Here is a 54385-nt window from a genome sequence, read left to right on the forward strand (position 1 = left end):
TGCGCACCGGCTGCTGTTGCTGGCGTTTCTGCACGGTCGCTTGTGCACGCTGGCGGGCCTGACCGTCATTCTTCAGTTGGCGGTCGGCAACCTGGGCGCGCTCGCGTGCGCTGCCGGACTGGTTGATGCCACGTTGTTCCAGGCTTTGTTGGGCGCGCTCGCGGTCGGCACTCTGCACACGTTGGCGGGCTTCAAGGTTACTGGTTGCCGGTGCTTCGATGCCACGCTGTGCGAGGCTTTCACGGGCTCGCGCGCGGTCTTCGATACGGGCCGGAGTGTCACCGCGGTAGGCTGTGCGCTGTGCACTGCCGGGTAGGCGCCGGTCGAACTGGGCTCGGCTGGCTTGGTCGCGGTACGGAACGCCGTCGCGATACACAGGGTTATGGCGCCAGTTGTTCTGGTTGGCATCGAGTCTGCGGTTGACGTTGTTGATGTTGTTGTAGCGATTGACGTTGATATCGACGTCATGATCATCCCAGTCGCAATCCCCCCACAGCGAATTGACGATCGCTACGCCAGCACCGAAAGCCAGGCCGGTGGCCAATGCCGTTCCGATGGCATACCCCGGTGATGGCGGGTAATACGCCGGTGGGGAGGATGGATAGGGCCAACTGCCGTACACCACTGAGGGGTTGTAGCTTGGGACGTATACAACCTGCGGGTTGGTCGGCTGGATAACGATGGTTTGTGCCGGCGCGGCACCTTGTACCACCGTGGTCGTGCCGCTTGCGGGAGTGCTTGACGGTTGCACGATAACCGTCTGTTGCTCGTTGGACTCCAGGTGCCCAGTGGCCTTGGCCTTGGCGCGCAGACGCTGCACCGAGTTCATGACCGCGTCGGGCTGGGCGAGGAAGGCATCACCGACTCGCTGTACCCAGACCGGGTCCTGGCCAAGGGTGGCCAGCACCTGTGGAAAAGCCACCAACGATTGCACGCTCGGGTCCCAGGGTTGGTCGGCGACCTGTTTGACGGCGGCATCACCGCTGACGTTCGGATGCGCCTTGGACCAGGCAACCGCGTCGGCGACATTGCCTGGATAGGTGGTGGCCATCAGCACCTGAGCCAGCAAAGCGTCCGGATACAGCGCCAACGGCGCCAGCATTTGATCAAGCTGTTCGGTGCTGAACACCGCCTCGCTTGGCGTCGTCGGAGCGGCTGGTGCGGCTGGTGCGGCTGGTGCGGCTGGTGCAGCCGGTGCGGTCGTTGCGGGCGCGGTGGCCGTTGCCTTGGGTTGCGCATCCTCATCGGAACAACCTGAGAGCGCGAGCATGGCGATGGTGAGCAGGATCGCCCGGTGAAGGCAGGCAGACATGACGATGCTCCTGTGGGAGAAAAGACAGAGCGGAACGTCAGGCGCCCTGACACCCAACGGTTTACCGACTCGACGATCGACGTACGCAAAGCCCTCCGCTGCGGCCGAGCAGTATCAGCGTAGAAGAAAAAATGCCCTGCCGGATGACCACGATCAAATGAAACCGTGTGTTCATCTTCGGTTCATGTCCTGCGGGATCAAAGCCCAAGTTCACGTAAGCGGCGGTAGAGGGTCCGCTCACTCAAGCCCAGATGCCGGGCCAACTCGCTGCGCGAGCCGTCAAAGCTCTCCAGGGCCTGGGCCAGTTGCCCAAGGTTTTCTTTGCTGCGCCGCCGCACTGACGCTTGCGGATTGTCCATCCCGCTGCGCAGATCTGCCGGCAAGTGCTCGGCACGGATTACGCCGTCATCAGCAAACAGTCGTGCCCGCTCGAGGATGTTACGCAGCTCGCGGATGTTTCCGGGAAAACTGTGCAGGCCCAACAGCTTGAATACTTCGCCATCGACCTGAGGTGCCGTCTTGCCAGCCATTCGTTGCAGCAGGCTGTCGATCAGCAATGGCAGATCATCAACCCGCTCACGTAGCGCGGGTAAGCGAATGGGGAAGCCGCTGATGCGGTAATAGAGGTCTTCACGAAAGCTGCCGGCCGCCACCATTTCCTTGAGCGGCTTGTGGGTGGCCGAGACCAGCCGGAAGTCGGAGTGGACGGTGCGCAGGCTACCGACCGGACGAAAGCTGCCGGACTCGATCAGGCGCAACAGTTTCACCTGCATGGCCAGCGGTACTTCGCCGATCTCATCAAGAAACAAGGTGCCGCCATGGGCCGCTTCGGCAAGGCCGATCTTGCGTTGCAGTGCACCGGTGAAAGCGCCCTTCTCGTAACCGAACAGCTCGCTTTCGAACAACGACTCAGTGAGGCCGGTGCAATCGACCACGACTAGCGGGCCGTTGGCGCGCGGGCTGCCAAGGTGTAGCGCGCGGGCGAAGAGTTCTTTGCCGGTACCTGACTCACCCTGCAGCAACACCGGAATCTGAGCAGGCGCTGCTCGCTGCAAACTGGACAACGAGTCTGTGAACGCTACTGAGCGTCCTACCAGGCCTTGTTGCTGTGGCTGGGCTGACGCCACGGCGATGCTGGTCAGGCGCTCGACAAAGGCCACCACTTCACCCTGCTGATCCAGGATCGGGCGCAACTCAACGTCAACGTGTTCAGGCCCGCGTGGCGTGTGATGAACATGCAATACTCGTTCAGGCGCACGGCTGTCCCAGGCTTTGCGCATCGGGCACAGCTCTCCGGCCTGATCGCATGGCACCGCGTAGTGATGGGAAACCCGATGACATTTACCGCCGATCGGCGGCTGGCCTTCCACGCCGAACTGGCGCCGATAGGCAGCGTTGGCGGCGAGGATGTTGTAGTCGGTATCCAGCACGATGGCCGGTTGAGCATCGTGTTCGAGATACGACACCAGCGCCTGCACGGCAGGATCGGGAATAATTGGCGAAGAATAAGACATAAGGCACCAGGAGAAGCAGGCGAGCAGCTTAACTGAAGGCGAGAGGCACTGCCAAAAACTGCCAGAGACTGCCAATGCCTGACAGCCAAAACGGCAGTCCGCGTCAGGGCGAATCCCTGACAGCCAATGAAATCGGTGCTTGAGCGCAGAAAACGGCCAGTGCAACGATGGCACGCATCTTGATGACAGCCTGACCCATGCGCGCAAGGCTCAATGCCCTGGCACACGGAATTATCTGGAGAGCGGTAATGATCATCGGCGGCAACTTGTATGTGGAAGCGTTGTTCGACAGCGTAACTTCGACCATCAGCTATCTACTGATGGATCGTGGCAGCGGTGATTGCGCGTTGATCGACAGCGTACTGGACTACGACCCCAAGTCCGGTCGAACCGATAGCGCCTCGGCAGACAAGCTGATTGCCCGGGTCAATGAACTGGGCGGTAAGGTTCAATGGATTCTGGAAACCCATGTGCACGCCGACCACCTGTCTGCCGCGGCGTATCTCAAGCAGGCCCTGGGTGGCCAGATTGCCATCGGTAGCCAGATCACCCAGGTGCAGAAAGTTTTCGGCACGCTGTTCAATGCCGACAGTGGCTTCGCCCGTGACGGCAGCCAGTTCGATGTGCTGTTCGATGATGAGCAGCCGTTTACCATTGGCAACCTGCAGGCGCGTGCCCTGCACACCCCAGGGCATACGCCGGCGTGCATGACCTATGTGGTGGAAGTCGATGGCCAGAGCATCGCCTTTGTCGGCGACACCCTGTTCATGCCTGACTACGGCACGGCCCGTTGTGATTTTCCCGGTGCCAGCGCCCGCACCTTGTACCGTTCGATCCAGCGCATTCTCGCCCTCCCCGCCGATACCCGATTGTTCATGTGCCATGACTACCTGCCGGGTGGCCGCGAGCTGCGCTACATGACCACGGTGGCCGAACAGCGCGCCAGCAATATCCATGTCCGCGAAGGCATCAGCGAAGACAGTTTTGTTGCCATGCGCGAAGCCCGCGACGCCACCCTCGACATGCCGGTGCTGATTCTGCCTTCGGTGCAGATCAACATGCGCAGCGGCCAGCTCCCCGAACCTGAAGACAACGGTGTGCGCTATCTGAAGATCCCGCTCAACGTGCTCTGAGCTGTACCTAGAATTATTATTAAAGGAACACCTTGCCATGCCTGCTCACACCACATCGTCGAAAGGCGATCATCACAAGGTCCTGATTGTCGGCGCGGGGGCTGCCGGTATCGCCGTGGCTTCAAGCTTGATGTGCCGCGATCCGTCGCTGGATATCGCCCTCATCGACCCGGCCGACACCCACTACTATCAGCCCGGCTGGACGATGGTCGGTGCCGGAATCTTCAATGCCCCCAGTACCGCGCGAAGCATGGCGTCGACCATCCCTTCCGGGGTTCGCTGGATCAAGGCCAGCGTCGAAAGCTTCGACCCTCAGGCGCAAGCGCTGACCCTGGATGATGGACGCTTGCTGAGCTACGAACAGTTGGTGGTGTGCCCGGGTCTGAAGCTTGACTGGGAGGCCATCGATGGCCTGAGCGAAACCCTTGGCCGTAATGGTGTGACTTCCAACTATCGCTATGACCTGGCGCCCTACACCTGGCAGCTGGTGCAGAACCTGCGCGAAGGCCGTGCGCTGTTCAGCCAGCCGCCAATGCCGATCAAATGCGCAGGCGCACCACAGAAAGCCTTGTACCTGTCGTGCGATCACTGGTTGCGTGCGGGGCGTCTGGGTAACATCCAGGCGCAGTTCTTCAATGCTGGCGCGGTGCTGTTCGGGGTGGCGGATTATGTTCCTGCGCTGATGGAGTACATCGACAAGTACGCGGTGGATCTGCAGTACTCCCATCGTCTGGTCGCAGTCGATGGCCCGGCCAGGCAGGCCACTTTTGTTCGAACCTTGCCCGATGGCAGTAGCGAAACCCGGGTTCAGCCGTTCGACATGCTGCATGTGGTGCCGCCACAAGTGCCTGCCGATTTCATCCGCAATAGTCCCTTGGCCGATGCTGCTGGCTGGATTGATGTCGATCCGGCGACCTTGCGTCATCGTCACTTCGCCAACATCCACGCCCTGGGTGACGGGATCAACACGACCAATGCCAAGACCGCTGCAGCCGCGCGCAAGCAAGCGCCGGTGGTGGCCAATAACGTGCTGGTCGCCTTGGGGCGTCTGCCGAAGTTGGCGCACTACGATGGTTACGGCTCCTGCCCGCTGACCGTCGAGCGCGGCAAGATCGTACTGGCCGAGTTCACCTATGGCGGCAAGCTGGCGCCGAGCTTCCCGCGCTGGCTGCTCGATGGTCGCCGCCCTACCCGGCTGGCCTGGCTGCTCAAGGCGCAGATCCTGCCGCCGCTGTACTGGCGTTGCATGCTCAAGGGCCGCGAGTGGCTGGCCAAACCGCAGACAGTTGTTGCTGAGGTTCAGCAGTGATCGAACAGCCATTTCTCGCTGCAGGACTGGGAGCGATCATTGGTGCGGTGCTGGCGCTGACCGGGGCTGGCGGCGGCATTCTGGCCGTGCCCTTGCTGGTCTTCGGCCTTGGCCTGTCGATGGTCGAGGCGGCGCCGGTCGGACTGCTGGCTGTCGGCATGGCCGCGGCGGTCGGTGCCGTCCTGGGGTTGCGCCAAGGGGTGGTGCGCTACCGGGCTGCGGCTTTTGTAGCGCTGATCGGTATCGTTGCTGCCCCGTTCGGACTGATGCTGGCGCATCAACTGCCCAACGCACCGCTGGCCCTGGCCTTCGCGGTAGTGCTGGTGTATGCCTGTGTGCGCATGCTGCTCAAGGCGCGCCGCGAGCTGCGCGGTGAGCCGCCACTGGGCAAGCGTATGGTCATGCCGTGTGTGCTCAACCCGCTGCAGGGACGCCTGCGCTGGACCCTGCCCTGTGCCCGTGCGTTGGCGTTTACCGGTACGTTGTCCGGGCTACTCTCGGGATTGCTTGGTGTCGGCGGCGGCTTTGTGATCATCCCGGCACTGAGTCGTTACACCAATCTGGACATGAAAAGCATCGTCGCCACCTCGCTGGCAGTGATTGCCCTGGTGTCCACCGGGAGCGTGATCAGCGCCAGCGTCGGTGGGGTGATGCACTGGAGCGTGGGTGCGCCGTTTGCCGGCGGTGCCGTGTTGGGGCTGCTGGTGGCCCGGCAGTTTGCCGGTCGCCTGGCTGGTCCGCGCCTGCAGCAACTGTTCGCCACTGTCGGGATCTGTGCGGCAGTACTGTTGGCGGTGAAAACCCTGGGCGCTTGAGCCCTACTCTGCCAGCAAGGCGTCCTGCTCTTGCGCGCACAGCGCCAGGAGAAAATCCCAGACCACCCGCAAGCGTACGGACTTGTGCAGTTCGCGGCGGGTGCAGATCCAGTAGCTGCGCTGGATGGTTTCGCCGGGCAGTACCCGGACCAGCGCCGGGTCATGTCGGGCCATGTAGTTGGGCAGCACGGCAATCCCCAAGCCGGCACGCGCAGCCTGCTGCTGGGCGATCACGCTGGTGCTGCGAAACACTACATTCGGGGCGCGGCAGAAGCTGTTGAGGAATAGCAGTTCCTGGCTGAACAACAGGTCGTCGACATAGCCGATCCAGCTGTGCCTGGCCAGGTCTTCGCGGTGATGCAGCGCTGGCGCCTGGGCCAGGTACTCGGGGCTGGCATACAACGCCAGGCGGTAATCGGTGAGTTTGCGGGTGATCAACAGGTCGGCATTCGGTCGTTCCAGGTGGATGCTGATTTCCGCCTCGCGGTTGAGGATGCTGACGAAGCGCGGCACTGCAACCAGTTCCACCTCCAGCCCCGGATAGCGTTCGAACAGGCTGCCCATGCGCGGGGTGAAGAACATGATGCCGATGCCTTCGGTGACACCCAGACGAATCTTGCCTAGCGGGGTGATGGCCTGAGTGATTTCTTCCTGGGCCAGCAGGGCGACGTTTTCCATGGCTTCGGCGTGCTTGAGCAGGGCCTGGCCGGAAGGTGTCAGTTCGTAGCCTTGAGCGTGCTGGACGAACAAAGCGGTGCCCAGACTCTGCTCGATATTATCGATATGCCGGGCCACGGTGCTGTGGGTGGTATTGAGGCGCTTGGCGGCTGTCAGCAGGCGGCCGCTACGCTGCAACTCGAGAAAAAATCGCAGATCATTCCAGTCGAACATGCTTTTCCTTGTGAATCAGGTGTTCACGGACGTTGTGTTAAAACGCACAGCACTTGAGTGAAATCTAACGTTTTCATCTCGAAATTAATCAATAACATGGACCAGGACAAGAATAATAATCAGGCGCGAGGTTGCCCATGCCATCAGCCGATCCTGTCTACGATTACGTGGTCGTCGGTGCCGGTCCTGCCGGATGCCTGCTGGCCAATCGTTTGTCTGCCGACCCAAGCTGTCGGGTATTGCTGCTCGAAGCGGGCGGTAAAGACAACTATCCGTGGATTCATATTCCGGTGGGTTACCTTTATTGCATCGGTAATCCGCGTACCGACTGGTGTTTCAAGACCGAAGCCCAGCCTGGCCTTAACGGGCGTGCCCTGGGTTATCCACGGGGCAAGGTGCTCGGTGGCTGTTCCTCGATCAACGGCATGATCTATATGCGTGGCCAGGCCGGTGACTACGACCGCTGGGCCGAGCAAGGCAACGCCGGCTGGGCCTGGAAAGACGTGTTGCCGCTGTTCAAGGCCAGCGAAAACCATTTCGGCGGTGCCAGTGATACACACGGCGATGAAGGCGAGTGGCGGGTCGAACAGCAACGTTACTCTTGGCCGATCCTCGATGCGTTCCGCGCAGCGGCGGCCCAGAGCGGAATTGAAAGCGTCGCCGATTTCAACGGTGGTGATAACCAGGGCTGTGGATACTTTCAGGTCAACCAGCGTTCCGGGATTCGCTGGAACTCGGCCAAGGCCTTTCTTCGCCCGGTTCGCAACCGCCCCAACCTGACCGTACTGACCGATGTGCTGGTCGATCAGGTGATCCTCGACGCCGGTCGTGCCTCGGCGGTAAGAGCGCGCTGGCAAGGGGAATGGCAAAACTTCAGCGCCCGCCGCGAGATCATCCTCTGTGCAGGTTCGGTGGGCTCTCCCGGTATTCTGCAACGCTCCGGCATCGGCCCGCGTGGACTGCTGGAAAGCCTGGGGATAACTGTCCGGCACGAATTGCCGGGAGTTGGCGGCAACCTGCAGGACCACCTGCAACTGCGGCTGATCTATCAGGTCAGCGGTGCACGTACCCTCAATCAGGTCGCCAACAGTGCCTTGGGCAAGCTGGGCATGGGCCTGCGCTATCTGTATGACCGCAGTGGTCCGCTGGCCATGGCGCCGAGCCAGCTGGGGGCGTTTGTCCGCTCCGGGCCGGAACAGGCCACGGCCAACCTGCAATACCATGTGCAGCCGCTATCGCTGGAGCGCTTCGGCGAGCCGCTGCACCGCTTTCCGGCGTTTACCGCATCGGTGTGCAATTTGCGCCCGGCGAGCCGTGGGCGCATCGATATCCGCTCGGCCAACCCGGACGATTCACCGCTGATCGATCCCAACTACCTGAGCGACCCGGAAGACTTGCGCGTTGCCGCCCAGGCCATTCGCATCACCCGCAAGATCGTCCAGGCCCCTGCCCTGGCGGCGTTCAGCCCACGCGAATACCTGCCCGGGCCGGATCTGCAAAGTGAAGAACAGCTGCACGAAGCGGCCGGCCAGATCGGTACCACCATTTTCCATCCGGTCGGTACCTGCCGGATGGGCAACGGCCCGCTGGACGTGGTCGATGATCAATTGCGCGTGCACGGCGTGCCGGGGCTGCGTATCGCCGATGCCTCGATCATGCCGCAGATTGTCTCCGGCAATACCTGCTCACCCACCTTGATGATTGCCGAAAAGGCGGCGCAACTGATTACCCGGGGAATGTTATCCACAGCTCGGATCGATGAAGAAAACGCAATACCGACGCCCTGACCTGGGTGCGTAGCAACAACGACACCGGACGCGGTCTGCCGGCGTCGACAGTGGAACAACAAGAATAATCACTGGGGCCTTGAGGCCGAGGACAGCAACGATGTCGGATTACATTCAGGAGCAGGGTGCGGCGACGGTCAGCAACAGTCGCCGTGAAGAGCGCAAGATCATTTTCGCGTCATCCCTCGGGACAGTGTTCGAGTGGTATGACTTTTTTCTCTATGGGGCACTGGCCGCCGTCATCAGCAAGCAGTTCTTTGCCGGGGTGAACGACACCACTGCCTTTATCTTCGCCTTGATGGCGTTTGCCGCGGGCTTCCTGGTAAGGCCGTTTGGGGCACTGGTGTTCGGTCGCCTGGGGGACATGATCGGCCGCAAGTACACCTTCTTGGTGACCATCGTGCTGATGGGCCTGTCGACCTTTGCGGTCGGCCTGCTACCGACCTACGCCAGTATTGGCATCGCCGCACCGATCATTCTGGTGATCCTGCGCATGCTTCAGGGCCTGGCGCTGGGGGGTGAGTATGGCGGCGCTGCAACCTATGTGGCTGAGCATGCGCCACCGGGCAAGCGTGGCTTCCACACCGGCTTTATCCAGTCCACAGCGACCCTCGGTTTGCTGCTGTCGCTGCTGGTGGTACTGGGCAGCCGCTACATCAGTGGTGACCAGTTCGAAGTCTGGGGCTGGCGCTTGCCGTTCCTGCTGTCGATCGTACTGCTGGCGATTTCCACCTGGATTCGTATGAGCATGCACGAATCGCCAGCCTTCGTGAAAATGAAGGCTCAGGGCAAAACCAGTAAAGCGCCGATTCGTGAGTCGTTCGGTTCCTGGGCCAACCTCAAGATTGTGCTCACTGCCCTGTTCAGCATCAACGCAGGGCAGGCGGTGACTTTCTACACCGCGCAGTTCTATGTGCTGTTCTTCCTCACCCAGATGCTCAAGATGGACCCGGCCCAGGCCAATACCCTGCTGATTATCAGTGTGGTGATCGGCGCGCCGTTCTTCGTGTTCTTTGGCTGGCTGTCGGACCGCATCGGACGCAAGCCGATCCTGATGCTCGGCCTGTTGCTGGCTACCCTGCTCTACTTCCCGCTGTTCAAAGCCCTGAGCCATTACGCCAACCCGCAGATTGATGCTGCCAGCCGTCAATCGCCGATTGTGGTCATGGCCGATCCACAAAGCTGCACCTTCCAGTTCGACCCGGTCGGCAAGGCGCGTTTTGACAGTCCATGCGACAAGGCCAAGACCTTCCTGGTCAAGCAGGGCCTGCCCTACAGCTCTGAATCCGCCGCTGCCGGTAGCGAAGTGGTGGTGACCGTCGGTGACCAGCGCATCAACGGCTTCGATGAAGTGGCGCTGCGGGCTGCGATCGAAAAAGCCGGTTACCCGGCCAAGGCTGATCCTGCCAGTGTCAACGAAACCATGGTGGTGGTGCTGATCGTCGCCATGATCCTGATTGCGACCATGACCTATGGCCCGCTGGCGGCGGTGATGGTCGAGCTGTTCCCGACCCGGATCCGCTACACCTCGATGTCGCTGCCGTATCACATTGGTAACGGCTGGTTTGGTGGCTTCCTGCCGACGGTGTCGTTCGCCCTGGTGGTGTACACCGGCGACATCTTCTATGGGCTGTGGTACCCGGTGTTGATCACTGGGGTCAGCCTGGTGGTCGGGCTGTTCTGCCTGAAAGAAACCCGCGATGTGGATATCGACAAGGTCTGATTTTCACGGGTACAAAAAAACCGGCGTAAGCGCCGGTTTTTTTATGCCGCTGAAAAACTTATGCACGATTTCAGGAAAACAGTCATACAGAGAAATAAGTAAGTAAATTAATCACTTAGCGAATTTTTAAATGAAAGATCCAAATACTGTACACAAGTTATCCACAGATCGTCAGGCAACGCCTTGCGCGGCGTTCGGGGCTTGTGCCGGCAACGAACCCAGGTCGCGTTGAGTCTGTTCGTTCCAGGCCGCTGCCCGGTCGTTGAGCTCGGCAATCGCGCGTGGGCCAGTGCCTTCAGCGTACATCGGTGCACCGATCACCACTTCAATGGTGCCAGCCCGCTTGTTCCAACCCTGCTTGGGCCAGAACTTGCCAGCGTTGTGGGCGATTGGCAGGACCGGCAGGCCGGCATTCACGGCCAGGGCGGTACCACCGCGGGAAAACTTGCCGATCTGGCCGAACGGCACACGGGTGCCTTCCGGGAAGATCAGCACCCAGACGCCGTCCTTGAGCAGCTTGTCGCCTTCGCTGGCAACTTGCTTGAGCGCAGCTTTCGGGTTGTCGCGGTCAATCGCGATCGGCCGCAGCATGGCCATGGCCCAGCCGAAGAACGGCACGTACAGCAGTTCACGTTTGAGTACCTGGCTCAACGGCGAAAAATACGCCGAGAGGAAGAACGTCTCCCAGGTGCTCTGGTGATTGGAGAGGATCACACAGGGCTGCTTGGGGATGTTTTCAGCCCCGCTGACCTTGACCTTGATGTTCAGGAACACCCGCACCAGCACCAGCGCGAAACGGCACCAGTAGACATTGATGAAGCGATAACGGGCGCTGAATGGCAGAAACGGCGCAATAAAAAAGCTCAGGGTGCACCACAGCAAAGAGCTGGTACCCAGCAGCAGGTAAAAAAGAAAAATTCTGATCGCCTGCAGGATCGACATAGCGGCATGTACCGTTGCGGGCTTGCCCGCCTAGTAAAAGTGCGCCTGGTTCGCAGACGCCCTATTTGTGGATAAGTTCTCTGGCGATGGCTGCCAGATCATCGAAAATCAACGTGCCTTCGGGAATTCCCTTGCTCAGGGTTTTCTCGCCTTTTCCGGTTTTTACCAGAATCGGTTGAGCATCGACGGTCAATGCGGCTTCCAGGTCACCCTTACTATCACCGACAAACCACAACCCGGCCAGATCTGCCTGGTAATGCGCGGCAATGGTTCGCAGCATGCCCGGCTTGGGCTTGCGGCAGTCGCAGCCTTCATCCGGGCCGTGAGGGCAATAGACGATCAGGCCAACCTCGCCACCCTGCTCGGCCACCAGCATGCGCAGGCGCTCATGCATGGCCTCGAGGGTTGCCAGGTCGAAGTAGCCGCGAGCAATACCGGACTGGTTGGTGGCGACCGCCACCGTCCAGCCGGCCTTGCTCAATTGCGCGATCGCTTCGATCGAACCGGGGATGGGTATCCACTCGTCCAGCGACTTGATATAGGCGTCGGAGTCCTGGTTGATCACTCCGTCCCGATCGAGAATCAGCAGCTTCAAGACTTACCCCAGCAGCGAAATGTCGGCCACGCCCAGGAACAGACCGCGCAGGCGGCTGAGCAAGGCATAGCGGTTGGCCCGCACATTGGCGTCGTCGGCGTTGACCATCACCGCCTCGAAGAAGGCGTCGACCGGTTCACGCAGGGCAGCCAGACGTGCCAGCGACTCGCTGTACTGACGTGCAGCGGCCATCGGTTGCACAGCCTGGTCGGCTTGCTGGATCGCCGAGTACAGGGAGAACTCGTTGGCATTGTCGAAGTACTTCGGCTCGACCGTGGTCGCAACCGCGCCTTCGGCCTTGCTCAGCAGGTTCGACACACGCTTGTTCACCGCGGCCAGGGCAGCGGCTTCAGGCAGCTGACGGAAGGCCTGTACGGCCTGTACGCGCTGGTCGAAGTCCAGGGCCGAACCAGGCTTGAGGGCACGTACCGACAGGTAAGTGGCAACGTCGATGCCTTCGTCTTCGTAACGGGCACGCAGACGGTCGAAGACGAACTCCAGCACCTGCTCAGCCAGGCCGGCGGCTTTGACCTTGCTGCCGAACTGGCTGACAGCGAAGTTCACCGCTTCGTTCAGGTCCAGGTCCAGCTGTTTCTCGATCAGGATCCGCAGCACGCCCAGCGCTGCACGACGCAGGGCATAGGGATCTTTGCTGCCGGTTGGCAGCATGCCGATACCGAAGATACCGACCAGGGTGTCGAGCTTGTCGGCGATGGCCACGGCCGCACCGGTCAGGGTCGACGGCAGTTCGGCACCGGCACCGCGCGGCATGTACTGCTCGTTCAGGGCCAGGGCGACGTCTTCGGGTTCGCCATCGTTGAGGGCGTAGTAGTAGCCGGCAACACCCTGCATCTCAGGGAATTCACCGACCATCTCGGTAGCCAGGTCGCACTTGGACAGCAGGCCGGCACGGGCTGCGCGCTGGGCGTCGCCGCCAATGCGCTGGGCAATGAATGCGGCCAGCTTGGCAACGCGCTCGGCCTTGTCGAAGACGCTGCCCAGTTGTGCCTGGAACACCACGTTCTTGAGGCGCTCGTTGAAGCTTTCCAGCGGCTGTTTCTTGTCTTGCTTGAAGAAGAACTCGGCGTCGGTCAGGCGTGGACGCACGACCTTCTCGTTACCTTCGATGATCTGCTTCGGATCGCGGCTTTCAACGTTGGCGACGGTGATGAAGCGCGGCAGCAGCTTGCCGTCGACGTCCAGCAGGCAGAAGTATTTCTGGTTGTCCTGCATGGTGGTGATCAGGGCTTCTTGCGGCACTTCGAGGAAACGCTCCTCGAACGAGCAGACCAGCGGCACTGGCCACTCGACCAGCGCGGTCACTTCATCGAGCAGCGCCGGCGGCACGATGGCGGTGCCTTCCTGCTGCATGGCGAGTTCGGCGGTACGCTTGCTGATCAGCTCGCGACGCTCGGCGAAATCGGCCAGCACGTAGGCTTTGCGCAGATCTTCCAGGTAGTTCGCCGGGGCGCTGATGCGCACGTCTTCCGGGTGGTGGAAGCGGTGACCACGGGAATCACGACCGGCCTTCTGGGCGAGGATGGTGCAGTCGACGACGTCGTCGCCCAGCAGCATCACCAGCCATTGGGTCGGACGCACGAACTCTTCTTTGCGCGCACCCCAACGCATGCGTTTCGGGATCGGCAGGTCGTTCAGCGAGTCTTCGACGATGGTTGGCAGCAGGCTGGCGGTGGCCTTGCCCGGGATGTGCTGGGAGAAGCGCAGCTTGGCGCCGCTCTGATCGATTTCCGCCAGCTCTACACCGCACTTCTTGGCAAAGCCGAGGGCAGCCTGGGTCGGGTTGCCTTCAGCGTCGAAGGCGGCCTGACGGGGCGGGCCGTCGACGTTGATGCTGCGGTCCGGCTGCTGGGTGTCCAGTTGACGGATCAGCACGGCCAGACGGCGTGGCGCAGCGTAGACCTGCTTGCCGGTGTAGTTCAGGCCAGCGGCCTGCAGGCCTTTCTCGATACCGGCGAGAAAGGCGTCAGCCAGGGCGCTCAGGGCCTTTGGCGGCAGTTCTTCGGTGCCCAGTTCAACCAGGAAATCTTGAGCACTCATTGTGCAGCCTCCAGCTTGGCCAATGCTTCATCACGCAATTCAGGGGACGCCATCGGGAAGCCCAGCTTGGCGCGGGCTTGCAGATAGCTTTGCGCCACGGCCCGGGCCAGGGTGCGTACGCGCAGGATGTACTGCTGACGTGCGGTCACCGAGATGGCGCGGCGGGCGTCGAGCAGGTTGAAGGTGTGGGATGCCTTGAGGACCATTTCATAGGTCGGCAGCGGCAGCTCCAGCTCGATCAGGCGATTGGCTTCGCTTTCGTAGAAGTCGAACAGTTCGAACAGCTTCTCGACGTTGGCGTGTTCGAAGTTGTAGGTCGACTGTTCCACTTCGTTCTGGTGGAACACGTCGCCGTAGGTCACCTTGCCGAACGGACCGTCGGTCCAGACCAGGTCGTAGACCGAGTCGACGCCCTGCAGGTACATGGCCAGACGCTCCAGGCCATAGGTGATTTCACCGGTGACCGGCATGCACTCGATACCGCCCACTTGCTGGAAGTAGGTGAACTGGGTGACTTCCATGCCGTTGAGCCAGATTTCCCAACCCAGACCCCAGGCACCGAGGGTCGGCGACTCCCAGTTGTCTTCGACGAAACGGATGTCGTGCACCAGCGGGTCAAGGCCGATGGCCTTCAGCGAGCCCAGGTACAGTTCCTGGAAGTTCGCCGGGTTTGGCTTGAGCACCACCTGGAACTGGTAGTAGTGCTGCAGGCGGTTGGGGTTTTCGCCATAGCGACCGTCAGCCGGGCGACGGCTCGGCTGTACGTAGGCGGCGTTCCAGATTTCCGGGCCGACGGCGCGCAGGAACGTCGCGGTATGGAAAGTGCCGGCGCCTACTTCCATATCGTAGGGCTGAAGCACCACACAACCTTGCTCGGCCCAGTAGTTCTGCAGGGCGAGGATCAAGTCTTGGAAGGTACGCACGGCTGGCGTAGGCTGGCTCACGAAATTCACCTGTTTCTAGGGCTGCGAATATAAAGAGCGGGAGTATAACCCGATTCGCCCACGCCTCTACCCTTGGAGCCTTATGCCACGTTGCTTTTGGTGTACCGACGATCCGCTTTACCAGGCGTACCACGATCAGGAATGGGGCACGCCGCAGCGTGAGCCGGGGCAATTGTTCGAAATGTTGTTGCTCGAAGGCTTCCAGGCGGGGCTGTCGTGGATCACTGTGCTGAAAAAGCGCGAACGTTATCGTGAGGTGTTGTTCGGCTTCGATCCGCAGCGCCTGGCGCAGATGAGCGATGAAGAAATCGAGGAACGCATGCTCGATCCCGGGATCATCCGCAACCGCCTCAAGCTCAATGCCGCGCGGCGCAACGCCAAGGCCTGGCTGGCTTTGGAGAACCCTGCGGAGTGGCTGTGGTCGTTTGTCGGCGGTGCGCCGAAGATCAATCATTTCAGCCAGCGCAGTGACGTTCCGGCCGTGACCGATGAAGCCAAGGCGATGAGCAAAGCTCTGCAGAAAGCCGGCTTCACTTTTGTCGGCCCGACCATCTGCTATGCCTTCATGCAGGCCACCGGCATGGTCATGGACCACACCACCGATTGTGATCGCTACGCCGCTCTGCTGCGCTGAGGGGTACAATGGCCGGCTTGCAGAAAGAGGAACCAGCCTGTGGATAAATTCAAGGGCGCCTTGATGGTCGGGGCGTTGCGATTGTTTGCCAAGCTCCCTTGGGGCGCGGTACAGCGGGTCGGCGCGGCCATCGGCTGGCTCATGTGGAAGGTGCCGAACAGCTCGCGCGAAGTGGTGCGCATCAACCTGGCCAAGTGTTTTCCGGAGATGGACCCGGTTGCCCGTGAGCAACTGGTCGGCCAGACCCTGATGGACATCGGCAAGTCCTTCACCGAAAGCGCCTGTGCCTGGATCTGGCCGGCCCAGCGTTCACTGGACCTGGTGCGTGAAGTCGAAGGCCTGGAAGTGTTGCAGGCCGCTCTGGCCTCGGGCAAGGGCGTGGTCGGCATCACCAGCCACCTGGGCAACTGGGAAGTGCTCAACCACTTCTATTGCAACCAGTGCAAACCGATCATTTTCTACCGCCCGCCCAAGCTCAAGGCGGTCGACGACCTGTTGCGCGAACAGCGTGTGCAGTTGGGTAACCGCGTGGCGGCTTCCACCAAGGAAGGCATCCTGAGCATCATCAAGGAAGTGCGTAGAGGCGGTCAGGTCGGTATTCCGGCAGACCCGGAGCCGGCCGAATCGGCGGGAATCTTCGTGCCGTTCTTCGCCACCAAGGCGCTGACCAGCAAATTCGTGCCGAACATGCTCGCTGGCGGCAAGGCAGTCGGGGTGTTCCTGCATGCCTTGCGCCTGCCCGACGGTTCCGGCTTCAAGGTGATTCTGGAAGCGGCGCCCGAGGCGATGTACAGCGAAGACACCGAAACCTCGGCGGCGGCCATGAGCCAGGTGGTCGAGCGCTATGTGCGGGCGTATCCGAGTCAGTACATGTGGAGCATGAAGCGCTTCAAGAAGCGTCCGCCGGGTGAGGCGCGCTGGTATTGATGGCTCTTGTAGGAGCTGGCTTGCCTGCGATCGGGCGCGTAGCGGCCGCAAAACCTGAGTCCTCGGTTTGTCAGGTGCAACCGGGACTCAGGATTTACGACGGCTTCGCCGCCGATCGCAGGTAAACCAGCTCCTACAGGGCTTTATCCAGTTTCTTGAGAAACACCGTCATCTCTTTCTCGGCCTGCTTGTCACCGTGGGCCTTGGCCGCTTCCAGCCCTTGTTCCCAGGCCAGGCGTGCCGCGGCTTTGTCACCCTGCAGCTGATGGGCCTTGCCCAACAGCTTCCACGCCGCCGAATACTTCGGATCGAACTCGACGCAGCGTTGCAGATGAACAGCCGCTTCGGCGCCGTTGCCTTCATCCAGCCAGGCCTTGCCCAGGCCGAAGCGCAGCAGGGCGTTATCCACACCCTTGGCCAGCATCTTTTCCAGTGACTCGCGCATCCCGGCTCTCCCTTTAGAAGAAGCTCAATCCGACATGGAACAGCTTCTCGACGTCACGGATGTACTTTTTATCCACAACGAAGAGGATCACGTGGTCGCCGGCCTCGATCACCGTGTCGTCGTGGGCGATCAGCACTTCTTCATCGCGAATGATCGCGCCGATGGTGGTCCCCGGCGGCAGGGCGATGTCTTCGATGGCTTTGCCGATCACCTTGCTGGATTTCGAGTCGCCATGGGCGATGGCTTCGATCGCCTCTGCCGCACCACGGCGCAGTGAGTGCACGCTGACGATGTCGCCGCGGCGCACGTGGGCGAGCAAGGTACCGATGGTGGCCAGCTGCGGGCTGATGGCGATGTCGATATCGCCGCCCTGGACCAGGTCGACGTAGGCCGGGTTGTTGATGATGGTCATCACCTTGCGCGCGCCCAGGCGCTTGGCCAGCAGCGAGGACATGATGTTGGCCTCGTCATCGTTGGTCAGGGCCAGGAAGATGTCGGCTTCGGCGATGTTCTCTTCGAGCATCAGGTCGCGGTCCGAGGCGCTGCCTTGCAACACCACGGTGCTGTCCAGGGTATCGGAGAGGTAGCGGCAGCGCGCCGGGTTCATCTCGATGATCTTCACCTGGTAGCGGCTTTCGATCGCCTCGGCCAGGCGCTCGCCAATCTGCCCGCCACCGGCGATGACTACACGCTTGTTGGTCTCATCGATACGCCGCAGTTCCCCCATCACCGCACGGATGTGGGCTTTGGCAGCGATGAAGAACACCTCGTCGTCGGCCTCGATCACCGTATCGCCCTGGGGCAGGATCGGCCGGTCACGGCGGAAGATCGCCGCCACGCGGGTGTCGACGTTGGGCATGTGCTCACGGATCTGGCGCAGTTGCTGGCCGACCAGCGGACCGCCGTAGTAGGCTTTGACCGCCACCAGCTGGGCCTTGCCTTCGGCGAAGTCGATGACCTGCAGGGCACCGGGATGCTCGATCAGGCGCTTGATGTAGTGGGTTACCACCTGCTCGGGGCTGATCAGCACGTCGACGGGGATGGCGTCGTTGTCGAACAGGCCGGCGCGGGTCAGGTAGGCCGATTCACGCACCCGGGCGATTTTCGTCGGGGTGTGGAACAGGGTGTAGGCGACCTGGCAGGCGACCATGTTGGTTTCGTCGCTGTTGGTCACCGCCACCAGCATGTCGGCGTCGTCGGCACCGGCCTGGCGCAGAACGGTCGGGAACGAGGCGCGGCCCTGGACGGTACGGATGTCCAGGCGGTCGCCGAGGTCGCGCAGGCGCTCGCCATCGGTATCGACCACGGTAATGTCGTTGGCTTCGCTGGCCAGGTGCTCGGCCAGCGTACCGCCGACCTGCCCTGCGCCCAGGATGATGATCTTCATCCGCTCTTCCCTTCTCTTGTTATCCGCGCGCGGCGGCGATTTTGATCAGCTTGGCATAGTAGAAGCCGTCGTGTCCGCCTTCCTGGGCCAGCAACTGGCGGCCATGCGGCTGGCGCAGGCCGGCCTGGGTCGCCAGGTCCAGCTCGCGGGCACCCGGCGTGCGGGCGAGGAAGGCCTCGATCACTTCGGTGTTTTCCGTCGGCAGGGTCGAACAGGTGGCATACAGCAGGATGCCGCCGACTTCCAGGGTTGGCCACAGGGCATCGAGCAGTTCACCCTGCAGAGCGGCGAGGGCCGGGATATCGTCGGCCTGACGGGTCATCTTGATATCGGGATGACGGCGAATCACACCGGTGGCCGAGCAAGGTGCATCGAGCAGGATGCGCTGGAAACCCTTACCGTCCCACCAACTGGCTGTGTCGCGGGCATCACAGGCAATCAACTGGGCATCCAGACCCAGACGGTCGAGGTTTTCCCGGACCCGGGTCAGGCGCTTGGCTTCGAGGTCGATCGCGACCACGGACTCCAGTTTCGCTTCGGCTTCGAGCAGGTGGCAGGTCTTGCCGCCGGGCGCGCAGCAGGCGTCGAGGACACGCTGGCCGGGCGCCAGATCAAGCAGGTCGGCAGCCAGCTGCGCGGCTTCGTCCTGAACGCTGATCCAGCCCTGATCGAACCCCGGCAGACCGCGCACATCGCAGGCTTGGGCGAGGAGGATGCCATCGACGCTGTACTGGCAGGCAGTGGCTTCCAGTCCCGCTTCGCGCAACAGCTCCAGATAGGCTTCGCGGCTGTGATGACGGCGGTTGACCCGCAGGATCATCGGCGGATGGGCATTGTTGGCGGCGCAGATGGCGTCCCACTGCTCCGGCCAGAACGCTTTGAGCGATTTCTGCAACCAGCGCGGGTGGGCAGTGCGTACCACCGGATCACGTTCCAGCTCGGCGAAGATCTCACTGCTCTCGCGTTGCGCGCGGCGCAGCACGGCATTGAGCAGGGCCTTGGCCCAGGGCTTTTTCAGCTTGTCGGCACAGCCTACGGTTTCACCGATCGCAGCGTGAGCCGGGACACGGGTGTAAAGCAGTTGATACAGGCCGACCAGCAGCAAGGCTTCGACATCGGCGTCGGCCTTCTTGAACGGCTTTTGCAGCAGACGCTCGGCTAGCGCCGAGAGCCGTGGCTGCCAGCGTGCGGTGCCAAAGGCCAGGTCCTGGGTCAGGCCACGGTCACGTACTTCGACCTTGTCCAGTTGCGCGGGCAGCGAACTGTTCAGTGAGGCCTTGCCGCTGAGTACTGCCGCCAGGGCGCGGGCGGCTGCCAGACGTGGATTCATTGACCGAGCACCGTGCCGCTGGCGAATTTCTCGCGACGACTGTTGAACAGATCGCTGAAGTTCAGCGCTTTGCCACCCGGCAATTGCAGGCGGGTCAGGCACAGGGCCTGTTCACCGCAGGCGACGACCAGGCCGTCTTTGCTGGCGCCGAGGATTTCACCTGGCGCACCGCTGCCTGTGGATAAGCTGGCAGCGAGTACTTTCACTGCTTCACCGTTGAGGGTGCTGTGACAGATCGGCCAGGGATTGAAGGCGCGAATCAGACGCTCCAGCTCAACCGCTGGACGGCTCCAGTCCAGGCGCGCTTCGTCTTTGTTCAGCTTGTGGGCATAGGTGGCCAGGCTGTCGTCCTGGACTTCACCTTGCAGCGTGCCAGCGGCCAGACCGGCCACGGCTTCAAGCACGGCTGGCGGGCCCATTTCGGCCAGGCGGTCGTGCAGCGTGCCGCCGGTATCAGTGGCGCTGATCGGGGTGCTGACCTTGAGCAGCATCGGGCCGGTATCCAGACCGGCCTCCATGCGCATTACGGTCACACCGCTTTCATTGTCGCCGGCTTCGACCGCGCGCTGGATCGGCGCCGCACCGCGCCAGCGTGGCAGCAGCGAGGCGTGGCTGTTGATGCAGCCCAGGCGCGGAATATCCAGCACTGCTTGCGGCAGGATCAGGCCGTAGGCGACCACCACCATCAGGTCCGGCTTGAGGGCCGCCAGTTCAGCTTGAGCTTCAGCATTGCGCAGGGTCGGCGGTTGCAGGACCTGGATACCGTTATCCACAGCCAGTTGCTTGACCGCGCTGGGCATCAGCTTTTGCCCGCGCCCGGCCGGGCGGTCCGGTTGGGTGTAGACGGCCACCACTTCATAAGGGCTGTCGATCAAGGCCTTGAGGTGTTCGGCGGCAAACTCAGGGGTGCCTGCAAAGACAATGCGCATGGAGTTCTCGCTTAAAAAGAAAAAGGCTTGCCGGAGCAAGCCTTTGGAAAGAGGAGATCAAGCTTGCTGGCGATGCTGCTTTTCCAGCTTCTTCTTGATCCGGTCACGTTTGAGCGTCGACAGGTAATCGACGAACAACTTGCCGTTGAGGTGATCGCATTCGTGCTGGATGCACACTGCCAGCAGGCCTTCGGCAATCAGCTCGTAGGGCTTGCCATCGCGATCCAGCGCCTTGACCTTGACCCGCACCGGGCGGTCGACGTTCTCGTAGAAGCCGGGTACCGACAGGCAGCCTTCCTGGTACTGGTCCATTTCGTCGGTCAGCATCTCGAGCTCAGGGTTGATGAACACCCGCGGCTCGCTGCGATCTTCGCTCAGGTCCATGACCACGATGCGCTTGTGCACGTTGATCTGGGTTGCCGCCAGGCCGATGCCCGGGGCTTCGTACATGGTTTCAAACATGTCATCGATCAACTGGCGAACGCCGTCATCGACTTCGGTCACCGGTTTGGCGATGGTGCGAAGACGCGGGTCCGGGAATTCGAGGATGTTCAGAATGGCCATAAGCGTATGAGCTGCACTGTGCGATGAATTACAAACATGAGTACACATAATAAAGGGATTCGGCGCATTCGGCACCTGGCAAAGGTCAGCTAAGGTTTCAGGCAGCCCCCAGGCATGCCACCAAGGGACATTTTTCAACCGGTTGTCAAAGTATTATCAACAGAGTTATCCACAGCTTGTGCAGGGTCCATTCAACTCGTTCGATCAAGGATGATCGTTATGCCAGATCCAGCTTACCGGGCGTGCTCCCCCGCCGAACTCGAGGCGCGTTTGCGCCTGCATCGTTTGCCCGGGCTCGGTCCGCAACGATTTCACTCGCTCCTGCAGGCGTTCGGCAGTGCATCGGCTGCGCTCAGTGCCCCGGCCAGTGCCTGGGGCTCGCTGGGCCTCCCCGGGGTGAGCGCCGAGGCCCGCCGCAGCCATGAAGTACGCGAAGGCGCAGCGGCTGCATTAGCCTGGCTAGAGCGGCGCGACCAGCATTTACTGATGTGGGACGACCCCGCCTACCCCGCTTTACTGGCTGAAGTGGATAGCGCTCCACCCCTGCTGTTCGTGGCCGGTAACCCGGCGTTGCTGGAGAAACCGCAGCTGGCGATTATCGGCAGTCGCCGCGCATCGCGTCCGGCGCTGGACACCGCCGGGGCCTTTTCCCGACACCTGGCGCGGGGTGGATTTGTCATTACCAGCGGCTTGGCCCTGGGGGTCGACGGTGCCGCTCATCAGGCTGCCCTGGATGTCGGCGGGCAGACGATCGGGGTGCTGGGTACCGGGTTGCAGAAATTTTATCCACAACGGCATCGGGCGCTGGCTGCGGCGATGATCGAGCAAGGCAGTGCCGTGGTTTCCGAGTTTCCTCTCGATGCAGGGCCGGTGGCGGGTAACTTTCCCCGGCGCAATCGCATCATCAGTGGCCTGTCGTTGGGAGTGCTGGTGGTCGAGGCGAGCCTGGCCAGTGGCTCGCTGATCACCGCACGGCTGGCGGCTGAGCAAGGGCGAGAGGTCTATGCCATTCCGGGTTCGATTCATCATCCGGGGTCCAAAGGCTGCCACCAGTTGATTCGCGATGGTGCCTTGCTGGTGGAAAACGTCGAGCAGATTGTCGAGACTCTGCAGGGATGGCAGCGTCTGCCGCCGGTGCAGGGTGGCGAAGCTGCCGGCAGCCGGCATGTGCTTGAAGATTTGCTGCTGGCGGCGCCACAAACCAGCGAAGCGCTTGCCAATAGCAGCGGTTGGCCGCTGCCCAGGGTACTGGCGGCATTGACCGAGCTTGAAGTGGCTGGACGGGTTTGTAATGAAGCTGGACGTTGGTTTGCCCGGCCTGCCTAAGTACACTGCTGGTTAGCCTTTATGCGGAGTGAGTTCAATGGTGAGCAGTTGGCGTGTGCAACAAGCCGCGCGTGAAATTCGGGCCGGTGCGGTGATTGCCTACCCAACCGAGGCCGTCTGGGGCCTGGGCTGTGATCCCTGGAACGAGGAAGCGGTGGATCGCCTGCTGGCGATCAAGTCGCGCTCGGTCGACAAGGGGTTGATCCTGATTGCCGACAATATCCGCCAGTTCGACTTCCTGTTTGAGGATTTCCCTGAAATCTGGCTCGACCGTATGGGCAGCACCTGGCCTGGTCCGAACACCTGGCTGGTGCCGCACCAGAACATGTTGCCGGAGTGGATTACCGGGGTTCATGACACCGTAGCCCTGCGGGTCAGCGACCATCCAGTGGTACGTGAGCTGTGCTCACTGGTCGGGCCGCTGGTTTCGACCTCGGCCAACCCTCAGGGGCGTCCGGCGGCGAAATCACGCTTGCGCGTCGAGCAGTACTTCCGCGGGCAACTGGATCTGGTCCTGGGTGGTGCACTGGGTGGCCGGCGTAACCCGAGTGTGATCCGTGACCTGGTGACCGGGGAAGTGGTTCGGGCGGGGTAAGCCTTATCGCGGGGCAAGCCCGCTCCCACAGTGTGGGAGCGGGCTTGCCCCGCGAAAAATCAAGGCAACAACACTGTCGACCCAACCGTGCGCCGCGCTGACAATTCGGTCTGCGCCTTGGCCGCCTCGCTCAGCGGATAACGCTGCTGGATATCCACCGTCAGCTTGCCACTAGCGATCATCGCGAACAGGTCATCGGCCATCGCCTGGGTGTTTTCGGCATTGTTGGCGTAGCTGGCCAGGGTCGGCCGGGTGACATACAGCGAACCCTTTTGCGCCAGGATGCCCAGATTCACTCCGCTGACCGCGCCCGAGGCGTTGCCGAAGCTGACCATCAGACCGCGCGGCGCCAGGCAATCCAGAGAAGTCAGCCAGGTGTCCTGACCAACGCCGTCGTAGACCACCGGGCACTTTTTGCCGTCAGTCAGTTCCAGCACGCGTTGGGCCACATCCTCACGGCTGTAGTCGATGGTCGCCCAGGCCCCCAGCGCTTTGGCGCGCTCGGCTTTTTCCGCCGAACTCACGGTACCGATCAATTTGGCACCCAGGGCCTTGGCCCATTGGCAGGCCAGTGAGCCAACACCACCGGCAGCGGCGTGGAACAGAATGGTGTCGCCCGGTTGCACGGCGTAGGTCTGTTTGAGCAGGTATTGCACGGTCAGCCCCTTGAGCATGACCGCTGCGGCCTGTTCGAAGCTGATGGCGTCAGGCAGTTTGACCAGATTGGCTTCGGGCAACACATGCACTTCGCTGTAGGCACCCAGCGGGCCCCCGGCATAGGCGACACGGTCGCCGATCTTGAGCCGGGTGACCTGAGCACCGACCGCCTCGACTATCCCGGCACCTTCCGTGCCCAGCCCCGAAGGCAGTGCAGGCGGCGCATACAGGCCGCTGCGAAAGTACGTGTCGATAAAGTTCAGGCCGATGGCCTGGTTGCGTACACGGACCTGCTGCGGACCGGGTGCGGCAGGTTCGAAATCGACCAGTTGCAGGACCTCCGGGCCCCCATGCTGGCTGAACTGGATACGCTTGGCCATCTGCACTCTCCTGTCGGGTTCGGAAAACCCCTATCGGACGCCTTTGCTTGATCGCCGTCAACTGCGGCCAGCCAGCCGCCGGTGGTATGCTACGCGCCGAATTTGCTCATGCCCGCTTCCAGGTGATCTGATGACTAGCCGCACCGAGGCCGTGAAAGCCTACCTGCTCGACTTGCAAGACCGTATTTGTGCCGCCCTCGAAACCGAAGACGGCGGCGCCCGCTTTGTCGAAGACGCCTGGACGCGTGAAGCCGGCGGTGGTGGACGGACCCGGGTGATCGGTGAAGGCAAGGTCATCGAAAAGGGCGGCGTGAACTTCTCCCACGTCTTCGGTAGCGGCCTGCCGCCTTCGGCCAGCGCCCATCGGCCGGAGCTGGCCGGGCGTGGTTTCGAGGCCCTGGGGGTATCGCTGGTTATCCACCCGCATAACCCGCATGTACCGACCTCGCACGCCAATGTGCGTTTCTTCATCGCCGAGAAGGAAGGCGAAGAAGCGGTCTGGTGGTTCGGCGGCGGTTTCGACCTGACCCCCTACTACGGCAACGAAGAAGACTGCCTGCACTGGCATCAGGTGGCCGAACGTGCCTGTGCGCCGTTTGGTGCCGACGTCTACCCGCGTTACAAGGCCTGGTGCGACCGTTATTTCCACCTCAAGCATCGCGGCGAGCCGCGCGGTATTGGCGGCCTGTTCTTCGATGACCTGAACGATTGGGACTTCGACACCTGCTTCGCGTTCATGCGCGCCATCGGCGATGCCTACATCGAGGCCTACCTGCCGATTGTCCAGCGCCGCAAGGCCATGGCCTACACGGCCGAGCAGCGGGAGTTCCAGGAATACCGTCGCGGCCGCTATGTCGAGTTCAACCTGGTCTACGACCGTGGCACCCTGTTCGGTCTGCAATCGGGCGGACGTACCGAATCGATCCTGATGTCGCTGCCACCGCAAGTGCGTTGGGGGTACGATTGGAAAGCTGCACCAGGCAGCGAAGAAGCGCGCCTGACCGAGTATTTCCTCCAGGACCGTGACTGGCTTGGCGAAACCAAGGCTAGCCACTGAGCCGTTGTGGATAACTTTTCCGGCCCTGCCCGACCTTGACCCAGGAACCGCGTGAATGGACCAGTACGTTGTATTCGGCAACCCGATCGGCCACAGCAAGTCGCCGCTGATCCACCGCTTGTTCGCCGACCAGACCGGCCAGCAACTGGAGTACAGCACCTTGCTGGCGCCGCTGGACGATTTCACCATGTGTGCCCAGGGCTTCTTCAAGCAGGGGCTGGGTGCCAACGTCACTGTGCCTTTCAAGGAAGAAGCCTATCGCCTGGTCGATAGCCTGACGCCCCGGGCTCAGCGCGCTGGTGCGGTGAATACCCTGAGCAAGCTGGCCGACGGCACACTGCAGGGCGACAATACCGACGGCGCCGGGCTGGTACGTGACCTGACGGTGAATGCCGGTGTGCAACTGGCAGGCAAGCGCATTCTCCTGCTCGGCGCCGGTGGTGCTGTGCGCGGCGTGCTGGAACCGTTGCTGGCGCATAACCCGGCTTCGCTGGTGATTGCCAACCGCACCGTGGAAAAAGCCGAACAGCTGGCGCGCGAATTCGCCGACCTGGGCCCGGTGGCTGCCAGTGGTTTCAGCTGGCTGCAAGAGCCGGTGGACCTGATCATCAACGCCACCTCCGCCAGCCTTGCCGGTGAATTGCCGCCGATCTCCGCCAGCTTGATCGAGCCGGGTAAAACCGTGTGCTACGACATGATGTACGGCAAAGAGCCGACGCCCTTCTGCCGCTGGGCCAGCGAACACAAGGCGGCGAAGGTGCTGGACGGCTTGGGCATGCTCGCCGAGCAGGCTGCTGAAGCGTTCTTCATCTGGCGTGGCGTGCGTCCGGATACCGCTCCGGTACTGGACGAACTGCGCCGCCAGCTGGCTCGCGGTTAACCCTCGAAGCGGATCGGGCAGAATGCTGCCCCTTCCAGCTTGTGTAACTCTTCGATCACCTGTGGACGCGCCCTATGCAGCGTCAGGCTACCGCCTGCCCGACGCAGGCGGCGGGCTTCGCGATGGAGCATGTCGACACCGGAGTAGTCGATGAAGTTGATCTGCCGGGCATCGATTACCACATCCGGTCCCTGGCAGCGTTGCAAACGCACCTGCAGGTAGTGGCTGGCACCGAAGAAAATCGAGCCGCCCACACGCAGCACATCCGTGTCGCCTTCACGCGAGTGCTGAACCCGCGGTCGTGAGGTGCGTTTGAGATAGAAAAACAGCGAGGCCAGCACCCCGGCGTAGATCGCGGTCTGCAACTCCAGCAGCAAGGTCGCGGCTGCGGTCAGGGCCATGACCAGAAACTCCGAACGGCTGACCCGAAACAGCGCGCGCATCGCCCGATGATCGATCAGGCCCCAGCAGATCAACAGGATGCTGGCGGCCATCGCCGGGATCGGGATATGTGCAATCAAGCTGGCGCCGGCCACGGCGAACAGCGCGACCCAGAGCGCCGAGAACACCCCGGCCAAGGGTGAGCGGGCACCGGCGTCATAGCTCAGCCCGGAGCGGGTGAAGGAACCTGACGACAGGTAACCGGAGCACAGGCTGCCGACCATGTTCGACAGGCCTTGAGCGCGGATTTCCTGGTTGGCGTCGATCAACTGCTCTGAACGCGACGATAGCGACCGGGCTATCGACAGGCTGGTGACCAGTCCCAGCATGCCCACCGCCACGGCGCTGGGCAGTAAGCGCAGGATCAGTTCGAAGTCGAGCAGCGGCAATGGGCTCAGGGGCGGCAACTGGCCGGCGAATCCCGGTACCAGTTGCACATGGGCGAATACTCCAGGCAGCAACCAGACCAGCAGACTGGCAATTGTCAGGGTTATCAACAGGCCGGGCCAGCGCGGGCGCAGCAGCTTCAGCGCAACGCCCAGCAGCAACGTACCCAGACCCAGCACCAGCGAAGGCCAGTCTACTTCTCCTGCGTGTTCCAGCAGGCTTTCCAGGGTCTTCAGTGCGGTGGCCTGGCTGGGCAGATCCAGCCCCAACAGGCTTGGCAGTTGTCCCAGGGCGATAACCACTGCGGCGCCGAGGGTAAAGCCCAGCACCACCGAATGAGAGACAAAATTGACCAGTGCGCCGAAACGCAGCATTCCCAGCAACCACTGAAACACTCCGGCCAGGAACGTAAGCAACAGGATCAGGGTGATGTAGTCGTCACTGCCGCTGACAGCCAGGGGGCTGACGCTGGCATAGAGCACAATGGAAATCGCCGCCGTCGGCCCGCAGATCAGGTGCCAGGACGAACCCCAGAGGCAGGCAATCAGCACCGGGACAATCGCTGCATACAAGCCATATTCGGCAGGCAGGCCGGCGATTAATGCGTAGGCGATTGATTGCGGCAATGCAAGGATCGCCCCGCTCAGCCCAACCAGCAGATCGCGCCGCACACTGGCGCGGGTTTGCCGGGGCAGCCAGCTGAGAAACGGCAGCAGACGTTGGCGATCTGGCCAGGCCATGGACATGCTCTATCACGAATGGAAGCTGTTCAGGGTGCGATGTCCGGCGCCTGGGTGCAAGCCGTAAAGAGCAGGTGCGTTAGAACACGAAGTTCACATGCTCACCGTAGTGCAGTTTCAACTCCAGGGCATCGACCATGGCGGCAGCTACCCTGGCCAGCTGTTGCAACGGTTCGCGAAGGCCCGGCTCCAGGGTGCCGTGGGTCTGGTGGAAATGCTCGATGCCCAGCCCGGCGACTTGCTGCGGAGTGTTGATCAAGGTCCAGTGCAGCGGGCTGCGTTGCAACAGGTCGACGATTTGATCGGCACAGGCCCGTTGTTGCTCGCTGTGACCTTCGCTATGGTCGAGCACGCTGAAATCGCCGACCAGTAACAGGCGGCGTATAGTTGTGCGAGACATGCCGGCAACCAGTGCCTGGCTCATATGCAGCTGTGCGACGAAATCGTCGGGAGCCAGCGCCGCCAGCAGGCAGACCACCGCCGAGCCACCGGCTACGCTTTGCTCCGCTTGATCAACGCTGTTCAGCCCGCCTATCTTGAAGTGCAGCCCCGGGCGTGGCGCCAGGGTGTTCAAGTCGTCAACCACGGCGATCACTTCATGCTGGCGCTTGAGTAATTCGGCCATCAGGGCGCTGCCCAGGCTGCTCAAACCACCGACCAGGATCAGTTTGAACACTGGGGTTTCGGCATTTTTCACCAGGTCACTCCCTTTTCAGGCGGGTGATCATTTGACCCCGGGATACCTTGGGGGTTCTTGTGATTCAGGAGTTTTCGTGCAAAGGATCAAGGGGTATCACGCCCATGTCTATTATGACGCCAGCACCATGGAACAAGCACGGCAGCTATGTGAAGAGGCTGCCAAGCTGTTTGGGGTGAGCATGGGGCGAATGCATCAGAAACCGGTCGGGCCGCATCCAGACTGGAGCTGCCAACTGGCGTTCGGACCGGAAGTGGTCGGGGTGGTGTTGCCCTGGCTGGCGCTGTATCGCCATGGGCTGGTGGTATTCCTGCATCCGCTGACCGGAGATGATCTGGCGGATCATCGCGATCATGGAATCTGGATGGGAGCGGTGCGGCCGCTTGATCTGTCGATCTTTGAATAGCTGGTGGGAGCAACTGTCGGTGGGAGCGGGCTTGCCCCGCGATGTGGTCTGACTGACAAACCGCAATCGCGGGGCAAGCCCGCTCCCACCGCTCCAGAATCAAGCCTTGCGCGCGCCCCGCACACCCTGGGCCAGCGCCGAACACAGCTCCAGCACATCACCCACGGCCTGATCAGCTGACTTGGCTTGGGCAATCTTGTCGACCAGCGCCGAGCCGACCACCACACCATCGGCCAGTTTGGCGATGGCTGCCGCCTGCTCTGGGGTACGGATACCGAAACCGACGCTGATCGGCAGGTCGGTATGCCGGCGCAGACGTTCGATGGCGCTGCTGACCTGTTCGGTAGTGGCCGAACCCGCACCGGTGACACCCGCTACCGAGACGTAGTAGACGAAGCCGGAGCTGCGTTCCAGCACGCGCGGCAGGCGCACGTCGTCGGTGGTCGGGGTGGTCAGGCGGATGAAATCGATACCGGATGCCTGGGCCGGGGTAGCCAGCTCAGCGTCATGCTCAGGCGGCAGGTCGACGATGATCAGACCGTCGACCCCCACTTCCTTGGCCTGGGCGACAAAGGCTTCGGCGCCAAAGCGGTGGATCGGGTTGTAGTAGCCCATCAGCACGATCGGCGTGGTCTGGTTGTCGACGCGGAACTCGCGAACCATCTGCAAGGTTTTCGCCAGGGTCTGGCCAGCCTCCAGGGCACGCAAGGTCGCCAACTGGATGGACACGCCGTCGGCCATCGGATCGGTGAACGGCATGCCCAGCTCGATGACGTCGGCGCCAGCAGCCGGCAGGCCTTTGAGGATCGCCAGCGAGGCATCGTAGCCAGGGTCGCCGGCGGTAATGAAGGTGACCAGTGCGGAACGGCCTTCGGCCTTCAGTTCGGCGAAGCGTTGTTCGATCCGGCTCATGCCTGTTTCTCCTGGGCAGCCATATGGCTCATCACGGTTTGCATGTCTTTGTCGCCACGCCCGGACAGGCACACCACCATCAGGTGATCCTTGGGCAGGGTCGGGGCGCGTTTGATCGCTTCGGCCAGCGCGTGGGAGGTCTCCAGGGCCGGAATGATGCCTTCCAGGCGGCAGGTGGTGTGGAACGCAGCCAAGGCTTCTTCGTCGTTGATGCTGACGTATTCGACGCGTTTCACTTCATGCAGGTAGGCGTGTTCAGGGCCGATACCTGGGTAGTCCAGGCCGGCGGAAATCGAGTGGGCATCGGTGATCTGGCCGTCGGCATCCTGCAGCAGGTAGGTGCGGTTGCCATGCAGAACGCCCGGAACACCACCGGTGAGGCTGGCGGCGTGCTTGTCGGTGTCGACGCCGTGGCCACCGGCTTCGACGCCGATGATCTGCACACTGGTGTCGTCGAGGAAGTCATGGAACAGGCCCATGGCATTGGACCCGCCGCCAACGCAGGCGATCAGGCTGTCGGGCAGGCGGCCTTCTTTCTCTTGCAACTGGGCGCGGGTTTCCTTGCCGATGATCGACTGGAAGTCGCGAACCATCGCCGGATACGGGTGTGGACCGGCAACGGTGCCGATCAGATAGAAGGTGTCTTCGACGTTGGTGACCCAGTCGCGCAGGGCCTCGTTCATGGCGTCCTTGAGCGTGCCGGTACCGGAGGTCACCGGGACGATCTCGGCACCGAGCAGCTTCATGCGGAACACGTTGGCCTGCTGGCGCTCGATGTCGGTAGCGCCCATGTAGATCACGCAAGGCAGGCCGAAGCGTGCGGCCACGGTGGCGGTGGCGACGCCGTGCATGCCGGCGCCGGTTTCGGCGATCAGGCGCTTTTTGCCCATGCGCTTGGCCAGCAGCACCTGGCCGATGCAGTTGTTCACCTTGTGCGCGCCGGTGTGGTTGAGCTCTTCACGTTTGAAGAAGATCTTTGCACCGCCACAGTGTTCGGTCAGGCGTTCGGCGAAGTACAGCGGATTGGGACGGCCGATGTAGTCGCGCTGGAAGTAGGCCAGTTGCTCAAGGAACTCAGGATCGGCTTTGGCAGCTTCGTACTCGCGGGCAAGGTCGAGCACCAGCGGCATCAGGGTTTCAGCCACGTAGCGGCCGCCGAATGCGCCAAACAGGCCATTGGCATCGGGGCCGGCGCGGAAGTTGGTCTGGGTCATGGGTCGCTCCAGGGCGTAGTGAAGACTGGGAATGGCTTTACTGTAACCACGACAGGCGCGGCTGAAAACCGATAAGATTGCTTGAACATGTCAGGAAAACTCACACGTTATGCGCCAGGACCTGCCTCCCCTCAATGCCCTTCGGGCTTTCGAAGCCACTGCCCGGCTCAACAGCGTCAGCCAGGCTGCCGAGCAACTGCACGTTACCCATGGCGCCGTCAGCCGGCAATTGAAGGTGCTTGAAGAGCATCTGGGGGTCAGCCTGTTCGTCAAGGACGGGCGTGGCATTAAACTCACAGATGCCGGCTTGCGGTTGCGCGATGCCAGCTCCGATGCCTTCGAGCGCTTGCGCAGTGTGTGTGCCGAGTTGAGCCAGAGCAGTGCCGACGCGCCGTTTGTGCTCGGTTGCTCCGGCAGTTTGCTGGCACGCTGGTTCATTCCACGATTGGGCCGTCTGAAGGCGGACTTGCCGGAATTGCGTCTGCATTTGTCCGCTGGTGAAGGCGACCTCGACCCGCGTCGTCCCGGCCTTGATGCCCTGCTGGTGTTCGCCGAGCCGCCCTGGCCGGCCGATATGCAGGTGCATGTGCTGGCCCAGGAGTGCATCGGTCCGGTGCTCAGCCCGCACTTCACAGGCTTCGCCCGTCTGCAGCAAGCGCCAGCTGAGGCTTTGCTGGAAGAGACCCTGCTGCAGACCACCTCACGTCCACAGGCCTGGCCAAGCTGGGCGCAGCAACAGGGTATCAACCCTGAGGCGCTGCGCTACGGCCAGGATTTCGAGCATCTGTATTACTTGCTGGAAGCGGCTGTCGCCGGCCTGGGTGTGGCAATCGCGCCGCAGCCGTTGGTGGCCGATGACTTGCGTGCCGGGCGTCTGGCTGCACCCTGGGGCTTTTGCCAGACGCAGGCCGCCTTGGCGTTGTGGGTGCCGCGACGCGCCGCGGATGGGCGCGCCGAGCAACTGGCCGGATGGTTACGCGCGGAGCTGGCGCGCCAGAGCGATTAGTTATCGCGCCTGCACATCAGGTAGGCGGCGAGTAGGCCAAGGGCACCAATGGCTACGCCAGCGGTGGTCCAGGGGTGTTCCTGGGCGTAGTCGCGGGTGGCCAGGCCGGTCTGGCGGGTCTTGGTTTTCACCTCTTCATAGGCATCGCTGAGCAGGCTGCGCGAATGACGCAATGCATTCTCGGCGTTGCCCTTGAGCGTCTTGAGGGTCTTGCGCGACTCATCCGAGGCGTCGTCCTTGAGGCTTTCCAGCGACTTGAGCAGGCTTTCGATCTCCGCTTCCATACTTTGCAGCGACGCTTTACGCAGCGAATGGTTGGCCATGGTGGCTCTCCTTCGAGGTGTGAGTGAGCTGTTCTGGTTCCGACTTCGCCGTGGCGAGAAAGTGCCGTCCGAATTCCCGGGTATTGACCTCTTGCAGGTAAATCAGGCGGGCGCTGCTAGGCTCAAAGTTCACCTTCGAAACGGAGACTGCTCATGTCGGATCACCACACTTACAAGAAAATCGAACTCGTCGGCTCGTCACCCAACAGCATCGAAGAGGCGATCAACAATGCCCTGGCCGAAGCGGGCAAAAGCATCAAGCACCTTGAGTGGTTCGAAGTGGTCGACACCCGCGGGCACATCAAGGACAACAAGGCGGCGCACTTTCAGGTATCGCTCAAGGTGGGATTCCGTATCGTCAACAGCTGAAGGCATGACACTGGCTTGTGCGGGTCAATTGAGTTACACAGTCCTGAGGCGCCCGGACGGGTTCCGGCGCCCTCCTCCACTTTGATCTGAACAAGGAAAGCGATCGATGAAGAAGTTGGTAGTGGCACTGGGTTTGATGGCGCTGGCGGGCACTGCCCTCGCCGCGGGCAAACCGTGCGAAGAATTGAAGGGCGAAATAGCAGCCAAACTTGATGCCAAGGGCGTCAGCGGCTACTCGTTGGAGATCGTTGACAAGGGTGCAGCCGCTGGCGGCAAGGTCGTCGGGACCTGCGAAGGCGGCACCAAGGAAATCGTTTACAAGCGTGGCTGATACCAATCGCGGGGCAAGCCCGCTCTCACAGGTTGAACAGTGGGAGCGGGCTTGCCCCGCGATAAATCCTTCAATTTCCGCGCATCACCTGCGCCAGCAACTCATAGGATCGAATCCGGTCCGCATGCTCATACAGGTCGCAGGTGAAGATCAGCTCATCTGCCTGGGTTTGCTCCAGCAAGACATCAAGTTTGGCGCGGATCTTTTGTGGTCCGCCAACCATCGCCAGTCCCAGGAAATCGCCCACCGCCTCGCGTTCATGGGGCAGCCACTGGCCGTCCATGCTTTCCACCGGAGGCCGCTGTACCAGGCTCTGGCCGCGCATCAGGGCAAGAATTCGCTGATAAACCGAGGTCGCCAGGTAATTGGCCTGCTCATCGGTGTCGGCCGCAACCAGTGGCACTCCTAGCATCACATACGGTTTGTCGAGCACTGCCGAAGGCTGGAAATGGTTACGGTAGATACGGATAGCTTCGTGCATGTAGCGTGGGGCGAAGTGCGAGGCAAAGGCATAGGGCAGGCCGCGCATGCCGGCCAGTTGGGCACTGAACAGGCTGGAACCGAGCAGCCAGATCGGCACGTTGGTGCCGTAGCCGGGCACGGCGATGACTTTCTGATCCGCAGTCCGTGGCCCCAGGTAGCGCACCAGTTCTTCAACATCGTCAGGAAAATCGTCAGCGCTGCCGGAGCGTTCACGACGCAGGGCACGAGCGGTCATCTGGTCAGAACCCGGCGCACGCCCCAGGCCCAGGTCAATACGACCGGGATAGAGGCTTTCCAGGGTGCCAAACTGTTCGGCAATCACCAGCGGTGCATGGTTGGGCAGCATGACGCCACCGGCACCGACGCGGATGGTCGAAGTGCCACCGGCCAGGTAACTGAGCAGCACAGCGGTGGCCGAGCTGGCGATGCCGTCCATGTTGTGGTGCTCGGCGACCCAGAAGCGGTTGTAGCCGAATTTTTCCACGTGCTGCGCCAGGTCCAGCGAGTTGCGCAGGGACTGCGCCGGGCTGCCGTCAGCACGCACCGGGACCAGGTCGAGGGTGGAAAATTTGATGTCTGCAAGTCGCTTCATGGGCAGTTAAGCCTCCTCGGCAGTCAGTTGGCCGGCATTGCGCGATGGCCTTTTTAACTCTGTATGGGCACTTCCTGAGGATTCAATGCCTGGGATGCAATCGACCTGAACTTGCTGGCGAAAGGGCAAGAGGAAGAACCGGGGAACCCGCTTGTGGTCAAATAGGTGTCGGCACACTCGCTGCCGTCACAAGGAGCTGTCCCATGATCCGTGTTGCAATCGCTGTGCTGGCTTCGCTGCTGGCGACTTCTGCGCTGGCTGCGCCAAAGAATTGCGAAGAGCTCAAGGCCGAGATCGAAGCGAAGATCCAGGCCAATAACGTGAGCTCCTATACCCTGGAAATCGTCAAGAACGAGGATGTTCACGACCAGAATATGGTCGTTGGCAGCTGTGAGGGTGGCACCAAGAAGATCATCTACCAGAAGAATGATCGCTAGGCGTCAGGGAATGCAGAATTTGTCGTTGGCTTCTTCGGCGACGACCTTGCGCTGCGCGTCGTAGAGATAGGCGCTGGGTTGCATGGCTGGCGCCCGCGCTTCGAGACGATAGCGCTGGCCGGCTTCAAAGTGGTCGTAGCGCACTTTCAGGTAACAGGTGCGCTCTACCGGATTCATCGAGAAGCCCCCGGAATACACCTCGAAATCGAAGCGTACGGTCAACTCGTGCTTGCCCGGTGTGACCTGGAAGAAGCGCCCGTCGTTGAGGCGCTCACCATCCAGGCGGTCGGCCATCAGCAACTTGCCGGGCGTCATGGTGTAGAGGTCGACCCAGGCCTGTTTGCTATCAACAGGCGGCAAGGGGTTGGCGCAAGCCCCCAGGGTACTGAGGGCAATCAGCATCATTGGCTGGCGCATGGCAAACTCCCGCTTGCAACCTACTAAAGCACAAGCATAGCGCCATTCGCGCTATCAGGTGCGCTGGCAGCCCGCCGGTAACCCTTTACTGACCAGATTGCGCTGCTCGTCATACAGCTTGGCCCATGGCCGAAAGCCGATGCTGCCGGCTTCGAGCTGATAGCGTTGCCCGGCACTGAAATCCTTGAATTTTACATTCAGCTGGCAATCGCGCCACAGCGGTTCACTGACCGGGCCGATATTGCTCGGCGTTACCGGAAACAGGTAGCGCACGGTCAGCTCGTGGCTGCCCGGCGACACTTCGAAATAGCGTTTGTCGGCCCAGGCCTGGTCGTCCACCTCCACGGCATGGAGGGTATCGTCCGGGCCGGGGGCAAGGTCGATCCAGGCCTGGTTGGGATCGCGATGAGGCATCAACAACCCGGCACAGCCGGACAGAAGCAGAAGAGCACTGATGACAAGCAGTGTACGCATGGCAAAACTCCAGCCGGGCAGGATAGTCTTGAAGCTGATGAGCTCTTGAGCGGATAACGGGACGCGGATGCTTCGACTATTTCTTTTATTGCGCTCAAGTCATGGGGCACTCGACCATTTTTTTCGCTACTTGGTTCCCTTGTTGGCGTTCGGGCTGCTCAACGGTTGTTCCAGCATCAGTTACTACGGGCAACTGGCCAGTGGACAGTTGCAGCTGTTGCAGGCCCGTCAACCGGTGGCCGAGCTGGTTGCGGACCCAGCCACCCCGGCAAAACTGCGCCAGCATCTGCTTCAGGCCGAACAGGCACGGGCTTTTGCCAGCGCACAACTGAAGCTGCCGGATAACCGCAGCTATCGGGTGTATGCCGACATTGGCCGCCCGTTCGTGGTGTGGAATGTGTTCGCCACCCCGGAGTTTTCGCTCGAACCTCAGACCCATTGCTTCCCGATTGCCGGTTGCGTCGCCTATCGCGGTTACTACAGCCAGGGTGCTGCCCGCGGGGCCGCGGCGTTGCAGAAACAGCAGGGGCTGGATGTCTATGTCGGGGGGGTGGAAGCCTACTCGACCCTGGGCTGGTTCGATGACCCGATCCTCAGCTCCATGCTTGGGTGGGGTGACGAGCGATTGGCCAGCGTTATCTTCCATGAACTGGCGCATCAGCGTCTGTATGTGCAGGACGACACCGCGTTCAATGAGTCCTTTGCCACCTTCGTCGAGCAGCAAGGCGCTCGCCAGTGGCGTGCTGCTCGTGGCCTACCGGCGCAGACCCAGGACGATAGTCAGCAGCGTGACCAGTTCGTGGCGTTGGTGCTGGCCAGCCGGGAGCGGCTCAAGACACTGTATGCAGCACCGCTGAGCGAGTCAGGCAAGCGCGCGGGCAAACAGGCCGAATTCGAACGCTTGCGCCGTGATTACCGGACGCTGCGCGATAGTCAGTGGGGAGGCAAAGGGCGTTATGACGCCTGGATCAATGCACCGATGAACAATGCCAAGCTGCTGCCATTTGGTTTGTATGACCAGTGGGTGCCGGCATTTGCGGGATTGTTTACCCAGGTGGGTGGGGATTGGGAGGTGTTTTATGAGCGGGTCGAAACCTTGGGCAGGCTGCCGCTTGAACAGCGGCATCAGGCCTTGAAAAGCATCGCGGGGCAAGCCCGCTCCCACAGCGTCGGTAGGAGCGGGCTTGCCCCGCGATAAGGCCCTCAAGCCCGCAGAAAAGCCTGATGCAACTCACTCAAGGTCGCAAAGTGATAAGCCGGCTGCTCTGCCGTCAGCTCCTCATGGCTGCCAAACCCATAACCCACCGCCACCGCCTCAAGGCCATTGCTGCGGGCCCCGATCAGGTCATGTTTGCGGTCGCCGATCATCAGCGTCTGGGCCGGGTCCAGCGCTTCTTCCGCCAGTAGATGGGCGATGAGTTCGACCTTGTTGGTACGGGTGCCGTCGAGCTCGCTGCCGTAGATCACCTTGAAGTGATGATCGAACTGGAAATGCCGGGCGATCTCGCGGGCGAACTCCCAGGGTTTGGAGGTGGCGATGTACAGCGTCCTGCCCTGCCCGTTCAAGGCTTCAAGCAATGGCTGGACGCCATCGAACACCTGGTTCTCGTACAACCCGGTGATCTTGAAGCGCTCACGGTAGAAGTTCACCGCGTCCCAGGCCTTGGCTTCGTCGAAGCCATAAAACTGCATGAACGCCTGCAGCAAGGGCGGGCCGATGAAGTGCTCCAGGCGTGCCAGGTCCGGCTCATCGATGCCGAGTTTGGCCAGGGCGTACTGGATCGAGCGGGTAATGCCCAGGCGCGGGTCGGTCAGGGTACCGTCGAGGTCGAAGAGGATGTTTTGCTGGTGCATGACTGTCTCGATAAGGGCTGTAGGCACGTTCACTCAGGCAAGTGGTAGCCTTCGGCAAGGTGCTGGTCTTTGAGTTTCACGTAGTTGCTGGCGCTGTACGGAAAGAACGCGCGTTCTTTTTCGGTCAGGGCACGGGCCTGTTTCACCGGGCTGCCGACATACAGAAAGCCACTTTCCAGGCGCTTGCCAGGTGGAACCAGGCTACCTGCACCGATGATCACCTCGTCTTCGACCACCGCGCCGTCCATGATGGTACTGCCCATGCCGACCAGGATCCGGTTGCCCAGGGTGCAGCCGTGCAGCATGACTTTGTGACCAATGGTTACTTCATCGCCGATCAACAGCGGGAAACCGTCCGGGTTGAACGGCCCGGCGTGGGTAATGTGCAGCACGCTGCCATCCTGCACGCTGGTGCGCGCACCGATGCGGATGCGGTGCATATCGCCGCGGATCACCGTCAATGGCCATACCGAGCTGTCGGCGCCAATCTCGACATCCCCCAGGACCACGGCGCTGCGGTCGACGAATGCGCGCTCGCCCAAGCGGGGTGAATGGTTCTGGAAGCTGCGGGTGGCCATGATAGGGGTTCTCTTTGGTATTGATAGGGCTGCGGTCGGCGTCGATTGTAATTAAGATGGTCCCATGTTTCTTCTGCCAAGGTGTTTAACCGTGAGTGCGAACAACCCGTTACTGCAGTCTTATGACTTGCCGCCCTTCTCGGCGATCCGTGCCGAGCATGTGCAGCCGGCGATTGAACAGATCCTGGCCGACAACCGTACCGCCATTGCCGAAATCCTCAAAAGCCAGGTCCAGCAGCCAAGCTGGGCCGGCCTGGTGCTGGCCATGGACGAACTCAACGACCGCCTGGGCGCTGCCTGGAGCCCGGTCAGCCACCTCAACGCGGTGTGCAACAGCGCCGAGTTGCGTGAAGCCTACGAGGCCTGCCTGCCGGCATTGAGCGCGTATGCCACCGAACTTGGCCAGAACCGTGAGCTGTTCCAGGCTTACGAAGCGCTGATCGCCAGCCCTGAAGCGGCGGGCTTCGATGTCGCGCAAAAGACTATTCTCGAACACGCCCTGCGTGACTTCCGCCTGTCGGGTATCGACCTGCCGGCCGATCAGCAGCAGCGTTACGCGCAAGTGCAGAGCAAGCTCAGCGAGCTGGGCAGCCGTTTCTCCAACCAATTGCTCGACGCCACCCAGGCCTGGACCAAGCACGTTACCGACGAAGCGGCGCTGGCCGGGCTGACCGATTCGGCCAAGGCACAGATGGCTGCCGCCGCCCAGGCCAAGGGCCTCGACGGCTGGCTGATCAGCCTGGAATTCCCCAGCTACTACGCGGTGATGACCTACGCCGAAGACCGCGCCCTGCGCGAAGAGATCTACGCTGCCTACTGCACCCGAGCCTCCGACCAGGGCCCGAATGCCGGTCAGTTCGACAACGGCCCGGTAATGCACGAGATCCTCGACCTGCGTCAGGAACTGGCCGAGCTGCTCGGTTATGCCAACTTTGCCGAGTTGAGCCTGGCCACCAAAATGGCCGAGTCCAGCGATCAGGTGCTGAGCTTCCTGCGTGACCTGGCCAAGCGCAGCAAACCGTTCGCCGCCCAGGACCTGGCCCAGCTCAAGGCCTATGCCGCCGAGCAGGGTTGCCCGGACCTGCAGAGCTGGGACAGCGGTTTCTACGGCGAAAAACTCCGTGAGCAACGCTACAGCGTTTCTCAGGAAACATTGCGCGCCTACTTCCCTATCGACAAGGTGCTTTCCGGCCTGTTCGCCATCGTCCAGCGCCTGTACGGCATCGAGATCGCCGAGCTCAAGGGTTTCGATACCTGGCATCCAGACGTGCGCCTGTTCGAGATCAAGGAACACGGCCAACACGTCGGGCGTTTCTTCTTCGACCTTTACGCCCGCGCCAACAAGCGCGGCGGTGCCTGGATGGACGGTGCCCGTGATCGTCGCCGTACCGAAGCCGGCGTGCTGCAGAGCCCGGTGGCCAACCTGGTGTGCAACTTTACCCCGGCAGCACCCGGCAAGCCGGCGCTGCTGACTCACGACGAAGTCACCACCCTGTTCCACGAGTTCGGTCATGGCCTGCATCACCTGTTGACCCGCATCGATCATGCCGGGGTCTCCGGGATCAACGGCGTGGCCTGGGATGCGGTCGAGCTGCCAAGCCAGTTCATGGAAAACTGGTGCTGGGAGCCGGAAGGCCTGGCGTTGATCTCCGGTCATTACGAAACCGGCGCAGCCCTGCCCCAGGACCTGCTGGAGAAGATGCTGGCGGCGAAGAACTTCCAGTCCGGGCTGATGATGGTCCGCCAACTGGAGTTCTCGCTGTTCGACTTCGAACTGCATGCCAGCCATGGCGACGGCCGCAGCGTACTGCAGGTGCTCGAAGGCGTTCGCGACGAGGTTTCGGTCATGCGTCCACCGGCGTACAACCGCTTCCCCAACAGCTTTGCGCATATCTTCGCCGGCGGTTATGCCGCGGGTTACTACAGCTACAAGTGGGCTGAAGTGCTCTCGGCCGATGCCTTCTCGCGCTTCGAGGAAGAAGGCGTGCTCAACGCTGAAACCGGCCGCGCGTTCCGTGAAGCGATCCTGGCCCGTGGCGGTTCCCAGGAGCCAATGCTGCTGTTCGTCGACTTCCGTGGCCGTGAGCCTTCAATCGATGCACTCTTGCGCCACAGTGGCTTGAGTGAGGAAGCAGCGGCATGAGTGATGGGCCTGTGATAACCAAGAAACGCTTCATCGCCGGGGCGGTCTGCCCGGCGTGCAGCGAGCCGGACAAGCTGATGATGTGGAGCGAAGACAGCGTTCCGCATCGTGAGTGCGTGGCGTGCGGGTTCTCCGACACCCTCAATGAACAGGGATTGTCGGTGCCCAAAGAGCTGGGTACCCGGGTCAACAAGGTCGAGGTCAAACCGGCCGAGGCCAAGGTGCAAACGGTGCAGTTCTTCCCTAATCCCAAGCTGAAAAAGCCGGCCGACTAAGGCTGTCGCGGCGCCCCGATATCACATCGGGGCGCCGATCTGCGGTAGTTAAATAGACGAGTTTGTACACTCCCTGGCGGTAGGTTGCGGGTCCTGCCATCCATTCAAGGAGTGAGTCATGACCCGTTCCAACCCCCTGCTACAGCCTTTCGACCTGTTCCCCTACGCAAGCGTACAAGTAGAGGACCTTCAGCCCGCAATACAGCAAATTGTCGAAGACAACCGCAGCGCGTTGACGCTAATTATCGAGCGTGAGGCCGACAACCCAAGCTGGAACGGTCTGGTGCTGGCCGTTGAGGCGCTCGATAAACGCCTGGAAGACACTTTTTTCCCCTTGGTGCCATTGGCATTTACCAGCGATGAGTGGGGTTTTGCGGTCGGTGAGTGCGATGCTGAGCGCAGAGCCTATCGCACAGACAAGCATCAGAATCAGGCGCTGTTCAGCGCATATCAACGACTAGATCCTGCTGACCTCAGCGATGAACAGGTGGCAGTACTCACGCGCATCCTTCGAGATTTTCGTCTCGAGGGGGCGAATATTGATCGCTCTGGTCGCCAGCAATTTACTACTCAGGAAACAGCTATTGCCGGCCTTGAATGGGAGTTTCAGGAGAAGCTTCGCGCCGCGAAAGATCACTTGAGCAAGCACATAACCGACGTCGAAGCATTGGCAGGCATACCCGCTGCGGACCTGGCGGACATGCAACACAAAGCGCAAACCCGCGCGCTCAGTGGCTGGTTGTTGACACTTGATGAGCCGGTCTTCGAAACCGTCCTGCGATATGCCGAAAGCCGCGACCTGCGCAAAGAGATATATCTGGCTTATGTGACGCGTGCTTCCGATCAGGCTGTCGGGCAATCCCAGCACGACAATGGTCCGGTGTTGCAGGCATTGCTACGGTTACGCCACGAAAAGGCGCAGCTTTTGGGCTTCGAGAATTTTGTCGAATTGAGTCTGCAAACCAAGGCTGCGCAATCGACAGCTGAAGTCGAAACGTTCTTGAACACGCTGATAGCGCGTGAACGGCCGCGACTTGAGCGTGAGGCCGCTCAGCTGCGTTCCTTTGCCAGGGAACAGGGCTGCGATGATCTGCAGCCTTGGGACTATGAGTTTTATGCGCAGAAGATGCGTCAGCATGAGGGGAGCGACCCGGACCAAGCCTTGCGCGAATACTTTTCGTTCGAAACGGCCCTAAGCGGGCTGGTTGGCTTGGTCGAGCAGTTGTATGGCATATCAATTAAGAAAGTTGACGCCGAAGTCTGGGACGCCAAAGTACAGGTGCTGCAAGTTGTCGAAGCTGGCGATGTCTTGGGTCATATCTACCTCGACGCTTTTATCCGTCCAGGCAAGCCGGCCTGGCCGTGGTCACTTGCCATTCGCCATCGACATGTTGATGCCGATGGCACCTTGACGCGACCTGTCGCAGCCTTGTTCGGTTACTACGAGCCAAGGGGGCTGCAGTTAGGACACAAGGACCTGTGCAAACTGTTCCATGAATTTCATCACTGCCTGCATCAGGTACTGATGACCAATGCCCACAGGCGCTTGAACAGCATTAATGAGTTGGGCCATGACTTCTCGGAGTTCGCCGGCAAGCTCCTGGAACAATGGTGCTGGTCAGCTCAGAGCCTGCAATCTGTATCCACGCACCGAACCGGCGGCGAGCGCGCTGCTCTGGCTGAAGTGCAGCGCTGGCTGGAAGCAAGAAACACGCAGCGGGGTCTGGACAAGGTCGACGGTCTGAAGAAGGCGCTGCTCGATTTTGAGCTGCATCGTAGTTACGGCAATGATCGCAGCATCGAGCAAGTGGTTGCGGATGTCTATGCCCGCACTCAGGTGTTGCCGCTGGCAAGCAATGATCGTTTTGCCAACGGCTTTGACTACATGGTTACAGGGTATGAAGCGGGCTTTTACTGCTACCTGTGGGCTGAAGAGCACGCCACTGATGTGTTTGCCTGGTTCAAGGACCAGGACGTTTTCGACTCGCGCCTGGGGCAGGCCATGCGGCGTGAACTGCTGGCGCCGGGGGCGTCGCGATCAATGTCGGCATCCATCCAGGCGTTCATTGACCGTGCGCAATCAATCGTCAGCGCCGACTGACAGCTCAGCGGTACTGGAAACTTGAATTCACTCCGAGTACTGTACATAAAAACAGTATTCGGGGTTTCTACTGATGTTCACTCCTCAAGGACCGCTACGGGGGCGTGGCACCACCAGCAACCCCGACAACCGCTTCGCCCCTCATCGTTTGGTGGTCGAGGATGACGGCTGGTACCAGGAAGTACCGCTGACCCAAGGTACCGAGGTACGAAACGAAACCGCCAAGACCATCATCACCCGCAACAATTCTCCCGACCTGCCCTTCGACCGCTCGATCAATCCCTATCGTGGTTGTGAGCACGGCTGCATTTACTGTTATGCGCGTCCCAGTCATGCCTATTGGGACCTGTCCCCCGGGCTGGACTTCGAAACCAGGCTGATCGCCAAGACCAACGCCGCCGAGGTGCTGGAGCAGCAACTGAGCAAGCCAGGCTATGTCTGCGCGCCGATCAACCTGGGTTCCAACACCGATCCTTACCAGCCCATCGAGCGCGAGCAGAAGCTGACCCGACGCCTGCTCGAAGTACTGCTGCGCTATCGTCACCCGGTCACCATCGTCACCAAAGGCTCGCTGGTCCTGCGTGACCTGGACCTGCTCGCCGAGCTGGCGCAGCAGCGTCTGGTGGCCGTGATGATCAGCCTCACCACACTCGATGACGAGCTCAAACGCACCCTGGAGCCGCGCGCCGCAGCGCCCAAGGCTCGGTTGCGGGCAATTCGCGTACTCAGCGAGGCAGGCGTTCCAGTGGGGGTGTTGTGTTCGCCGATGATCCCGATGATCAACGACAGTGAGCTCGAGCATCTGCTGGAAGCCGCCAAGGCCAATGGTGCGCTCAGTGCTGCCTACATGATGTTGCGGCTGCCGCTGGAGGTCGCACCATTGTTTGAGCAGTGGTTGCAGGATCATTACCCGCAACGGGCCAACCATGTCCTGAGCCTGATACGTCAGAGTCGTGGCGGCGAGTTGTACGACAGTCGCTTTGGTGCGCGCATGCGCGGCGAAGGGGTATTTGCCGAGTTGCTGGCGCAGCGCTTTCGCAACGCGATTCGTCGACTCGGGTTGAACCAGCGCGAAGGCTACTCTCTTGATTGCATGGCCTTTTGTCCGCCTGGCAGGCAGATGTCACTGCTCTGATTTCAATACTGAGGGTTGGCCATTGATGTTTTTTTGATATTGCCCAGACAACGCTTTGAATCGCTGTAATGCCCGTCCTAGAGGCTAGCAATTCGGTTTTGGTTTGGTTTCGCCGAGTAGCGTAGGAATTCAGCCAACAACGGATGTGATTGTTGGTGCGCGTCATACATCCAAATGTCATGCGCTGTTTGAATCATCAACCCGGTAAAATGGACTTAACCTAAAACGTCAAAGAGGATGAAGCATGCCCGTCAAGGACCCATCCAAGCCCGTTCCGGAAGTACCCGCCGAGAGCGCCGATGCCGCCCTGAAGCATATCGTCGACGGCTTTCTGCGGTTTCACCACGACGTCTTCCCTGAACAGCAGGAGCTGTTCAAGAAGCTCGCCACCGCACAGACGCCTCGTGCGATGTTCATCACCTGTGCCGACTCGCGCATCGTGCCCGAGTTGATTACCCAGAGCTCCCCCGGCGACCTGTTCGTTACCCGTAACGTGGGCAACGTCGTACCACCCTACGGGCAGATGAACGGTGGCGTGTCCACTGCGATCGAATATGCAGTCCTGGCCCTTGGCGTACACCACATCATCATTTGCGGTCACTCCGATTGCGGTGCCATGCGCGCGGTACTCAATCCACAGAGCCTTGAGAAGATGCCGACGGTCAAGGCCTGGCTGCGCCATGCCGAAGTCGCCCGTACAGTGGTCGAGGACAACTGCTCCTGCGGCAGCGAGCATGAAAGCATGCAGGTACTGACCAAGGAAAACGTCATTGCCCAGTTGCACCACCTGCGCACTCACCCTTCGGTAGCCTCGCGCCTGGCGGCCGGCCAGCTCTACATCCATGGCTGGATCTATGACATCGAAACCAGCCAGATCGAAGCCTACGACGCTGCCAGTGACAGTTTCCTGCCTCTGGCCGCAGGCCAGCCGATCCCCTGCGCAACCCCGAGAGGACGCTACTAAGCGTCCCTGAGACCTTCGCAACACGCTGATTGACGGCCGCACCTGTCTGGTGCGGCCTGGTCATCGGCTGCCTTGAACCTCAAGCCGACTGATCCAGCTCCAGACCCACACCCAGTTGCCGCGACAGGCACGGCCAGCGCTTCCACGCAGCGCCTGTGTCCGGGCTGCTGAGTTTGTCGCGGTATTGCTCGACCGACTCCAGGGCAAAGCTCTCTTCATTGAGCATTTCATCCACAGAGTGGTGCACCACTTCATCCAGCTGGTTGGCGAATGCTTCGCCGATCAGTTGGTGGGCGATCAGGTTGGCCACGGTGGTGTCCAGCGGGATCAGCGGTTGCTGGAAGTGCTTGATGTACAGGTCGTTGACTTCTTCCACCAGGCGATGTGCCAGGTAGGCTTCGTCCAGCAGGCATCCCAGGCCCAGATGGGTATTGGTGATGGCTGGCGGTTGCAGGAAATACTGTTCAGCGATTTTCAGCACCGGCTTGATCTGCGATTCGATACCGGCTTCGCGGGCCACTGCATTGGCGGCCTCGAGCATTTCCGGAACCTGTTCAATGTAGGCGCTGACGAAGCGCGCCAAGGCGCCATGGGCGTCGCTTTCCGGTAGCTGGATCGAAGGATGCAGGTGCGGCAGTTGTTTGATCAGTTGTTCTTTCAGTTGGCCGGTTTCGGTCTCATGTTGATGGGCACGGGTGATCTGCTCGCGCAAAGCGGCGATGTTCATGACAACTCCAGGGTAAAGGCGTGACAAACGGAAGACATAAGGTAGCTCGGTTCTGCAAACCGCTAAGACGTATTTGGCATAAACCGGGACCGCTTATAGTCAGTGATTATATCGAAATGCCATCATTGTGCTTTCACCCCAGATAAACCGCGGCCTGACGCGCAAACGTTCAACTGCACCGGTTTGAATTCCGTTATCGCATTGCGTGGTCAAGGTCGCTGTCTATACTCCGGTTTGAAAGTGATTCGCTGATGAGGCCCGACTGCAGTTCGCAGGGGCTCGGTCGTCGAAGTTCGCAGTCTTGGCCGCCGTACCCTTAGCCGTAGGTCCACGCCTCCGGGATAACAAGAACGATAAGGGGAACCCGCAATGATGCGACATCCACACGTCTGGATGGGCCTCCTGTTGTGGTCGGTATTCGGTCAGGCCAACGCCGCCTGGACCGTGAACATGGCGCCAGGGGCGACTGAAGTCAGCAACGCAGTGTTCGACCTGCACATGATCATTTTCTGGATCTGCGTGATCATTGGCCTGGTGGTCTTTGGCGCAATGTTCTGGTCGATGATCATCCACCGTCGTTCCACCGGCCAGCAGCCTGCGCATTTCCACGAGCACACCTGGGTCGAGATCATGTGGACGGTGGTGCCGTTCCTGATTCTGGTGGCGATGGCCATTCCGGCGACCAAGACCCTGATCGAGATCTATGATGCCAGCGAGTCGGATGTGGATATCCAGGTCACTGGCTACCAATGGAAGTGGCATTACAAATACCTGGGCCAGGACGTCGAGTTCTTCAGCAACCTGGCCACCCCCGCCGAGCAGATCCACAACAAAGCCCCCAAAGACGAGCATTACCTGCTCGAAGTCGATCAGCCACTGGTGTTGCCGGTGGGGGCCAAAGTGCGCTTTCTGGTCACTGCCGCCGACGTCATTCACTCCTGGTGGGTGCCGGCCTTTGCGGTCAAGCGTGATGCCATTCCCGGCTTCGTCAACGAGGCCTGGACCCGGGTCGAGAAGCCCGGCATCTACCGCGGCCAGTGTACTGAACTGTGCGGCAAGGACCACGGCTTCATGCCGGTGGTGGTCGAGGTCAAGTCCAAGGCCGATTACGACACCTGGCTTGCCGAGCGCAAGGCCGAGGCGGCCAAGCTCAAGGAGCTGACCAGCAAGGACTGGACCCTGCAAGAGTTGGTCGAGCGCGGCGACAAGGTTTACCACACCACCTGCGTGGCCTGTCACCAGGCCGAGGGCCAGGGCCTGCCGCCGATGTTCCCGGCACTCAAGGGTTCGAAGATCGCCACCGGTCCCAAGGAAGATCACCTGAGCATCGTCTTCCACGGCAAGCCCGGCACCGCCATGGCCGCGTTCGGCAAGCAGCTGTCGGAAGTGGATATCGCCGCCGTGGTGACCTACGAGCGTAACGCCTGGGGCAACAACAAAGGCGACATGGTCACGCCAAAAGATGTGCTGGCGATCAAGCAGGCAGAAAGCAAATGAACCGGCCTGACAGGTATTCCCGCACCAGCCACCGGACTGCAGGAGACAGGACATGAGCGCAGTGATCGACGACCACAGCCATGGTCATGAGCACGCCCACGGACCGGCCAAGGGCCTGATGCGCTGGGTGCTGACCACCAACCACAAAGACATCGGCACCATGTACCTGTGGTTCAGTTTCATGATGTTCCTGCTCGGTGGCTCGTTCGCCATGGTGATCCGCGCCGAGCTGTTCCAGCCCGGCCTGCAGATCGTCCAGCCGGAGTTCTTCAACCAGATGACCACCATGCATGGTTTGGTGATGGTCTTCGGCGCGGTGATGCCGGCCTTCGTCGGCCTGGCCAACTGGATGATTCCGCTGATGATCGGCGCGCCGGACATGGCCCTGCCACGGATGAACAACTTCAGCTTCTGGCTGCTGCCAGCGGCCTTCCTGCTGCTGGTTTCGACCCTGTTCATGCCGGGCGGTGGGCCGAACTTCGGCTGGACCTTCTATGCGCCGCTATCGACCACCTACGCTCCGGAAAGCGTGACCTTCTTCATCTTCGCCATCCACCTGATGGGTATCAGCTCGATCATGGGCGCGATCAACGTCATCGCCACCATCCTCAACCTGCGTGCCCCGGGCATGACCCTGATGAAGATGCCGCTGTTCGTCTGGACCTGGCTGATCACCGCCTTCCTGCTGATTGCGGTGATGCCGGTGCTGGCCGGTGTGGTGACCATGATGCTGATGGACATCCACCTCGGCACCAGCTTCTTCAGTGCTGCCGGTGGCGGTGACCCGGTGTTGTTCCAGCATGTGTTCTGGTTCTTCGGTCATCCCGAGGTGTACATCATGATCCTGCCGGCGTTCGGCGCGGTCAGCTCGATCATCCCGGCGTTCTCGCGCAAACCGCTGTTCGGCTACACCTCGATGGTCTATGCCACCGGCGCGATTGCCTTCCTGTCCTTTATTGTCTGGGCGCACCACATGTTCGTGGTCGGCATTCCGGTGGTCGGCGAGTTGTTCTTTATGTACGCCACTATGCTGATTGCGGTGCCGACCGGGGTGAAGGTGTTCAACTGGGTCAGCACCATGTGGGAAGGTTCGCTGACCTTCGAGACGCCGATGCTGTTCGCCATCGCCTTCGTCATCCTGTTCACCATCGGCGGTTTCTCCGGGTTGATGCTGGCCATCGCCCCGGCGGACTTCCAGTACCACGATACCTACTTCGTGGTTGCCCACTTCCATTACGTACTGGTGCCTGGGGCGATCTTCGGGATTTTCGCCTCGGCCTATTACTGGCTGCCGAAATGGACCGGGCACATGTACGACGAAACCCTGGGCAAGCTGCATTTCTGGCTGTCGTTCGTCGGCATGAACATGGCCTTCTTCCCCATGCACTTCGTCGGCCTGGCCGGCATGCCGCGCAGGATTCCGGACTACAACCTGCAGTTCGCCGACTTCAACATGGTCTCTTCGATCGGTGCCTTTACCTTTGGCGCCACGCAGATCTTCTTCCTGTTCATTGTCATCAAGTGCATTCGCGGCGGTGCTCCGGCACCGGCCAAACCCTGGGATGGTGCCGAGGGGCTGGAGTGGTCGGTGCCGTCACCGGCGCCCTACCACACCTTCCAGACCCCACCGGAAGTGAAATGAACGGCAAACGCCGGAGGATGAACCATGAGTGAAGGGACCTCGCTCAAACGCCTGGTGTTGCGGCTGATGCTGCTGACCGTGGTGATGTTCGCGTTCGGCTTTGCCCTGGTACCGATCTACGACGTGATGTGCAAGGCGTTCGGCATCAACGGCAAGACCGGCGGGCAGTATGCAGGCAGCCAGGTCAGCGATATGAACCGCAGCGTAAAGGTGCAGTTCATGTCGACCAATGCCAGCGACATGGTCTGGGAGTTCTATTCCACTGCCGATCAAATCGACGTCAATCCCGGTGCGGTCAACCAGATGGTGTTCATCGCCCGTAATCCGACCGACAAGCCGATGAGCGCCCAGGCGATCCCGAGCATCACCCCGGCGGAAGCGGCGGCGTACTTTCACAAGACCGAATGCTTCTGCTTTACCCAACAGGTGCTGCAACCGGGAGAGCGCATCGAAATGCCGGTGCGCTTCATCGTCGACCGCGACCTGCCCAAGGACGTGAAACACCTGACGCTGGCTTACACGCTGTTCGATATCACCGCTCGCCACCCGCCGGTTGCACACCTGGCGGGCCAGGCCACACAGGGCGCCCGATAAGGAGAACACTCAATGGCTTCGCATGAGCACTATTACGTACCGGCGCAAAGCAAGTGGCCGATCATTGCCACGATCGGCATGTTTATCACGGTGTTCGGCCTGGGTACCTGGTTCAACGACCTCAAGGCCGGGCGCCCAGAATCCCATGGGCCATGGATCTTCTTCCTGGGCGCACTGTTCCTGGCCTATATGTTCTTCGGCTGGTTTGGCGCGGTGATCAAGGAGAGTCGCGCCGGGCTTTACAGCCCGCAACTGGACCGCTCGTTCCGCTGGGGCATGTCCTGGTTCATCTTTTCCGAGGTGATGTTCTTCATCGCCTTCTTTGGTGCGCTGTTTTATGTGCGCAACCTGGCCGGTCCCTGGTTGGGCGGTGAAGGTGCCAAAGGCGTGGCGCACATGCTCTGGCCGAATTTCGAGTTTGCCTGGCCGCTGCTCAACACACCTGATCCCAAGCTGTTTCCGCCACCCAAAGAAATCATTGATCCGTGGCACTTGCCGCTGATCAATACCATTTTGCTGGTCAGCTCCAGTGTCACGGTAACGATTGCCCACCACGCGCTGCGCAAGGATCACCGCGGCGCACTGAAGTTCTGGCTGGGGCTGACCATCGCGCTTGGCATCGGCTTCCTGGTGCTGCAGGCCTACGAGTATCACGAGGCCTACACCGAGCTGGGGCTGACCCTGGGCTCGGGCGTCTATGGCGCGACCTTCTTCATGCTTACGGGTTTTCACGGCGCCCACGTGACCATGGGCACCCTGATCCTGATCGTGATGCTGGTGCGGATCATGCGTGGGCACTTCAACCCTGAAAAACACTTCGGCTTCGAGGCGGCCAGCTGGTACTGGCACTTCGTCGATGTGGTCTGGGTCGGGCTATTTATCTTCGTGTATGTGCTGTAGCCGGATTCAGAACGGCGCGTGGGACACCAACTGGCCGCTATAGAAGCCCCAGGTGATCAGCGCCAGGGTCAGCGCAGCCAATGTGACCCGTACGGTCAGGGCCTTGAGCAGACGCGTGGAATGTCCGTCGTCCTTGACCAGAAAGAACAGGCCACTGAACAGGCTGGCGATGGTGGCCAGCAGCATCAGGACAATCGCGGCTTTCAGCATGGCGAAACTCCGGGGGGATGCATTGATGATCTTAAGTATAGCGACCGACCATGAGGTGACCGGGTGAAGCCATTTCGCCCAGGTTGGGTGCCGACCCTGGTGGTGCTGATGCTGTTGCCCGGGCTGGTTGCGCTGGGCTGCTGGCAGTTGGCGCGGGCCCAGGAAAAACGCGAGTTACTCGCCAACTATGCCGAGCGCCAGGCCGGTGAAGCCTTGGGCGCCGCACAGCTGCCTCAATTGAAGGACCCGGCTTATCGCCGGGTGCACCTGTTCGGTCAGTTCGATGCCGAGCACAGCCTGTTGCTGGACAACCGCATGCGCGATGGCCAGGTCGGCGTCGAACTGCTGCAACCCTTCCTCGACCAGGCCAGTGGGCTCTGGCTGTTGGTCAACCGCGGCTGGTTACCCTGGCCGGACCGGCGTAACCCGGTGCAGTTCGCCACCCCCGAGCGGGCCTTGAGCATGGACGCCTGGGTCTATGTCGCACCCGGCGCGCCCTTTCAACTGCATGCCGACCCGCAAGGCGGCAACTGGCCACGGCTGCTGACCGCCATTGATGCCGGTCATCTCTGGCCGCAGCTGGCCCGTGAAGGCTTCGCCCATGAGTTGCGCATGGAACCGGGCCCGGCCAGCTACCGGCTGGACTGGCCGGTAGTCGCCATGGGCCCGGAAAAACACCTGGGCTACGCCATGCAGTGGTTCGCCCTGGCACTGGCGTTGGTGCTGCTCTACCTCTACTTCGGCTGGCATAACAACAAGGAGAAACAGCATGGGAGCCGTCACGAGTCCACTCAACATGTCTGAAGGCAAGGCGCCGACCGGGCGCGCTCGCGGGCGCCTGCAACTGATCCTGATACTGCTGGTGGTCCTCGGCCCGATGCTGCTGGCCACCGCCATGTACAAGCTGCAGTTCTGGGTCCCGGACAGCCGCAGCTATCACGGTGAAATGCTCGGCAACGGCCAGAGCCGTGCCGACCTCGGCGTCAGTGCCGATGAGCAGCGCTGGCAGTTGCTGGTCAGCACCCCCAAGGATTGCGGGCTGGACTGCCAGCAACTGGTGTACCTGGCGCGGCAGATCCAGATCGGCCTGGGACGCGATGCCAGCCGCGCCAGTCATGCCCTGGCCACAGCGCAAGCGCTGGGCGTTGACTACCAGGCCCGACTCGATCGCGAATACCCACAGCTGCAGCGCTACCCGCTGGACCTGAGCAAGTACGCTGAGGTGAGCCAGGGCAAGCAGGATGCACAGCTATGGATTGTCGACCCTCATGGCAACCTGGTGCTGCGCTACGACGCCAGGGTCAAGGGCAAGGACTTGCTCAATGACCTGCGCCATCTGCTGAAGCTGTCCAACATCGGCTAGGACATCACCATGGCCAGACCTGGATTTCGCCTTGCTGTGTTTGCCACCTTGCTGGCGCTGGTGGTTGTCCTGCTCGGTGCCTACACCCGCCTCACCCATGCCGGCCTTGGCTGTCCGGACTGGCCGGGTTGCTACGGCTTCATCAGCGTGCCCAAGACCGAAGCGCAGCTGGCCCATGCCGAGCGGCACTTCCCCGATACGCCAGTAGAGGAACACAAGGGCCGCAACGAGATGGTCCATCGCTACTTCGCCGGAACCCTGGCCTTGGTGATCACCCTGCTCGCCTTCCAGGCCTGGCGTCGCCATGGCCGTGACGGCCAGCCTTTTCGTCTGCCCTTGCTGCTGCTCGGTGTGGTGTTCGCCCAGGCGGCCTTCGGGATGTGGACGGTGACCCTCAAGCTGTGGCCGCAGGTGGTCACGGCACATTTATTAGGCGGCTTTGCCACCTTGAGCCTGTTGTTCCTGCTCAGCTTGCGTCTGTCGCGGGCGTTCGCTCCGCTGCCCAAGCTACCGCTGAGTGTGCGCCGGGTGGCGGCCCTGGCGTTGCTGGTGGTGATCGGCCAGATCGCCCTGGGCGGCTGGGTCAGCGCCAACTACGCGGCAGTGGCGTGTGTCGATCTCCCCACCTGCCATGGTCAGTGGTGGCCACAGGCGGATTTTGCCAACGGCTTTCACCTTACCCAGCACATCGGTCCCAATTACCTGGGCGGACAGCTGGACAGTGATGCGCGTACCGCGATTCATCTAAGCCACCGCATGGGCGCATTGCTGGTGACCGGTGTGCTGTTGCTGCTGAGCTGGAAGCTGCATCGTCATGGACTCAGCAAACTCGCCCGCCTGGTGCTTCTGGCACTGGCGGTACAGATCGGCCTGGGCATCAGCAACGTGCTGTTCCACCTGCCATTGCCGGTGGCCGTGGCCCATAACGCCGGGGGCGCGATGCTGTTGCTGTGCATGGTGCTGGTCAATTACCGCATTCGCCTGGTGGCCAGGGCGAAGGCACGTCGGGTCAGCCAGGGCTGGCGCCTGACACCGCTGGGCAGTGGCGGTGTCGTTCATTATCTGGGAGATAACTCATGGCGACGCTTTTAAGCGGACGCAGGCTTCAGGCGGGCTGGCGCGACTACCTGGAGCTGACCAAGCCCAAGGTCGTGGTGCTGATGCTGGTCACGTCCCTGGTCGGTATGTTTCTCGCCACTCGCGCGGGTGTGCCCTGGACCGTCCTGCTGTTCGGCAACCTCGGTATCGCTTGTTGTGCCGGTGGCGCCGCGGTGGTCAACCACGTGGTGGACCGGCGCATCGATGCGTTGATGGCCCGCACCCACAAGCGTCCCTTGGCCGAAGGCCGGGTAGCGCCTGGCGCGGCTTTGACCTTTGCCTTGTTGCTGGCGCTGCTGGGCATGGCCTTGCTGCTGGTCTTTACCAACGCCCTCACCGCCTGGCTGACCCTGGCCTCGCTGCTCGGTTATGCGGTGATCTACACCGGCTTTCTCAAGCGCGCCACGCCGCAGAACATCGTGATTGGCGGCCTGGCCGGCGCGGCGCCGCCATTGCTGGGCTGGGTGGCGGTCAGTGGGCATATCAGCGCCGAGCCGCTGCTGCTGGTGCTGATCATTTTTGCCTGGACCCCGCCACACTTCTGGGCCCTGGCCATTCACCGCAAGGAAGAGTACGCCAAGGCGGATATTCCGATGTTGCCGGTGACCCACGGCGAGCACTACACCAAGGTGCACATCCTGCTTTATACCCTGGTGTTGCTCGCTGTCAGCCTGCTGCCCTACGTCATTCACATGAGCGGGCCGCTCTACCTGGTCTGTGCCCTGGTGCTGGGCGCGCGCTTCCTGCAATGGGCCTGGGTGTTGTACCGTGGCAGTCGGCCGCACGCGGCGATCAAGACCTTCAAGTACTCTGTCTGGTACCTGTTGCTGTTATTCATTGCCCTGCTTGTTGATCATTACCTACTGTTGAACCTATGACTCGAACCCAGAAAACCGTCTTCATCCTCGTTGCCCTGGTCGCCGTGATCCTCGGGCTTACTGTCAACAAGGTGCTCAATGGCCGCAGTGAGGGCAACCCGACCGAACTGATCGATGCCGGCATCATCCTGCTGCCGCAGAGCCGCACGGTGCCTGCGCTGGAAATGACCGACGAGAACGGCCAGCCGGTGCGGATGGATGAACTCAAGGGCAAATGGTCGTTGTTGTTCTTCGGTTACACCTTCTGCCCGGACATCTGCCCGACTACGCTGGCGCAATTGCGTCAGGTAAAAAGCGAGCTGCCGAAAGAGGCCGTGGAGCGGCTGCAGGTGGTGTTGGTCAGCGTCGACCCGAATCGGGACACACCGACCCAGCTCAAACAGTATCTGGGCTATTTCGACAAGGACTTCCGCGGCGTGACCGGCTCACTGGACAACCTGCAGAAGCTGGCCAATGCGGTGAGCATTCCGTTCATTCCGGCCGATACCAGCAAGCCGAACTATACGGTGGATCACAGTGGCAACCTGGCGCTGCTGGGGCCGGATGGCAAGCAACGTGGGTTTATTCGTGCGCCGTTCAACAACCAGAAGCTGGTGGCTCAACTGCCTGGGTTGGTTAAGCGGGACTGAAATGCATCGCGGGGCAAGCCCGCTCCCACAGAGATCACCTGACCTGTGGGAGCGGGCTTGCCCCGCGATAAGATGGTGAATCAGAACGCCGGCTTGACCGCGCCCTTGTACTTCTCTTCGATGAACTTCTTCACTTCCGGGGTGTGCAGGGCTGCAACCAGCTTCTTCACCGCCTCGGCATCCTTGTTGTCTTCACGGGTAACCAGGATGTTCACGTAAGGCGAGTCAGCGCCTTCGATGACCAGTGCATCAGACTCAGGGTTCAGCTTGGCTTCCAGCGCGTAGTTGGTGTTGATCAGCGCCAGGTCGACCTGGGTCAGCACGCGCGGGATGGTCGCTGCTTCCAGTTCACGGAATTTCAGGTTCTTGCTGTTCTCGGCGATGTCTTTGACGGTCGAGAGGATGTTGGTGTTGTCCTTGAGCTTGATCACGCC

At 61.2% G+C, this 54385-nt stretch carries 57 protein-coding genes (2 of these 57 running past the window's edge); 31 read left to right on the forward strand and 26 right to left on the reverse strand.

The genetic code is table 11. The features are described 5' to 3' along the window. Together ACVI9W_RS12565 and ACVI9W_RS12570 are read right to left on the reverse strand one after the other, a co-directional pair. Positions 1-1312, reverse strand: the 5' portion of a protein-coding gene (locus tag ACVI9W_RS12565) for a DUF3300 domain-containing protein (protein ID WP_461530160.1). 221 nt of this gene lie to the left of the window's left edge; 1312 of the gene's 1533 nt are visible here — the first part of the coding sequence; it begins with the start codon at positions 1310-1312; its stop codon lies beyond the left edge, outside the window. A 197-nt stretch (positions 1313-1509) separates the two neighbouring features. Then, complete coding sequence (locus ACVI9W_RS12570) at positions 1510-2826, reverse strand: sigma-54 interaction domain-containing protein (RefSeq protein WP_461530161.1); 1317 nt, start codon at positions 2824-2826, stop codon at positions 1510-1512. A 248-nt stretch (positions 2827-3074) separates the two neighbouring features. On the opposite strand from ACVI9W_RS12570, the gene ACVI9W_RS12575 reads away from it, so the two are divergent. From ACVI9W_RS12575 to ACVI9W_RS12585, 3 genes are read left to right on the forward strand one after another with little or no spacing between them, the layout of a single operon-like run. After that, a complete protein-coding gene (locus tag ACVI9W_RS12575) occupies positions 3075-3959 on the forward strand; it encodes an MBL fold metallo-hydrolase (protein WP_038605091.1) in 885 nt (294 codons plus the stop codon). A gap of 37 nt (positions 3960-3996) precedes the next feature. Continuing rightward, positions 3997-5268 (forward strand): NAD(P)/FAD-dependent oxidoreductase, encoded by a 1272-nt coding sequence (locus tag ACVI9W_RS12580; RefSeq protein ID WP_461530162.1) that lies wholly within the window; start codon positions 3997-3999, stop codon positions 5266-5268. Continuing rightward, positions 5265-6083 carry a sulfite exporter TauE/SafE family protein gene (locus ACVI9W_RS12585; RefSeq protein WP_461530163.1) on the forward strand — a complete coding sequence of 273 codons (819 nt, stop codon included), beginning with the start codon at positions 5265-5267 and terminating at the stop codon, positions 6081-6083. Before ACVI9W_RS12580 ends, ACVI9W_RS12585 begins: the two co-directional genes overlap by 4 nt. Before the next feature lie 3 nt (positions 6084-6086). On the opposite strand, the gene ACVI9W_RS12590 is transcribed toward ACVI9W_RS12585, so the two are convergent. Beyond that, positions 6087-6974, reverse strand: coding sequence for a LysR family transcriptional regulator (locus ACVI9W_RS12590; RefSeq protein ID WP_157190623.1), 888 nt, complete (start codon positions 6972-6974; stop codon positions 6087-6089). 137 nt (positions 6975-7111) lie between these two features. Between ACVI9W_RS12590 and ACVI9W_RS12595 the strand changes: the two genes are divergently transcribed. Then, positions 7112-8761 carry a GMC family oxidoreductase gene (locus ACVI9W_RS12595; RefSeq protein ID WP_461530164.1) on the forward strand — a complete coding sequence of 550 codons (1650 nt, stop codon included), beginning with the start codon at positions 7112-7114 and terminating at the stop codon, positions 8759-8761. 100 nt (positions 8762-8861) lie between these two features. Continuing rightward, the gene (locus ACVI9W_RS12600) at positions 8862-10484 is read left to right on the forward strand and encodes an MFS transporter (RefSeq protein WP_422416325.1); all 1623 of its coding nucleotides are present in this window, start codon (positions 8862-8864) and stop codon (positions 10482-10484) included. Positions 10485-10655: 171 nt separating this feature from the next. On the opposite strand, the gene ACVI9W_RS12605 is transcribed toward ACVI9W_RS12600, so the two are convergent. The 4 genes from ACVI9W_RS12605 to glyQ all read right to left on the reverse strand — a co-directional run bounded on the left by ACVI9W_RS12605 (position 10656) and on the right by glyQ (position 15023). Further along, positions 10656-11426, reverse strand: a complete 771-nt coding sequence (locus tag ACVI9W_RS12605; RefSeq protein ID WP_038605107.1) for a lysophospholipid acyltransferase family protein — start codon at positions 11424-11426, stop codon at positions 10656-10658. Between the two features lie 61 nt (positions 11427-11487). Next, positions 11488-12021 carry a D-glycero-beta-D-manno-heptose 1,7-bisphosphate 7-phosphatase gene (gene gmhB, locus ACVI9W_RS12610; protein ID WP_461530165.1) on the reverse strand — a complete coding sequence of 178 codons (534 nt, stop codon included), beginning with the start codon at positions 12019-12021 and terminating at the stop codon, positions 11488-11490. A 3-nt stretch (positions 12022-12024) separates the two neighbouring features. Beyond that, positions 12025-14079, reverse strand: coding sequence for a glycine--tRNA ligase subunit beta (glyS, locus tag ACVI9W_RS12615; RefSeq protein ID WP_461530166.1), 2055 nt, complete (start codon positions 14077-14079; stop codon positions 12025-12027). After that, a complete protein-coding gene (gene glyQ, locus ACVI9W_RS12620) occupies positions 14076-15023 on the reverse strand; it encodes a glycine--tRNA ligase subunit alpha (RefSeq protein WP_038605114.1) in 948 nt (315 codons plus the stop codon). Before glyQ ends, glyS begins: the two co-directional genes overlap by 4 nt. Positions 15024-15105: 82 nt before the next feature. On the opposite strand from glyQ, the gene ACVI9W_RS12625 reads away from it, so the two are divergent. Continuing rightward, positions 15106-15657, forward strand: coding sequence for a DNA-3-methyladenine glycosylase I (locus tag ACVI9W_RS12625; protein ID WP_461530167.1), 552 nt, complete (start codon positions 15106-15108; stop codon positions 15655-15657). 39 nt (positions 15658-15696) lie between these two features. Continuing rightward, a complete protein-coding gene (locus ACVI9W_RS12630) occupies positions 15697-16584 on the forward strand; it encodes a lysophospholipid acyltransferase (protein WP_038605120.1) in 888 nt (295 codons plus the stop codon). Positions 16585-16717: 133 nt separating this feature from the next. On the opposite strand, the gene ACVI9W_RS12635 is transcribed toward ACVI9W_RS12630, so the two are convergent. Genes ACVI9W_RS12635 through def form a run of 5 tightly spaced genes read right to left on the reverse strand, consistent with a single transcriptional unit; the run spans position 16718 to position 21239 of the window. Further along, the gene (locus ACVI9W_RS12635) at positions 16718-17029 is read right to left on the reverse strand and encodes a hypothetical protein (protein ID WP_342623778.1); all 312 of its coding nucleotides are present in this window, start codon (positions 17027-17029) and stop codon (positions 16718-16720) included. A 13-nt stretch (positions 17030-17042) separates the two neighbouring features. Next, the gene (trkA, locus tag ACVI9W_RS12640; RefSeq protein ID WP_038605126.1) at positions 17043-18416 is read right to left on the reverse strand and encodes a Trk system potassium transporter TrkA; all 1374 of its coding nucleotides are present in this window, start codon (positions 18414-18416) and stop codon (positions 17043-17045) included. A 19-nt stretch (positions 18417-18435) separates the two neighbouring features. Next, a complete protein-coding gene (gene rsmB, locus ACVI9W_RS12645) occupies positions 18436-19746 on the reverse strand; it encodes a 16S rRNA (cytosine(967)-C(5))-methyltransferase RsmB (RefSeq protein WP_461530168.1) in 1311 nt (436 codons plus the stop codon). After that, positions 19743-20675, reverse strand: coding sequence for a methionyl-tRNA formyltransferase (gene fmt, locus ACVI9W_RS12650; protein ID WP_422421626.1), 933 nt, complete (start codon positions 20673-20675; stop codon positions 19743-19745). Before fmt ends, rsmB begins: the two co-directional genes overlap by 4 nt. Before the next feature lie 57 nt (positions 20676-20732). Then, a complete protein-coding gene (def, locus tag ACVI9W_RS12655) occupies positions 20733-21239 on the reverse strand; it encodes a peptide deformylase (protein ID WP_038605133.1) in 507 nt (168 codons plus the stop codon). 219 nt (positions 21240-21458) lie between these two features. On the opposite strand from def, the gene dprA reads away from it, so the two are divergent. Further along, a complete protein-coding gene (dprA, locus tag ACVI9W_RS12660; RefSeq protein WP_461530169.1) occupies positions 21459-22565 on the forward strand; it encodes a DNA-processing protein DprA in 1107 nt (368 codons plus the stop codon). Between the two features lie 37 nt (positions 22566-22602). Further along, positions 22603-23160, forward strand: a complete 558-nt coding sequence (locus tag ACVI9W_RS12665) for an L-threonylcarbamoyladenylate synthase type 1 TsaC (protein WP_038605138.1) — start codon at positions 22603-22605, stop codon at positions 23158-23160. Positions 23161-23219: 59 nt separating this feature from the next. Here ACVI9W_RS12665 and ACVI9W_RS12670 read toward each other — a convergent pair whose 3' ends face one another. Next, positions 23220-24197, reverse strand: a complete 978-nt coding sequence (locus ACVI9W_RS12670) for an NADPH:quinone reductase (protein WP_461530170.1) — start codon at positions 24195-24197, stop codon at positions 23220-23222. A gap of 130 nt (positions 24198-24327) precedes the next feature. Between ACVI9W_RS12670 and hemF the strand changes: the two genes are divergently transcribed. Then, entirely contained in the window at positions 24328-25254 is a 927-nt protein-coding gene (hemF, locus tag ACVI9W_RS12675) for an oxygen-dependent coproporphyrinogen oxidase (RefSeq protein ID WP_461530171.1), read from the forward strand. 55 nt (positions 25255-25309) lie between these two features. Then, positions 25310-26134: a shikimate dehydrogenase gene (gene aroE, locus ACVI9W_RS12680; protein WP_461530172.1), complete on the forward strand. Its 825-nt coding sequence runs from the start codon at positions 25310-25312 to the stop codon at positions 26132-26134. Here aroE and ACVI9W_RS12685 read toward each other — a convergent pair. Then, the gene (locus ACVI9W_RS12685; protein WP_461530173.1) at positions 26131-27702 is read right to left on the reverse strand and encodes a SulP family inorganic anion transporter; all 1572 of its coding nucleotides are present in this window, start codon (positions 27700-27702) and stop codon (positions 26131-26133) included. The two genes, aroE and ACVI9W_RS12685, sit on opposite strands and share 4 nt — an antisense overlap. A 79-nt stretch (positions 27703-27781) precedes the next feature. After that, on the reverse strand, positions 27782-28399 hold the full coding sequence (locus ACVI9W_RS12690; RefSeq protein WP_461530174.1) for an NAD(P)-dependent oxidoreductase: 618 nt from the start codon (positions 28397-28399) through the stop codon (positions 27782-27784). Positions 28400-28475: 76 nt separating this feature from the next. On the opposite strand from ACVI9W_RS12690, the gene ACVI9W_RS12695 reads away from it, so the two are divergent. Then, positions 28476-28805, forward strand: coding sequence for a DOPA 4,5-dioxygenase family protein (locus ACVI9W_RS12695; protein WP_038605161.1), 330 nt, complete (start codon positions 28476-28478; stop codon positions 28803-28805). Positions 28806-28904: 99 nt separating this feature from the next. On the opposite strand, the gene trpA is transcribed toward ACVI9W_RS12695, so the two are convergent. Both trpA and trpB read right to left on the reverse strand, forming a co-directional pair. Beyond that, a complete protein-coding gene (trpA, locus tag ACVI9W_RS12700) occupies positions 28905-29717 on the reverse strand; it encodes a tryptophan synthase subunit alpha (RefSeq protein WP_342623786.1) in 813 nt (270 codons plus the stop codon). Next, positions 29714-30931 carry a tryptophan synthase subunit beta gene (trpB, locus tag ACVI9W_RS12705; RefSeq protein ID WP_038605164.1) on the reverse strand — a complete coding sequence of 406 codons (1218 nt, stop codon included), beginning with the start codon at positions 30929-30931 and terminating at the stop codon, positions 29714-29716. Before trpB ends, trpA begins: the two co-directional genes overlap by 4 nt. A gap of 109 nt (positions 30932-31040) precedes the next feature. Here trpB and ACVI9W_RS12710 point away from each other — a divergent pair, with 109 nt between their 5' ends. Next, the gene (locus ACVI9W_RS12710; protein ID WP_461530175.1) at positions 31041-31937 is read left to right on the forward strand and encodes a LysR family transcriptional regulator; all 897 of its coding nucleotides are present in this window, start codon (positions 31041-31043) and stop codon (positions 31935-31937) included. Here ACVI9W_RS12710 and ACVI9W_RS12715 read toward each other — a convergent pair. Beyond that, entirely contained in the window at positions 31934-32260 is a 327-nt protein-coding gene (locus ACVI9W_RS12715) for an ElaB/YgaM/YqjD family protein (RefSeq protein WP_038605170.1), read from the reverse strand. The genes ACVI9W_RS12710 and ACVI9W_RS12715 overlap by 4 nt on opposite strands. A gap of 153 nt (positions 32261-32413) precedes the next feature. On the opposite strand from ACVI9W_RS12715, the gene ACVI9W_RS12720 reads away from it, so the two are divergent. Continuing rightward, positions 32414-32629, forward strand: a complete 216-nt coding sequence (locus ACVI9W_RS12720) for a dodecin (RefSeq protein WP_461530176.1) — start codon at positions 32414-32416, stop codon at positions 32627-32629. Between the two features lie 106 nt (positions 32630-32735). Next, the gene (locus ACVI9W_RS12725; RefSeq protein WP_461530177.1) at positions 32736-32960 is read left to right on the forward strand and encodes a DUF1161 domain-containing protein; all 225 of its coding nucleotides are present in this window, start codon (positions 32736-32738) and stop codon (positions 32958-32960) included. 70 nt (positions 32961-33030) lie between these two features. Here ACVI9W_RS12725 and ACVI9W_RS12730 read toward each other — a convergent pair whose 3' ends face one another. After that, positions 33031-34035, reverse strand: a complete 1005-nt coding sequence (locus ACVI9W_RS12730; protein ID WP_461530178.1) for an LLM class flavin-dependent oxidoreductase — start codon at positions 34033-34035, stop codon at positions 33031-33033. A gap of 203 nt (positions 34036-34238) precedes the next feature. On the opposite strand from ACVI9W_RS12730, the gene ACVI9W_RS12735 reads away from it, so the two are divergent. After that, complete coding sequence (locus tag ACVI9W_RS12735) at positions 34239-34472, forward strand: DUF1161 domain-containing protein (RefSeq protein ID WP_038605181.1); 234 nt, start codon at positions 34239-34241, stop codon at positions 34470-34472. A gap of 3 nt (positions 34473-34475) precedes the next feature. On the opposite strand, the gene ACVI9W_RS12740 is transcribed toward ACVI9W_RS12735, so the two are convergent. Together ACVI9W_RS12740 and ACVI9W_RS12745 are read right to left on the reverse strand one after the other, a co-directional pair. Continuing rightward, positions 34476-34889, reverse strand: a complete 414-nt coding sequence (locus tag ACVI9W_RS12740; protein ID WP_038605184.1) for a PA0061/PA0062 family lipoprotein — start codon at positions 34887-34889, stop codon at positions 34476-34478. A gap of 54 nt (positions 34890-34943) precedes the next feature. After that, on the reverse strand, positions 34944-35363 hold the full coding sequence (locus ACVI9W_RS12745) for a PA0061/PA0062 family lipoprotein (RefSeq protein WP_461530179.1): 420 nt from the start codon (positions 35361-35363) through the stop codon (positions 34944-34946). 67 nt (positions 35364-35430) lie between these two features. Here ACVI9W_RS12745 and ACVI9W_RS12750 point away from each other — a divergent pair, with 67 nt between their 5' ends. After that, entirely contained in the window at positions 35431-36561 is a 1131-nt protein-coding gene (locus tag ACVI9W_RS12750; RefSeq protein WP_461530180.1) for an aminopeptidase, read from the forward strand. 5 nt (positions 36562-36566) lie between these two features. On the opposite strand, the gene ACVI9W_RS12755 is transcribed toward ACVI9W_RS12750, so the two are convergent. Beyond that, on the reverse strand, positions 36567-37217 hold the full coding sequence (locus ACVI9W_RS12755; RefSeq protein ID WP_038605189.1) for an HAD family hydrolase: 651 nt from the start codon (positions 37215-37217) through the stop codon (positions 36567-36569). 29 nt (positions 37218-37246) lie between these two features. Next, on the reverse strand, positions 37247-37795 hold the full coding sequence (locus ACVI9W_RS12760; protein ID WP_038605193.1) for a gamma carbonic anhydrase family protein: 549 nt from the start codon (positions 37793-37795) through the stop codon (positions 37247-37249). Between the two features lie 64 nt (positions 37796-37859). Here ACVI9W_RS12760 and prlC point away from each other — a divergent pair, with 64 nt between their 5' ends. From prlC to ACVI9W_RS12785, 5 genes are all read left to right on the forward strand, one after another. Further along, entirely contained in the window at positions 37860-39938 is a 2079-nt protein-coding gene (gene prlC, locus ACVI9W_RS12765; RefSeq protein ID WP_461530181.1) for an oligopeptidase A, read from the forward strand. Continuing rightward, on the forward strand, positions 39935-40213 hold the full coding sequence (locus ACVI9W_RS12770; RefSeq protein WP_107024359.1) for a YheV family putative zinc ribbon protein: 279 nt from the start codon (positions 39935-39937) through the stop codon (positions 40211-40213). Before prlC ends, ACVI9W_RS12770 begins: the two co-directional genes overlap by 4 nt. A 118-nt stretch (positions 40214-40331) precedes the next feature. Continuing rightward, positions 40332-42314 (forward strand): M3 family metallopeptidase, encoded by a 1983-nt coding sequence (locus tag ACVI9W_RS12775; RefSeq protein ID WP_461530182.1) that lies wholly within the window; start codon positions 40332-40334, stop codon positions 42312-42314. Between the two features lie 73 nt (positions 42315-42387). Further along, a complete protein-coding gene (locus tag ACVI9W_RS12780) occupies positions 42388-43449 on the forward strand; it encodes a PA0069 family radical SAM protein (protein WP_461530183.1) in 1062 nt (353 codons plus the stop codon). Positions 43450-43693: 244 nt separating this feature from the next. Next, positions 43694-44413, forward strand: a complete 720-nt coding sequence (locus tag ACVI9W_RS12785) for a carbonic anhydrase (RefSeq protein WP_461530184.1) — start codon at positions 43694-43696, stop codon at positions 44411-44413. 79 nt (positions 44414-44492) lie between these two features. On the opposite strand, the gene ACVI9W_RS12790 is transcribed toward ACVI9W_RS12785, so the two are convergent. Continuing rightward, positions 44493-45140, reverse strand: coding sequence for a hypothetical protein (locus ACVI9W_RS12790; RefSeq protein WP_461530185.1), 648 nt, complete (start codon positions 45138-45140; stop codon positions 44493-44495). A 369-nt stretch (positions 45141-45509) separates the two neighbouring features. On the opposite strand from ACVI9W_RS12790, the gene coxB reads away from it, so the two are divergent. The 4 genes from coxB to ACVI9W_RS12810 are packed head-to-tail and all read left to right on the forward strand — an operon-like array spanning position 45510 to position 49773. Further along, positions 45510-46637, forward strand: a complete 1128-nt coding sequence (gene coxB, locus ACVI9W_RS12795) for a cytochrome c oxidase subunit II (RefSeq protein WP_422416258.1) — start codon at positions 45510-45512, stop codon at positions 46635-46637. Between the two features lie 52 nt (positions 46638-46689). Beyond that, complete coding sequence (gene ctaD, locus ACVI9W_RS12800; protein WP_461530186.1) at positions 46690-48279, forward strand: cytochrome c oxidase subunit I; 1590 nt, start codon at positions 46690-46692, stop codon at positions 48277-48279. A gap of 24 nt (positions 48280-48303) precedes the next feature. Beyond that, positions 48304-48873, forward strand: a complete 570-nt coding sequence (locus tag ACVI9W_RS12805) for a cytochrome c oxidase assembly protein (protein WP_038605218.1) — start codon at positions 48304-48306, stop codon at positions 48871-48873. Between the two features lie 12 nt (positions 48874-48885). Then, positions 48886-49773, forward strand: coding sequence for a cytochrome c oxidase subunit 3 (locus tag ACVI9W_RS12810; protein WP_461530187.1), 888 nt, complete (start codon positions 48886-48888; stop codon positions 49771-49773). Positions 49774-49779: 6 nt separating this feature from the next. On the opposite strand, the gene ACVI9W_RS12815 is transcribed toward ACVI9W_RS12810, so the two are convergent. Further along, positions 49780-49983 (reverse strand): twin transmembrane helix small protein, encoded by a 204-nt coding sequence (locus ACVI9W_RS12815; protein WP_028942629.1) that lies wholly within the window; start codon positions 49981-49983, stop codon positions 49780-49782. Positions 49984-50046: 63 nt separating this feature from the next. Between ACVI9W_RS12815 and ACVI9W_RS12820 the strand changes: the two genes are divergently transcribed. Genes ACVI9W_RS12820 through ACVI9W_RS12840 form a run of 5 tightly spaced genes read left to right on the forward strand, consistent with a single transcriptional unit; the run spans position 50047 to position 53951 of the window. Next, complete coding sequence (locus ACVI9W_RS12820; protein ID WP_461530188.1) at positions 50047-50787, forward strand: SURF1 family protein; 741 nt, start codon at positions 50047-50049, stop codon at positions 50785-50787. Then, positions 50753-51346 (forward strand): hypothetical protein, encoded by a 594-nt coding sequence (locus ACVI9W_RS12825; protein WP_461530189.1) that lies wholly within the window; start codon positions 50753-50755, stop codon positions 51344-51346. The genes ACVI9W_RS12820 and ACVI9W_RS12825 overlap by 35 nt, the downstream gene beginning before the upstream one ends. Positions 51347-51355: 9 nt before the next feature. Next, positions 51356-52438 carry a COX15/CtaA family protein gene (locus ACVI9W_RS12830; RefSeq protein WP_461530190.1) on the forward strand — a complete coding sequence of 361 codons (1083 nt, stop codon included), beginning with the start codon at positions 51356-51358 and terminating at the stop codon, positions 52436-52438. Beyond that, the gene (cyoE, locus tag ACVI9W_RS12835; protein ID WP_038605230.1) at positions 52423-53322 is read left to right on the forward strand and encodes a heme o synthase; all 900 of its coding nucleotides are present in this window, start codon (positions 52423-52425) and stop codon (positions 53320-53322) included. The genes ACVI9W_RS12830 and cyoE overlap by 16 nt, the downstream gene beginning before the upstream one ends. Continuing rightward, on the forward strand, positions 53319-53951 hold the full coding sequence (locus ACVI9W_RS12840; RefSeq protein WP_038605232.1) for an SCO family protein: 633 nt from the start codon (positions 53319-53321) through the stop codon (positions 53949-53951). The genes cyoE and ACVI9W_RS12840 overlap by 4 nt, the downstream gene beginning before the upstream one ends. A gap of 80 nt (positions 53952-54031) precedes the next feature. On the opposite strand, the gene ACVI9W_RS12845 is transcribed toward ACVI9W_RS12840, so the two are convergent. Next, on the reverse strand, positions 54032-54385 hold the 3' portion of the coding sequence (locus ACVI9W_RS12845) for a MetQ/NlpA family ABC transporter substrate-binding protein (RefSeq protein WP_038605234.1). It continues 417 nt past the right edge of the window; the window shows 354 of its 771 coding nt (coding positions 418-771); the start codon falls outside the window, past its right edge — the gene reads right to left on this strand; its stop codon occupies positions 54032-54034.

The organism is Pseudomonas sp. 210_17 TE3656 (assembly GCF_054821965.1).

Coding starts and splice junctions, on each gene's coding strand:
- ACVI9W_RS12570 (WP_461530161.1), bottom strand. CDS start 2,826: ATGTCTTATTCTTCGCCAATTATTCCCGATCCTGCCGTGCAGGCGCTG.
- ACVI9W_RS12575 (WP_038605091.1), top strand. CDS start 3,075: ATGATCATCGGCGGCAACTTGTATGTGGAAGCGTTGTTCGACAGCGTA.
- ACVI9W_RS12580 (WP_461530162.1), top strand. CDS start 3,997: ATGCCTGCTCACACCACATCGTCGAAAGGCGATCATCACAAGGTCCTG.
- ACVI9W_RS12590 (WP_157190623.1), bottom strand. CDS start 6,974: ATGTTCGACTGGAATGATCTGCGATTTTTTCTCGAGTTGCAGCGTAGC.
- ACVI9W_RS12595 (WP_461530164.1), top strand. CDS start 7,112: ATGCCATCAGCCGATCCTGTCTACGATTACGTGGTCGTCGGTGCCGGT.
- ACVI9W_RS12600 (WP_422416325.1), top strand. CDS start 8,862: ATGTCGGATTACATTCAGGAGCAGGGTGCGGCGACGGTCAGCAACAGT.
- ACVI9W_RS12605 (WP_038605107.1), bottom strand. CDS start 11,426: ATGTCGATCCTGCAGGCGATCAGAATTTTTCTTTTTTACCTGCTGCTG.
- glyS (WP_461530166.1), bottom strand. CDS start 14,079: ATGAGTGCTCAAGATTTCCTGGTTGAACTGGGCACCGAAGAACTGCCG.
- ACVI9W_RS12625 (WP_461530167.1), top strand. CDS start 15,106: ATGCCACGTTGCTTTTGGTGTACCGACGATCCGCTTTACCAGGCGTAC.
- ACVI9W_RS12635 (WP_342623778.1), bottom strand. CDS start 17,029: ATGCGCGAGTCACTGGAAAAGATGCTGGCCAAGGGTGTGGATAACGCC.
- trkA (WP_038605126.1), bottom strand. CDS start 18,416: ATGAAGATCATCATCCTGGGCGCAGGGCAGGTCGGCGGTACGCTGGCC.
- rsmB (WP_461530168.1), bottom strand. CDS start 19,746: ATGAATCCACGTCTGGCAGCCGCCCGCGCCCTGGCGGCAGTACTCAGC.
- fmt (WP_422421626.1), bottom strand. CDS start 20,675: ATGCGCATTGTCTTTGCAGGCACCCCTGAGTTTGCCGCCGAACACCTC.
- def (WP_038605133.1), bottom strand. CDS start 21,239: ATGGCCATTCTGAACATCCTCGAATTCCCGGACCCGCGTCTTCGCACC.
- dprA (WP_461530169.1), top strand. CDS start 21,459: ATGCCAGATCCAGCTTACCGGGCGTGCTCCCCCGCCGAACTCGAGGCG.
- ACVI9W_RS12665 (WP_038605138.1), top strand. CDS start 22,603: ATGGTGAGCAGTTGGCGTGTGCAACAAGCCGCGCGTGAAATTCGGGCC.
- ACVI9W_RS12670 (WP_461530170.1), bottom strand. CDS start 24,197: ATGGCCAAGCGTATCCAGTTCAGCCAGCATGGGGGCCCGGAGGTCCTG.
- hemF (WP_461530171.1), top strand. CDS start 24,328: ATGACTAGCCGCACCGAGGCCGTGAAAGCCTACCTGCTCGACTTGCAA.
- aroE (WP_461530172.1), top strand. CDS start 25,310: ATGGACCAGTACGTTGTATTCGGCAACCCGATCGGCCACAGCAAGTCG.
- ACVI9W_RS12685 (WP_461530173.1), bottom strand. CDS start 27,702: ATGGCCTGGCCAGATCGCCAACGTCTGCTGCCGTTTCTCAGCTGGCTG.
- trpA (WP_342623786.1), bottom strand. CDS start 29,717: ATGAGCCGGATCGAACAACGCTTCGCCGAACTGAAGGCCGAAGGCCGT.
- trpB (WP_038605164.1), bottom strand. CDS start 30,931: ATGACCCAGACCAACTTCCGCGCCGGCCCCGATGCCAATGGCCTGTTT.
- ACVI9W_RS12710 (WP_461530175.1), top strand. CDS start 31,041: ATGCGCCAGGACCTGCCTCCCCTCAATGCCCTTCGGGCTTTCGAAGCC.
- ACVI9W_RS12715 (WP_038605170.1), bottom strand. CDS start 32,260: ATGGCCAACCATTCGCTGCGTAAAGCGTCGCTGCAAAGTATGGAAGCG.
- ACVI9W_RS12720 (WP_461530176.1), top strand. CDS start 32,414: ATGTCGGATCACCACACTTACAAGAAAATCGAACTCGTCGGCTCGTCA.
- ACVI9W_RS12725 (WP_461530177.1), top strand. CDS start 32,736: ATGAAGAAGTTGGTAGTGGCACTGGGTTTGATGGCGCTGGCGGGCACT.
- ACVI9W_RS12730 (WP_461530178.1), bottom strand. CDS start 34,035: ATGAAGCGACTTGCAGACATCAAATTTTCCACCCTCGACCTGGTCCCG.
- ACVI9W_RS12735 (WP_038605181.1), top strand. CDS start 34,239: ATGATCCGTGTTGCAATCGCTGTGCTGGCTTCGCTGCTGGCGACTTCT.
- ACVI9W_RS12740 (WP_038605184.1), bottom strand. CDS start 34,889: ATGCGCCAGCCAATGATGCTGATTGCCCTCAGTACCCTGGGGGCTTGC.
- ACVI9W_RS12745 (WP_461530179.1), bottom strand. CDS start 35,363: ATGCGTACACTGCTTGTCATCAGTGCTCTTCTGCTTCTGTCCGGCTGT.
- ACVI9W_RS12750 (WP_461530180.1), top strand. CDS start 35,431: ATGCTTCGACTATTTCTTTTATTGCGCTCAAGTCATGGGGCACTCGAC.
- ACVI9W_RS12755 (WP_038605189.1), bottom strand. CDS start 37,217: ATGCACCAGCAAAACATCCTCTTCGACCTCGACGGTACCCTGACCGAC.
- ACVI9W_RS12760 (WP_038605193.1), bottom strand. CDS start 37,795: ATGGCCACCCGCAGCTTCCAGAACCATTCACCCCGCTTGGGCGAGCGC.
- prlC (WP_461530181.1), top strand. CDS start 37,860: ATGTTTCTTCTGCCAAGGTGTTTAACCGTGAGTGCGAACAACCCGTTA.
- ACVI9W_RS12770 (WP_107024359.1), top strand. CDS start 39,935: ATGAGTGATGGGCCTGTGATAACCAAGAAACGCTTCATCGCCGGGGCG.
- ACVI9W_RS12775 (WP_461530182.1), top strand. CDS start 40,332: ATGACCCGTTCCAACCCCCTGCTACAGCCTTTCGACCTGTTCCCCTAC.
- ACVI9W_RS12780 (WP_461530183.1), top strand. CDS start 42,388: ATGTTCACTCCTCAAGGACCGCTACGGGGGCGTGGCACCACCAGCAAC.
- ACVI9W_RS12785 (WP_461530184.1), top strand. CDS start 43,694: ATGCCCGTCAAGGACCCATCCAAGCCCGTTCCGGAAGTACCCGCCGAG.
- ACVI9W_RS12790 (WP_461530185.1), bottom strand. CDS start 45,140: ATGAACATCGCCGCTTTGCGCGAGCAGATCACCCGTGCCCATCAACAT.
- coxB (WP_422416258.1), top strand. CDS start 45,510: ATGATGCGACATCCACACGTCTGGATGGGCCTCCTGTTGTGGTCGGTA.
- ctaD (WP_461530186.1), top strand. CDS start 46,690: ATGAGCGCAGTGATCGACGACCACAGCCATGGTCATGAGCACGCCCAC.
- ACVI9W_RS12805 (WP_038605218.1), top strand. CDS start 48,304: ATGAGTGAAGGGACCTCGCTCAAACGCCTGGTGTTGCGGCTGATGCTG.
- ACVI9W_RS12810 (WP_461530187.1), top strand. CDS start 48,886: ATGGCTTCGCATGAGCACTATTACGTACCGGCGCAAAGCAAGTGGCCG.
- ACVI9W_RS12815 (WP_028942629.1), bottom strand. CDS start 49,983: ATGCTGAAAGCCGCGATTGTCCTGATGCTGCTGGCCACCATCGCCAGC.
- ACVI9W_RS12825 (WP_461530189.1), top strand. CDS start 50,753: ATGGGAGCCGTCACGAGTCCACTCAACATGTCTGAAGGCAAGGCGCCG.
- ACVI9W_RS12830 (WP_461530190.1), top strand. CDS start 51,356: ATGGCCAGACCTGGATTTCGCCTTGCTGTGTTTGCCACCTTGCTGGCG.
- cyoE (WP_038605230.1), top strand. CDS start 52,423: ATGGCGACGCTTTTAAGCGGACGCAGGCTTCAGGCGGGCTGGCGCGAC.
- ACVI9W_RS12840 (WP_038605232.1), top strand. CDS start 53,319: ATGACTCGAACCCAGAAAACCGTCTTCATCCTCGTTGCCCTGGTCGCC.